We start from the raw sequence: 55,371 nt of genomic DNA, 5'->3' as shown, positions 1-55,371 counted from the left end.
GCGCCCGCAGATCGGCCAGCGAGGACACGCCGCCCGACGCGATGACGGGGGTGGTCAGGTGGCTGGCCAGATCGGCGGTCGCCTCCACATTCACCCCACCCAGGGCGCCATCGCGGTCGATATCGGTATAGATGATGGCGGCAACCCCGCAATCCTCGAACTTCAGGGCCAGGTCCAGCGCCTTCAGACTGCTGGTCTCCGCCCAACCTTCGACGGCGACATAGCCGTCGCGGGCGTCGATGCCGACGGCGACATGGCCGGGGAAGGCCTTGCAGGCTTCCTTCACCAGGGTCGGGTTCTTGACGGCGACCGTGCCCAGAATGACGCGGGTCAGCCCGCGTTCCAGCCAGAAACCGATCGTGTCCAGATCGCGGATACCGCCACCCAACTGGGTCGGCAGCTTCACGCGCTTGAGGATAGACTCAACCGCCGCCCCATTGACGGGCGATCCCGCGAAGGCGCCGTTCAGGTCCACCAGATGCAGCCATTCGAAGCCCTGGGCCTGAAACGTCTCCGCCTGGGCAGCGGGATCGGTGTTGAAGATGGTCGCCTGATCCATCTCGCCGCGCAGCAGGCGGACGGCATTGCCATCCTTCAGGTCGATAGCGGGGTAGAGGATCATGCTTGCGGCTCCGTCTCGTCTTCCGGCCGTTCCAGGACCTTGTAATAGAAATGGCCGGCGATGGTCCGGCCCTTGGCGCGGGCATAATGCGGATGCGTGCCCCAGCGCGTGAAACCCATATGGTCGTAAAGCGTGATGGCAGCCCGCTGCGTCTCCCGCACATCCAGGTTCAGGATGCCGAAGCCGAGATTGGTGGCCTCGTCGATGATGGCCTGGGTCAGCTTGCGCGCCATGCCATGACCGCGCGCCCAGGGGGCGACAAAGCTGGTGGTCAGGTTGCAGGCAAAGGCCTGCGCCTCATTATTGCGGGTCGGGCGCACCAACTGCGCCGAACCGGCGATAACCCCATCCAGACGCCCCACGACCAGGGTGCGTTCAGGAACGGCCATCACGCCCTTCCAGTAGCGCTCCATCACCTCGCGGTCGGGCGGGGTGACCCAACCGAAACCGCCGCCATCAATGATGGCCGCCTCTGCCGCGTCGCACAGGTCGTACAGGTCGGAACGCTTCAGCTCCGTCACCTTTTCCACGGTCACGATGCTGTCGGACCCGGCCAGCGGGTTCTGATGCTGCGTGCTCATGGCCGCCACCGCAGGAAATTGCCGATGATGGACAGGCCGGCGGCCTGGCTTTTCTCGGGGTGGAACTGCATGCCAACCAGATTGTCGCGCCCGACAATGGCCGGGAACTCGCCCGCATAATCGCAGGCGGCCAGGACCAGGGCCGGATCGGCGACCTTCATGGCATAGGAATGGACGTAGTAGGTGTGGGTGCCGGGTGTGATGCCGGCCAGAACCGGGTGCGCCGGTGCCTTCACGATCAACTCGTTCCAGCCCATATGCGGGATTTTCAGGGCGGGATCGGCGGGCGTCAGCGCCTCCACCGTCGCATCCAGCCAGCCCAGGCCCGGATGCACGCCATGCTCCACCCCGGCCTTGGCCATCAGCTGCATGCCGACACAGATGCCCAGGAAGGGGGCGCCCTGGCGGATCACGCGTTCGGTCAGGGCATCGACCATGCCGGGCACGGCGTCCAGCCCCGCCTTGCAATCGGCAAACGCGCCGACGCCGGGCAGGACGACGCGGGCAGCACCGCGCACCACATCCGGGTCATTGGTGACGATGATGCGGGCATCCAGCCCGCCATCGGCCACGGCACGTTCCAGGGCCTTGGCGGCGGAACGCAGATTGCCGGAGCCGTAATCGATCAGGGCGACGCTATCGGTCATGGTGCCTTGCCCATGCGACGGGAAGGGAAGGGAAAAGGGGAGGGCGCTTACAGCGACCCGCCCAGCACACCCTTGGTGGAGGGCACGGCATCAGCCTTGCGCGGGTCGATCTCAACCGCAGCGCGGAAGGCGCGGGCCAGTGCCTTGTAGCTGCTCTCCACGATATGGTGGTTATTCTCACCATACAGGTTCTCGACATGCAGCGTCGCGCCCGCGGCCTGCGCAAAGGCCTGGAACCATTCCTTGAACAGCTCGGTGTCCATGTCACCCAGCTTGTCGCGGGTGAAATTGACCTTCCAGATCAGGTAGGGGCGATTCGACAGGTCGATGGCGACGCGGGTCAGCGTCTCATCCATGGGGATCAGGGCGTCGCCATAGCGCTGGATACCCTTGCGGTCGCCCAGCGCCTTGGCCACGGCCTCGCCGATGGCGATGCCCGTATCCTCGGTCGTATGGTGGAAGTCGATATGCAGATCGCCCACCGCCTCAACCTCCAGGTCGATCAGCGAATGGCGCGACAGCTGTTCCAGCATATGGTCCAGGAACCCGATGCCGGTGGACACCTTGTAGACCCCGGTGCCGTCCAGGTCGACGGCGACACGGATGCGGGTCTCCTTCGTCGTGCGTTCGACAACGGCACGGCGCGGAGAACGGGCGGAGGGGGCGGCTGCGTTCGACATGGGAATGTCCTATCAACCGGGGCCGTCCCTGTCATCCGGCCCTTTTGCAAGGCAGCGTCCGTTCCCTTGCGCGGGCCTGGACGCAGGGCGGATTATAATTGTAATTTTATGGAGGCTTGATCATTTCAGATTGTGTCGCATGCGCCATTCCGCTGGTTCGTTCCTTGCCCTCTGTCTGATCCTGCTGCTGACGGCCTGTGCGGAGGCACCGCCGCCGCCGGGGCCACGGGTGCCGGTGGCGTTGAGCCTGGGGCGGATACAGGTCGATCTTCCCGTGGGGCACAAGGCCGGCGCCTATGGCTGGCGCTGGGACTGGAGCTGCGTGGCGCCCTTCAACGAGGTGGCCTGGATCACGGAGGGGCGGACGCCCGGACTGCTGACCCAGGCGGCGCGCGATGGGGTCGGCCTGGGCGGTTTGGGCCTGACGGCGGGGGCGGCACGTGTGCTGACGGGGCGGCTGGTCGATTTGGAACTGTCGCTGTGCCGGCAGCGCGATGCCCTGTCGCAGAAGCCGATCGGCATCACGGGACAAGGCAATGTCCGCATCGACTGGGAACTGACCGACCCGCCGGGACCCGTCCGCCGTTTCACCACGGTGGGTGAGGGGGAGACCGATATCCCGTCCCTGAATGGTCAGTACGATATCATCCTGCGTAATGCCGCCGCCGATGCCGCCCGTCGTCTGGCCGCAATGCCGGAATTCCGCCAGCTGGTGATGTCGCCGATGGGGGGTGAGGGGCCTGCCGCCGCCGGGCCGGTCCCGGCCTTGCCGGTATCATCGCCTGGTCAGCCTGCCGCGTTCGTTGAAACTGTGGAAGCAGATGAAACGCCGGAACCGGAGCCGGCGATGCAGGCCGCAACGCCCGTGGCACCGGGGGCGGCGCGGGTGCAGATGGGGGCGAATGCCGGGGTGATCGTCGATCCGCGTGGATGGGTGCTGCTGCCCGATACCAGTGCCGATCTGGCCGATCCATTGCCGCTGCTGCTGGCGGATGGGCAGGTGGTGACGGGGCAGTTGGCGGCGCGTGCCTTCGGTTTCCTGCTGGTCCGCCTGCCGGAAGGGAACTGGCCCGCCCTTGCCATCCGTCGTCAGCGCCCAGCGGTCAGCCAGTGGCTGCACCGCCTGGATGGGGAGGGCAGGGGGCCGGTCGCCATGGTGGCGGCCCATACCGGACCCGTCCGCGCGCAGGCGACGGAGATACCGTCCCTGCTTCTGGACCTGGACGAGGAGTTATGGCGCAACCCGCCCTGGATACTGCTGGATGAAGAGGGGCGGTTGGCGGCCCTGCGGGGCGCAAAGGCACTGCCCGGCGATCCCGCCCCCTACTACGCGCCATCTCCCGTGATGGCCCATTTCAGGACCATCACGGGGGATATGGGGAATTAACCCTGTGAATAGGCCGTCACGATGGGCACGCGGGCGGCGCGCAGGGCCGGGAAGAAGCCGCCAATCAAACCGACCAGCAGGGCCAGGATAATACCCTGCTTCACCAGGGCGGGCGTCAGGCTGACCGAGAAGACGATCTGCGTGAAGCCTTGACCCAGGGTCGAGGTGCTGAACCCGTCAAAGAACAGGAAAATGCCCATCGACCCGATCACGCCGCCGATGCCGGCCAGCACCAGACTTTCCAGCAAGGTGGCGACAAAGCTGGGGAAGCCGCCGAAACCCAGGCAGCGCAGGGTCGCGATCTCCCGCGCGCGGGATGCGACAGAGCTGTACATGGTGTTCAGTGCCCCGGCGAGCGCACCCAACGCCATGGCGATGGCCAGCGGCCAGCCGGCATTCTGGATCAGCTTGACGGTGTTGGACGACTGGCCCGCGAAATAGCCCTTCTCCGAAAATACTTCCAGCTTCAGGCGCGGTTCGCCCGCCACATAGTCACGCAACTGGTCGATGGCTTCCGGGCTTTCCAGGCGGACGCGCACCGTCTGGAACGAGGAGCCACGGCGGAACAGGCTCTGCACCACCGCCGCGTCACCCCACAGCTCGCTTTCGAAAACCGACCCCTTCATGGAGAAGACGCCCACCACCTTCCAGGTGCCGGTGCCCAGACGGACCTCGCTGCCCAGGTCGAAGCCTGCAAATTCCCGCACCAGGCCTTCGCCCACCACGATCTCGTTGCTGCCCGGTTCGAACATGCGGCCCTGGGTGATGGTCAGGTCGTCGCGAAGGACCGCACCATCCTTGCCGATCCCGCGCAGGGGCAGGTTGGCCTTCAACCCGGTTGAGCGCTTCACACCATCGACGATGACGTAAAGCTCACCCGATATCAGCGGGTTGCCGTCCGGCTTACGGACGATGCCCGGCGCCTCGCCGATCAGGCGGATCTGATCCAGCATGACGACAGAGTTCACCTCCTGCTGCGAGCCGTCGCGCAGCAGGATGGCGATAGTATCGGAGCCGGTGCCGTCCAGCGTGCGTTTGAACCCGGCGGCCAGCGCCAGGAAGCCCAGTAGCACGGTCACCACCATGGCCACCGCGACCACGGTGGAAAAGGACAGCCAGAAACGCTGCGGCAGGCTTTTCAGATTGATGGAACAGACGGCGATGATCTGATTGAGGATACGCATCCTTGCCCCCTGTCCTTACTGCCGACCGAGCGCGGTCACGATATTCAGCCGCAGCGCGTTCCAGGCCGGAATGATCCCGGTCAGAAGGCCCAGGGCCAGCATGATGGCGATGCCCAGCGCCACGAAGTCCGACGACAGGGCCAGGCCCGGAAAACCCACCGCCTTGCGCATCAGATGCAGCAGCAGGGCGGCCACGCCCAGGGCCGGAAGACCGCCCAGCAGCGACAGCATCAGCGATTCGCCCAGCACCATCTTGAAGATGCGGCCCGACGGGAAGCCCAGCGTCTTCATGACGCCGATCTCCTTGGTCCGTTCGCGTACCGCCATGACCATGGTGTTGCCCACGATCATCAGGATGGTGATGAAGGCCGCCCCCACCACCAGCGTCACGATCAGCGTGATATTGCCCAGCTGACCCACGAAGGCCTGATTGAAGGCCTTCTCCGTGTCGGTCGCCGTTTCGGCGGGGGAGTTGGCGAACATCTCGTCAATCGCCTTCGATACGGCGGTATTCTGGGCCTTGTCAGCCGTCTCGATGACGATCCAGCCCACCGTATCCTGGCCAAAGGTCACCGATTCGTTGAAATAGGCGTGGTGGAAGAAGGTGACATTGGTGCCCGCATCCTCCCGCGCCGGTTCCAGGATGCCGACAATGGTGAAATCCCAGGTCTGCTTGCCGGTATTCTTGTTGGTGTAGATGTTGGAAGAGAGCGGGATGCGGTCACCCAGCTTCCAGCCCTGCTGATCCGCCGTCTTGCGCCCGACCAGCAGGCCCGTACGGTCGGTCATGAAGGCCGCGCGTTCTTCCGGCGTCAGGGTGAATTCGCTGGCAAAGACATCCAGATAGAATTCCGGGTCGATGGCGAAGGTCACGACTTGGTTCTTGCCATCCTGGTAATAGCCGCCGAACCAGTTGGCATAGGTGGCGCGGGCCACCCCGTTCACCGCGCGGATACGCTCCACATAGGCGACGGGCAGGGGCTGGGTGAAGTTGATCTTGTTGATGGTGACCAGCCGGTTCTCACCAGCCCCGCCACCGATGCTGTTGAAGCCGTTCTGCACACCGGCCAGCACGCCGAAGATCAGGAAGGCGAAGAAGATCGCCACCAGCATCAGGATCGCGCGCAGTTTCCGGCTGAACAGATTGGCCAGGATCAGGGAGAAATCCGTCATGCCGCCACCTGCTCGACGAAGCGGCCCTTGTCCAGATGCAGGACGCGGTTGGCATAGCGCGCGGCCTCCGGGTCATGGGTGACCATGATGATGGTCTTGCCCATTTCCTTGTTCAGAAGCTGGAGCATGGACAGGATCTCGTCCGCCGTCTTGCGGTCCAGATCGCCCGTCGGCTCGTCGCAGAGCAGCATCTTGGGGTCGGCCACGATGGCACGCGCGATGGCAACGCGCTGCTGCTGACCGCCCGACATTTCGCGGGGGAAATGCTTGGCCCGTTCGGCCAGGCCGACGATCTGCAGTGCGGTTTCCACCCGGCGCTTGCGTTCATCGCCCCCCAGGCTGGTCAGCAGCAGGGGCAGTTCGACATTGCGGGCGGCGTTCAGAGCCGGCATCAGATTGTAGAACTGGAAGATGAAGCCGACATTGGCGGCCCGCCAGCCCGACAACTGCCCCTCACTCATCTGGTCCAGGCGCTGCCCGGCGAAGGTGATGCTGCCGGCGGTGGCGCGGTCAATGCCGCCCAGCAGGTTCAGCAGCGTGGTCTTTCCCGAGCCGGAGGGCCCCATGATAGCGATGAAGTCGCCTGCCTCGATGGTCATGTCCAGATGGTCGAAGATGGTGATGGTCTCACGCCCCTTCACGAAGCGCTTGGCCCCACCCTGGATGCTGATCAGTGCTGTCATGGTATTCCCCCAGTTGCCGGCCATTCCCGAAGCCGGTTGAATATCGATGAAACAGGTTCAGTTGCCCGCCGGACGCGCGTCCAGGAAAGTGACCTTGGCCCCCATGTCGGGCAGCACGCGGCCATCACGCTGTTCCAGCTTGATACGGACCTTGATGGTCGCCTTGTCGCGGTTGGCACGCGGAACCACGGCGATGACGCTGGCCGGGATTTTCCAGTCGGGATAGGCGTCCAGCACCGCCTCCACCTTCTGGCCGCTGCGGACGCGGCCGATATTGGCCTCGTTCACGTCCACCTCCACCTCCAGGCTGTCCATATCGACCAGGGTACAGACACCAGTACGGGTAAAGCCGCCCGACGACATGGGGGAGATGATTTCCCCCGGCTGCGCATTCTTGTCGATGACAACGCCGTTGAAGGGCGCGCGCACGATATGGCGATCGACCGTTTCCGTCTGCCGGGCCACGGAAATGCGCGCAATTTCCAGATCGGCCCTGGCTCCCTTCAACTGGGCACGCAGGGTTTCGGCGCGGGCCTGGGCGCGGGTCAGTTCGGCTTCCGACGCGTTGGACGCCCTGGATAGCGACGCGGTGCGGGTTAGGATTCGTTCGGCATCGCGCAGATCGGCGGAGAAACCTTCGATCTGCGCCTGGGCCGCAGTTACGCGCGCCTTGGAAAGCTCCAGGTCGATGCCGGCCAGCGTGGCGTCCAGCCGGGCTAACTCCTGGCCCTTGGTCACCACCATGCCTTCATCGACCAGCACATCCTGTACCCGTCCCGTGATCTCTGCTGAAACCGTGGCCGTGCGCCGCGCCACGATATAGCCCGACGCCACCAGCGTGTTGGTGGGACGTGGTGTGGCCGCGGGTGCCGCGGCAGATGCACCGCCGCTTGCAGGTGCTGTGGCCTGCGCACCCGATGCCGCCACCTTGGCCGGGGCAGCGGCTTCCTTGCCCCCCAGCAGGGCCGGGCCATAGACGCCACCTGCAACACCCAGGGCTAGCAAGGCCACCACACCCACCCCCTTGGCCCAGCCCGGCAGACCGGATCGGGGCGGGGCCATCCCCGCCGCCGGCATATCCGCCGGGCGGTCGATGGTCAGGGAGCGCAGCAGGTCACGTTTATCGGTCATCGTTGTTTTCCGTCCAGCATCCAGACATTCCCCGCCGGCATGCGGCGTGGCGATAAGGGTGGGGCGGCTTGGATATCGGTAAAGGGGGCGGTCTTTTCACGGTCGATTACGCGAAACGGGTTCGCGGTTTCGTGAAACGGACCGGCCCGCCGGACAGGGCTCCCCCGACCCTTCCGGCGGGCAGCAGCCTAACATGGTTACCGCGCGAACCAAAGGGGAACGACAGCGCTGTCGAAAATCATCGGCACTGATGGAAGGGATGCGGTCAGGGCTTCATCTTGACCGTGTACTGCACCATCTGGTCGGGACCGCCAGCGACGCTGTCATAAAGGGCGCGGGCCGGCTCATTGCCCCTGCCCGTGGTCCAATAGACGCGGGCCCACTGGTTCTCCTCCGCCATGGCAATGATACGCTTCAGCATGGCGCGCCCCACACCGCGCCGGCGGTGGCTGGCGGCCACGAACATGTCGGCCAGATTGCAGAAGGGGTGCAGGGTCCAGGCATTGTCATGCAGGACCAGATGGCAGAAACCGATGCCGTTGCCCTGTTCGTCACGGGCGATCAGCCCCCGCATGGAGGATGCGGGGTCCAGCAGCCGGGCCCAGATGACATCCGTGGTCAGTGGCTGAACAATGACATCATACCGTGTCTGATAGGCGGCCCAGTTACGGCGCCAGCCTTCTTCGTCCTGCGAAGCGGGTGGAACGATGGTGAAATCCGTCACGGCCACGGACTCCCGTTAACTATATCTATGGTGGTAAACTACGCTTTCGGCGTGTTCAGGTTCAAGTTTTATGCACGCCCATGGCGTGGTCCGCCATCTGATTGCGCTGTCGGGCAATCATCCGCACATGCATGTATGCAGGCCTTTGACGGCCCTGCCCGGCCCGCCGCTGTCGGTGACCGGCGGCGGGCTGGGGGTACGGGCGAATCGGCTGCTTATTTCTGATCGGGCAGCAGCGTATCCATCCAGGGGCCGTTGGGCAGGCGGTTGGCCAGATCGGTGATGTGCTTGTTCCACCAATGGCGCTGTTCGACCAGATGATCATAGTCGAACTGATCCTCCCGCCATTTGCGGTCGGACGGGTGGTAGGTCAGCACATCAATAGGATAGCCGACATCGGCGGAGGAATAGCGCGTGCTGTCGAAGGACAGATAGGCCAGTTTCAGCGCCATCGTCATGGTCGTGTCATGCTTCAACGCGCGGTCCAGGATCGGCTTGCCATAGGTGGTGGCGCCGATGGACAGATAGGGCGTGCGCTCATCCACCTCGATCCAATTGCCCTCTGGATAGATCAGGAACATGGTCGGTTCCTCATCCTTGGACAGTTGGCCGCCGATGATGGCATGCAGGTTGAACTTCAGGTTCGACGCCTCCAGCGCCTCCTTGTCCTCCTTGGCGACCGTGCGCAGGCAGCGGGCAAAGGCGTTGGCCGCGTCCAGCATGGTGGGAAACGGCTTGGCTTTCTTGTCCGCCATTTCCCGGCGCAGATAGGCCAACGTCTTGTCGCGGACGGAGCGCAGGCCCGAGGTCATGACGAAGAACTGCTCCTTGCCGTTCTTCATCAAGGTGACCTTGCGCGCCGCCGTCACCTGGGTGCCGGCGGTGATGCGGCCATCGGCCAGGGCGATCAGCCCATCCTTGATCTTGATGCCGAGACAATAGGTCATGGGCCAGCGGCTCCGGGTGCGATGCGGAAGGGCCGGCATCCTGTCATGCCCACCCCCACCCGCGAAACCAAAAAGCGAACATCCCCGCCGCGACGGCACGGCATGTGCGGGCGGGCCACGGACCCTATCCGAATGGACGGGCGTCATTTTTGTTGCACTGCACAAAAGCGCCTTGACTCATCTCCATCGCGCCGATATATCTATCCACATGCTGCATTGCAGCACGTCCAGGTCCAGGCCGACAGGCCCGCGACGGGACAATGAGGCGGCGACCGGTGCCGGGGCTGCACCAGCGGACCGGCAACGACAGAGCGCGAAGGAGATAGCATATGGCAACCCGCACGCCGAAGGGGCCCGTGGCTGGCACGACGCCCAAGAAAGTCGTTGCGAAGCCTACGGTGGTTCCGCCGGCTGAAAAGATTACAGAAGCTCCTGTGGCCCCCGCGCCCGTGGCGGTCGAAACGCTGACCCCGGTTGTCGCGCATGCGGTGGAGGAGGTGAAGACCGCCCCCGCTGAAGCAGCGCCGACGCCTGTGGCCGCAGAGACCCCGGTGGCCGTGGCCCCCGAGGTGCCGAAGGCAGCTGCGCCCAAGGCGGCAGTGAAGCCGGCGGCGCCCAAAGAAGCGAAATCGGCGGCCCCCAAGGCCGCCCCTGCCTCCGCCCCGACCCCGGAAGCGGTGGCCGCCCCGGCCGTTCCAGCGGCCATTGAACCCGCCGCTCCTGCGGCAAAAGACGTTGTCCAGGCTGTCGCCTATACCAAGGAAAAGGTGGAAAAGATGAGCAAGCAGGTTTTCGCCACGTTCGAAGATGTCGTCGGCTTCCAGAAGGAGAATGTGGAGGCTTTCGTGGCTTCTTCCACGATCCTGTCCAAGGGCTTTGAAGCCCTGTCGAAGGAAATCGCCGCCTTCACCCAGGCCCAGTATGAGCAGTCGGTCGCGACCACCAAGGCCCTGTTCGCCGTGAAGTCGGTGAAGGAACTGGTCGACCTGCAGACCGAATTCGCCAAGTCCTCCTTCGACGCCATCGTCGCCGAGGCCACCAAGGTCTCCGAAGCCGGCATCAAGGTCGCCAACGAGGCCGCCGAGCCGATCACCGCCCGCGTCAACGCGACGGTCGAAAAGCTGTCGAAGCTGAAGGCCGCCTGATACGGCGCCTCACAGGCCTTTTGAATTCGCGGACGGGGCGCTGGCAACAGCGCCCCGTTTTGCGTTCGGGGACATCAATGAATACCGTGTGCGTCCAGCCATTCCAGGGTGGCGGGAAGGGGCTTTTTGGTGGCGGCCTTGCGCAGCGCGCTCGCGGTACCGTCGCGTCCGCGCGGGTCTATGCCGGCCTCCAGCAGGGTCAGGATGGTGGCGTCATGGCCGATATCGAGATTGTGATAGCCATTGTCGTCGGGCGGCAGGCGCGGCTGCGGTCCGTTTGACAGCAGGTATCGCGCTACTTTCAGGCTGGACAGGGCAGCATGGTCCACATAGCGATAGCCGTCCATTTCCGGTCGGTCCAGCTTGACGCCACGCCGCAGCAGTTCCTGTGTGCATTCCAGGAGTTGCGTTTCCTCCGCCCCGCTGACCTGGCTTGCGCTTGGCCAGGACATGATCGAGCATTTTTCAGGAGAGGAAACCACCTGCTCCGGCGGCCAGTAGGGCTGCTCGATCCCAGCGGCGTCAAGAGCGCGGATAATATCGGGATTGGTCAGCCTGAACCGTTGGAGAAAGGGGGGAGGGGTCCGTTTCACCCATCCTTTCGCCTGCATCCTGCTGAACAGGTCGGGCAGGTTATCCCGCAACGACATCATCAGCAGGGCCTGACCCAGCGGCAGATTTCCTATAGGGCTGTCTGACCAGAAATTCAGTCCGTTTGCGTCCACGACCTGATCCAGTGGCAGGTCCTGATCGACCAAGCCAATCAGGACCTGCGCGTTACCCGTGCGGATCATTTCCTGCGCCAGCGCCAAGACCGTCGGCGAGGCTAAGTCAGTTCCGGATGTCACCAGGAAAGGAACCGTCCCGGGGTCACCTTTCACCCAACGCACCGTGCCGGTGGTATCATCAATCGCGTTCGCCAGATCATTGAATATGGCAGGGCGGCCCAGTTCCTCGCTGTAGGTGCTGCTGTACACAGTTTTTTCCAGCTTGCCGATCCTGAGCCAAAGGGTCGTGTAGCCCTGATGGGGAAAGCGCATATCGTATCGATCACGCATGGCCAAAAACCGGGCCTGCCGAAAACGCTCCACCAGTTCCTGGACCTTGGAAGGCGGGATGCTGGTCTTGAACTTGCCTGACAATGCCGTGGAATGACCGCTGAAAACCACCGTGCCGGCTCCCGTGATCCAAACATCGTAAATGGAGCAGCCCAGACAACGGGCACGGCGCATGCCGATTTCTACATCGTCCCACTGTTTGATGCCCGGGAAGGCCGGTGGGTTCGGCAGCCAATCCTCTACCCGGACCATGGAACGGGGAAAACACAACCTGCCGGCGGCCATGACGGGGGCGCCCTGCCAGGTGACGGGCCGGAAGCGCAGGCCTTTTGCCAGTTCCAGCATCCTGTCCCTGTCCTTGCGCCAGATGTCCTGGGTTGTTGGCTCGGGTGGCGGCGGCGGCCTGTCCCCCGCCCATCGTGACGAGAGTTGGGTGCCCGGCAGGACCCGGCCTTCCCGGTCGATGTCCACCTTGACGCAGAATGAATAATGCGCCTGTTCGATTGGCCAGCCATTTTCCAGATGGCCGAGCATGATCTCTTCGCTGACACCCAACCGTTGCGGCACCCAGGCCTGTGCGGGGTGTGCGTTTGCCAAGCAGATGGCCACAAGTAACCCCGCCAGAACCCGCATGCGGCTTCTCCACCATTCCCGACCAGAGCCAGGATGCCATGCGGGGTCGTCTATGCAAGCGGTTGTGTGGCGGTAACCCTATTCCCGCCAGAACCGCCAGACGCTGGCCGGCGGGATATTGGCGATGGTGAAGCCAACGCGGCGGCCCTTTAGGCTCAGCGCCCGGCGCTTCACTGGGGAACGGGCGGAATAGGTGTAGGAATAGAAGGCGCGGCCCGGCGGCATAATGTCGAAGATGGCGTCGACGATGCGGCCCTGATCCTCTGCCGGGATCAAGATCATCGGCAGGCAGACCAGGACCGTGCCCACCTTGCCCTTCACATCATCGGGCAGCATGGTGCGGATATCGGCCACGTCGCCTTCCAGCACATGGATGCCGGGATAATGCCGGCGCAGATAATCCGCCAGCTCGGGGTCGCGCTCGACGGTGTAGAGCTTGTCGGCGGGCACACCCGCTTCCAGGATGGCGCGGGTCACCGATCCGGTGCCGCCACCAAACTCCACCACCACCTCGTCCGGTCCGCGTGTGATCTGTTCGGCCATCAGGCGCGACAGGGACGGGGCGGATGGGGTGATGGACGCCATGCTCAGCGGATTGGCCAGCCAGCGCTTGAAGAACAGCCAGGCGGCGCTGGCGTCTTGATGCGTGCGGACCGTGGCGTGGCGATGGATCATTCTGTCAACCTGACGGTGATACCAGCATCAGACATGGCATGCCCAATGCCGCAATGCAACGACAGCCCCGTGACAAGCCTGGGATGTCTCGCCGCATCTGCTTGCAGGCTGGCGACTGCCAGCCCGGCGCTCATGCGCCGAAAGCCAAGCCCGCGGATGCGGGCGCCCGGCGATTGAGGGAACACGACATCTCCCTGGGTCGGGCACGATCAAGGGAGATTGGGCCTATACCCCGCCCGCCGCCAGCGCCGTTTCCATCTGTTCGGACAGGTCCAGCCATTCCATTTCCACGCCCTCCAGGTCGTTGGCGACGGAACCCAGCTCAATCTGCAACTTCGACACCTTGTCCGACGGCCCTTCATAAAGCTTGGGATCGGCCAGTTTGGCCTCCAGCTCCGTCTTGCGCTTGGTCAGGGTGGCCATTTTCTTCTCAAGCGCCTCGATCTGCCGGCGCAGCGGGGCCAGTTGCTGACGCAACTCTGCCGCTGCCCGGCGTTCGTCCTTGCGCGCATCGCGCCCGCCGGACTTGTCGGCGGCAGTACCCCCGCCGACGCCAGCGGCAGCCGCGCGCTCTGCCCGGCTTTTCTCCAGCAGCAGGCGCTTGTAATCGTCCAGGTCGCCCTCGAACGGCTTGCAGGTGCCGTCATTTACCAGCCACAGGCGGTCGGCGGTCAGCTCCACCAGATAAGGGTCGTGGCTGATGACGATCACCGCGCCTTCATACTCGTTCAGCGCCTCGACCAGCGCCTCGCGGCTGTCGATATCCAGATGGTTGGTCGGTTCGTCCAGCATCAGGATATGCGGCGCGTCGCGGGTCATCATGGCCAGCAGCAGCTTGGCCTTCTCCCCGCCCGACAGGCTGCTGATCTTGGTATCGGCCTTGGGCTGGGTAAAGCCGAAGCGGCCCAGATGCGACCGCGCCTGCCCCTCCAGTGTACCCGCCGGCATCACCGACTGCATCTGTTGCAGGGCCGTCCAACCCAGGTTCAGCTCATCTGACTGATGCTGTGCAAAATAGCCGACACGCAGCTTGCTTGAGCGGAACATCTCCCCGCCCATGGTGCCCAGGCGACCGGCCAGCAGCTTGACCAGCGTCGACTTGCCATTGCCGTTGGCGCCCAAGAGCGCGATGCGGTCATCGGCATCGATGCGCAGGCCCAGCTTTCGCAACACCACCCGGTCGCCATAACCGACGGAAACATCGTCCAGCCGGATCAGCGGCGGGGCCAGTTCGTCGGGCGAGGGGAAGTTGAAATTGACGGGCGTGTCGTCAATGACCTGGATGCGCGGGCCCAGCCGTTCAATCGCTTTCAGTTTCGATTGCGCCTGGGTGGCCTTGCTGGCCTTGGCGCGGAACCGGTCCACGAAGGCCTGCAGGTGCGCGCGCTGGGCGTCCTGCTTGGCGGCCTGGGCCTTGGCATGCTCCATCCGCATGGTGCGGACCTGCACGAACTGATCGTAATTGCCGCCATAGGCGGTCAGCTTCAACTGATCCAGATGCACGATGCTGGTCGGTACGCGGTTCAGCAGGCCGCGATCATGGCTCACGATCAGCATCGTGTGCGGGTAGTTGCGGAGGTACTCCTCCAGCCAGAGGGTCGCTTCCAGATCCAGATGGTTGGTCGGCTCGTCCAGCAGCAGCAGGTCGGGTTCGGCAAACAGCACGCCGGCCAGCGCCACACGCATGCGCCAACCGCCGGAGAAATCCGAACAGGGCCGCCGCTGTGCGTCGGCATCAAAACCCAGGCCCGACAGAATGCGCGCGGCGCGCGCCTCTGCCGAATGGGCCTGGATATCGGACAGGCGGTGATGGATTTCCGCGATGCGCAACGGATCGGTCGCTGTCTCCGCCTCGGCCAGCAACGCGGTGCGTTCAGTATCGGCGGCCAGCACGGCATCGATCAGCGACATCTCGCTGCCCGGCGCTTCCTGTTTCACCCAACCCATCTTCAGGCCGGTGGGCAGGGTGATGGACCCGGCATCGCCCTGCACCTCGCCGGCAATCAGGCGCAGCAGGGTGGATTTGCCCGTGCCGTTCCTGCCCACCAGCGCCACACGGTGGCCGGCGGGGATGGTGACAGAGGCCTGATCCAGCAACAGGCGGCCGGCGATGCGATAGGTGAGGTCGGTGATCTGCAGCATGATGCCCGCCCCATAGCATAAAGCGGACAGGTGCAGAAGCGGGACGCATACATGGCCCGCCGGATTCGGCGTTGCGGCGCGGAAAGTCCCCCTGTATAAGCCGCCGCAGTTTCAAGCCTTATGTCTTATGGAGATACCCATGGCTGTCGAACGGACGCTGTCGATCGTCAAGCCCGACGCGACCCGCCGCAACCTGACCGGCAAGATCAACGCCCGCTTCGAAGAAGCCGGCCTGCGCATCGTTGCCCAGAAGCGCGTCTGGCTGTCCAAGCAGCAGGCCGAGCAGTTCTACGACGTTCACCGCGAGCGTCCGTTCTTCGGCGAGCTGGTGTCCTTCATGATCTCCGGCCCGGTGGTCGTGCAGGTTCTGGAAGGTGAGAACGCTGTGGCTCGCAACCGCGAGATCATGGGCGCCACCAACCCGGCCAACGCCGCCGCCGGCACGATCCGCAAGGACTTCGCCGAGAGCATCGAGGCGAACTCCGTCCATGGCTCCGACAGCCTGGACAACGCCAAGATCGAGATCGCCTACTTCTTCGCAGGTACCGAGATCGTCGGCTGATTCAGCCACGGTTGACGGTTCCGACAGGAACGCGCATCTGAAGAAAACCGCCGGGGGAAACCTCGGCGGTTTTTCTTTTTGGCGGTAAAGCGTAGGTCAGGTCGCGGCAGAAGCCGCGCCCTGACAGGTATATGGATCGAAGGCCTACTCTGTCAGGGCTCGCCTTTGGCTCGACCTGACCTACGCTGGATCACCGTTACGGGAGATCGACGATCTTCACTTTCTTGCCCGCGATGGCAAGCGCCAGCTTTCCCTGTTTCAACCGCAGGGCGGCGTCGCCGAACAGGTCGCGGCGCCAGCCTTTCAGGGCCTGGACATCGGCCTTGTCGTCGCCGGCGATGGCTTCCAGGTCAGCGGCGTTGGCGACAAGGCGGCTGGCCACGTCATTGTCGTCACAGACCATTTTCAGCAGCACGCGCAACAGCTCGACGATGGGGGCGATGCCAGGCGCGGGTTCCACGCGCGGCTCCCCCCGGGGCAGGGCGCTGTCGGGGATGGCCTGGGCCGTCTTGATGGCGGCCAGGATTTCCGTACCGTAACGGCCCTGCGCCATGCCGGCACCCAGCCCGCGCGTGCGGCCCAGATCATCGACATTGCTGGGCGCATGAGCGGCGATTTCCATCAGCGCCTCATCCCGCAGCACGCGGTTGCGCGGCAGGTTCTTGCGCTGCGCCTCCCGTTCGCGCCAGGCGGCGACCTCTTTCAGGATGGCCAGGAAGCGCGGCTTCTCGGTGCGGACCTTGAGGCGCTTCCAGGCATCTTCCGGTTCGGTGCGGTATGTGGCCGGATCGGTCAGGATGGCCATTTCATCGGCCAGCCAACCTTCGCGCCCCGTGCGGGTCAGCTTGGCGCGGATCTTCTCATAGGCCGGGCGCAGATGCGTGACGTCGGACAGTGCGTAATGCAGCTGCCGGTCGGTCAGGGGGCGATGCGACCAGTCGGTGAAGCGGCTGGATTTGTCGATGCGGGCCGGCGTCAGCTTGGTGATCAGCGTCTCATACCCGACCGAATCGCCAAAGCCGCAGACCATGGCCGCGACCTGCGTGTCGAACAGCGGGGCCGGCACCTGACCCGTCAGGTTGACGAAGATTTCCAGGTCCTGGCGGGCCGCATGGAAAACCTTCAGCACCTTTGGGTCGGCCAGCAATTCATACAGCGGCGACAGGTCGATACCGGGGGCCAGTGGGTCGATGGCGGCGGCCTCATCCGGGCCAGCCACCTGAACCAGGCACAGTTCGGGCCAGTAGGTTTTTTCCCGCATGAATTCCGTATCGACGGTGACGTACTCGGCGTCACGGATACGTTCTATGAAGGCGGACAGGGCGTCGGTGGTGGTGATCAAGCTCATGGCCGGATGTGATACAACACGCCATCGCCGCTGTCGAATGCGGATATCCGGCAATCCGGCATGCAGATTGATAACCGGCCCCCGCCGGGACGGTATATAATGCCGCGCAGGACGACGTTGAAAGGACGTTGACCGTGAACAGGCGGGGATCAGGCGATGCAGTGGCCGCCCCCATGCCGGTCTCTGGCCGGCGTGATGTTCTGGTCTGTGCCGTCGGTCTGCTTATCGCCGGCACCGCCCATGCCGCCGAGCCGCCCTGGCTGGTCTATTGCAGCAACGATTTCCCACCCTATTGCTGGGCCGACCCCGTGAAGGGAGCGGTGGGCATGGATGTGGAGATCGTCCGCGCCCTGCTGCAACGCGCCCGCGCGCCCTACATCATTGAACAGATGGCCTGGTCACGGGCGATTGTGGGGCTGGAGCAGGCGCGGTGCGATCTGCTGTTCGGTATGGTGGCAACGCCGGAGCGGCGGCGGGATTACCACCTTGTCGGGTCGTTCCGGGATGGGGAGATCGCCTTTGCCGTGCGCGCCGACAGCGTCCTGACCTTCAACACGCTGGATGATCTGCAGGGCCTGACCATCGGCACGGCCCTTCGCAATTCCTATGGCTCCGATTTCGACCGCGCCACCCATTTCAGCCGCGATCCGGCCCGCAACGATGAACTGTCCCTGCTGAAACTGGCGGCCGGCCGGGTCGACATGGTGGTGGGGGATCGTTTCGCCCTGGAATGGAAGGCGCGGCACCTCGGCGTGGCCGATCAGGTGCGGTTGTTGCCCAAGCCGTTGGTCGTGTCGCCGCATTATATTGGCCTTCCTTTCAACCGGTCGGACAAGGCGGCCCGGCTGGAGGCGGCGCTGATGGCGTTGCGGGTTGAAGGGGCCATCGATGCGATTGTTCAGCGCTGGCGGGAAACCGGGTAGCAGCACATCGCTTGCCGGCCTTGACAAGCAAGGCCCGTCCGGTGTGGTGTGCGCGACAAGTGCCGGAGGCTTTGCCGCCGGTGTCCCCTTTCTGTTGCCTGTTCGCATCTGGGATCGATCCGCCATGCACGCCTATCGCTCGCATAATTGTGGCCAACTCCGCCTGGACCATGCCGGTCAGACCGTCCGCCTGTCCGGCTGGATCAACCGCAAGCGCGACCATGGGCAGTTGCTGTTCGTCGATCTGCGCGACCATTTCGGCATCACGCAGCTGGTCGTCGACACATCCTCCCCGCATTTCAAGGTGCTTGAAGGTCTGCGCCTGGAATCGGTGGTGACCATCACCGGTGAAGTGGTGGCCCGCACGGGCGAGACGGTGAACGAGAATCTGCCCACCGGCCATATCGAGGTGGTGGTGCGCGACGTGTCGGTGCAGTCTGCCGCCGACCCGCTGCCCTTGCAGGTCAATAGCGAGCAGGATGCCGGCGAGGAACTGCGCCTGCGCTACCGCTTCCTGGACCTACGCCGCGAGAAGATGCAGAAGAACATCCTTCTGCGCTCCAACGTCATCGCGTCGGCCCGCCGCCGCATGATCGAGCAGGGGTTTGTCGAGTTCCAGACCCCGATCCTGACGGCCAGCAGCCCGGAGGGTGCGCGCGACTTCCTGGTGCCGAGCCGCAACCATCCCGGCAAGTTCTACGCCCTGCCGCAGGCGCCGCAGCAGTTCAAGCAGCTGCTGATGGTGTCGGGCTTCGACCGGTATTTCCAAATCGCCCCCTGCTTCCGTGACGAAGACAGCCGCGCCGACCGTTCGCCGGGTGAGTTCTACCAGCTCGATTTCGAGATGAGCTTCGTCACCCAGGAAGACGTGTTCGCCGCCATTGAGCCGGTGATCCACGGCATTTTTGAGGAATTCAGCAGCTTCACGGGCACCAAGCGGGCCGTGTCCCCGTACCCGTTCGTGCGCATTCCGTACGCTGAATCCATGCTGAAATACGGCAATGACAAGCCTGACCTGCGCAACCCGCTGCTGATCACCGACGTGACGGAAGTGTTCAAGCGCGACGATGTGGAGTTCAAGGCCTTCAAGGGCGTGATCGAGAAGGGCGGCGTCGTCCGCGCCATCCGCGCGCCCTCGGTCAGCGACCGTCCGCGCAGCTTCTTTGACAAGCTGAACGACTGGGCCCGTGGCCTGGGTGCGCCCGGCTTGGGCTATATCCTGTTCGAAGCGGCCGGCGGCAAGGGCCCCATCGCCAAGTTCGTGCCGGAAGCAGCCCAGGCGGCCTTGCGTGAGTTGGTGGGTCTGAAGGATGGCGATGCCGTTTTCTTCGTCTGCGATCAGGTCGGCCCCGCCGCCAAGCTGGCCGGTCTGGCCCGCACCAAGATTGCTGAGGAATTGGACCTGATCGAGAAGGACACCTACAAGTTCTGCTGGATCGTCGATTTCCCGATGTTCGAATATGACGAAGAGCGTAAGAAGATCGATTTCAGCCACAACCCGTTCTCCATGCCGCAGGGCGGGCTGGACGCGCTGCTGAACCAGGACCCGCTGACCATCAACGCCTATCAGTACGACATCGTCTGTAACGGGGTTGAGCTGTCGTCCGGCGCCATCCGTAACCACAAACCGGAGATTATGTACAAGGCGTTCGAGATCGCCGGATATCCGCCGGAGGTTCTGGAAGCCAAGTTCGGCGGCATGCTGTCGGCCTTCAAGCTGGGCGCCCCGCCGCACGGCGGTTCGGCCCCCGGTATCGACCGCATGGTCATGCTGCTGGCCGACGAGCCGAACATCCGCGAGGTCATCGTCTTCCCGCTGAACCAGCGCGCCGAAGATCTGCTGATGCAGGCCCCCAACGCCACCACGCCGGATCGGCTGAAGGAACTGCACATCAAGCTGGACCTTCCCAAGCCGAAGATCACGACGGCGGACCCCGCCTGAGAATGAAAAAGCCCGCCTCCAACGAGGCGGGCTTTTTTGTTGGGCGGGGCACTGCCGCAATCGTCTCCCCGGCCTGCGCGCCTTATTCGGCCAGAGGGCAGTTGCTCTCCACCCCATACCGCTCAATCCGCAGCGTCTTCTCCGCCACGTCCCAGCGGTACAACCGACCAAAGGCGCATTCCGGCAGGTCGGGGACGGCTGGGCCGCCCAGAGCCTTGATGATGGCGGGCACAGTGTTGGAATGGCCAACCACCAGCGCCACCTGACCCGGTTTCAGGGCTGCCAGCTTCTCCGCCGTCATGCGGATATGGGCCGGCATATCGCCGGGCGGGATGGGCACCACTTCCGGCGTCACGCCCAGGGCTGCCGCTGTGGGTGCGGCGGTGTCGCGGGTGCGGCGTGCGTGGCTGGTCAGGATCATCGCGGGCGGGGTGGCGCGCAGCAGGCTGGCCAGGGCCTGGGCGCGGGCCTGGCCGTCCGGGGTCAGGCCGGGATCGGTTTCCGTCGCCTTCTCCGCGTGGCGGACCAGCACCACCTCCTGCGCCAAGGATGGCAGGGACAGGGCGACGGTCAGGGCCAGGGCGGCGAAGAGACGGATCATGCCTTTGCCTTTCGTTTGGCCGACAGGGGGTGATGCTGTTCCACCGCCTGTTTCAGGCGCTCGCCCACGACATGGGTGTAAATCTGCGTCGTGCCGATATCGGCATGGCCCAGCATCTTCTGCACTGAGCGCAGGTCGGCGCCATGATCCAGAAGGTGGGTGGCGAAGCAATGGCGCAGGACATGGGGGCTGACCTTGGCGGGGTCCAGCCCGGCGCGGATGGCCAGTTCCTTCAGCAATTGCCCGAACCGCTGCCGGGTCAGGATTCCGGCGGTGGCGCGCGAGGGGAAAAGATAGGCCTGCTGCTTGCCTTCCCGTCCCTTGGTCATGAAATAGGGCCGGTCGGGCAGATATGCTGCGATGGCGTCGCGGGCCGGGGCCGACAAGGGCACCAGCCGTTCCTTGCCGCCCTTGCCGCGCACGATCAGGGCGCGGGCGTCACGGGTGAGCGCGTTCATGGGCAGGCCCACCAGTTCCGACACGCGCAGGCCCGTGGCGTACAGCACCTCCAGCAGGGCATTCAGCCGCCGCCCCTCCGGCGCACCCAGCGCTGCCGCCGCCGTCAGCATGGCGGCGACGTCGCCTTCCGACAGGATCTTGGGCAGGGACCGGCCCTGTTTGGGCGTATCCAGCACGCTGGCCGGGTCCTCCGCCCGGTGCCCTTCCGACACCAGGAATTTGTAATACTGGCGCAGGGCCGACAGGCGGCGCGCTACGGTCTTTGCTGCTGATGCATCCTTGATGCGGGTGGCGGCCAGATGTTCCAGATATGCCCGCAGATCATCGCTGCTGGCCTGATCCAAGCCGGGCCGCTTGGCCTGTGTCAGGAACGACGCCACATCCGTCAGGTCGCGGCGATAGGCATCGCGCGTGTTGGGGCTGGCGGCGCGTTCGGCCACCATCATGTCCAGAAAGGCATCGACCCAGGGCGGCGGCGGGGCAGGGGCCTTGCGGGGCCGGCCCGGCCGTGCCTTTGCCGCCCCTGCTGTGGCCGCTGCCCCCGCCATCCTGGTCACGCCCCCGGCCGCAGCAGGCCGGCAATCGCCTCCGCCCCGATCTGGCGGGCCTGATCGGACAGGCCGGCGCGGGTCAGATCGGTCAGGATGGCAGCAAGATCGAAGGCCGGCGTGCCCACGGCCCCGTCACTGCCCAGTGCCGTAACGGCGTCCAGCAGAACCGCCCCCTTCACCTGACCCGGCGGGGCGCCGCCATCGGCCAGCGGCGGCAGGGGCGCATCCTTGCCGCCATGCAAGGCGGTCAGCAGGATCAGCACCTCTTCCGCCTTGTCGCGGGCGGTATCGCCACCCAGGTCGCGGACCCAGCGGGCGCGGTCAAAGTCCGTCTCCCGCAGCAATCCATGGGCGGCGGCCAGCGGCCAGAGCCGGGCAAAGGCCCCTTCATCTTTCGACGCGTTGAAATCATCGCGCGCCAGATTGATCCAGGGGCCGGCGGCGGTGGCCTCCCCCTGCAACAGATGCAGGCGGGCAACCAGTGGTGCGATGGAGGCGAAACCGACCGTCAGGCGGAATTGCCGCGCCTCTTCCAGCAGCAAAGCGCCGTAAGCGCCCGCCTGCTGTTCGGTGGAACTGGCCAGCATCGCCACCTTGAACAGCCCGGCCTTGGCGGCGGGCGTCGGTTCGGCGCGCAGGGCCTTCAGCAACTGCGCCCGCAGCAGCGGCGTCGGCTTCTTGGCGGCGGCCACGGTCAGGGCCTTTGGATCGGCATCGGCCACCGCCTCATAGACCGACAGCAGGCCGGGACCGTCCAGCCCGCCCAGCGCCACAGCGCGTTCGGCGGCGGCCAGACGCTGTGGCACCGGCAGGGTACCAAGCCGCGCCAAGGCGGCCAGCGGGCCGGGGCCGGCGATTTTGGTTTCCGGCGGGAATGGCCGGCCCGACACCAGGATCAAGGCCAGTTGCGTGGGCGTGGGTTCCAGAACGCCCTTCACGGGCGTCTTCACCGCGTTGGCGGCCCCTTCGGCCAGCCGGGCGAACAGGTCGTCCTTGTCGCCCTGTTCGCGCATCAGGTCCAGGCCCAGAAAAACGCCGTCCATCTGTCCATTGGCGATCTGGCAGACGATCTGCCATTTCTGCCAGACGGGATGCTGGAACCGCGACAGCAGGCCCGGCACCTGATCACAGGCCGATTGCCGGTCACCCGTGAAGAAGCGCATCTCCAGCCAGGCCAGCGCCGCCCCTTCATCCTCCAGAACGGCGGGGGCGACATTGCGCAGGGCATCGGCCCCGTCGGCATCGCCGATGCGCAACAGGGCCTCGGTCCGTAGGGCCGCGAAATTCCGGGTCTTTTCCCCGCCACCCAAGCCATCGGCGCTGGTCAGAAGCAAGCCACGGGTCATGTCCCGCAGGGCCGGGCTGGTCAGGCCGGCAGGAATGCCGGCCACCAGCGCCTCCACATCGGCGCGCGGCAGCCCCTGCCACAGATCGGGCGTCAGGCCACCATTGTCGGGGCCCAGCGTACCAGCCAGTTCCGGGTCCTGCGCCTTCAACTCCTCCACCATCACGCCCTTGGGCGAGCGGGCGTCGGGGGTGGGGGCTGCCGCTGCATCCGGGCTGGCGACGGCATCGGGGCCGGCGGCATCGGGTGCGGGGGCCGGATCCGTGGCGGGCGGTGGCGGGAACAGGGAGACAGGGGCGCCTGTGGGGATGGAGGGCACAGGCTCCGCTTGCTGTGCCTGCGCGGTGCCGGCCAGCAGCGTCAGGCCCAGGGCCGCAATTCCACCCAGGGGGCCACCCAGCCGGTGGCGCCGGTTACTTGAAACGGTCATTCGGGATCACCCGTTCCACCGGCTGCGAGGGGGCGGGCAGATCGACGCTGGCCAGCACGGCGAAACCGCCGACACCGACAAGCACAACGACCAGCAGCAGAATCTTCACCAGCATGCTCATGGAAAACAGGTCCCGAACCAGATTGACAGACAGTCGCATGGATAGATGGTCCAGCCATGCGTCGGCGACCAGTGCCGGCTCCGCTTTTCCCTTGGCTCCCAGGGTTGGGTGACCCCACCCCCTCGTGCTATGGAAACGTCCGTTCCGGTGGCCTTGACCCGCACCATAGCGCCCGCGCCATGGGCTGGCAATCACGCCACCATCCGCCATCCCGGTTGTCCCCCGTCTGGGTCTGCCGGCAAGCTGGACCTTGGAGCCCATGTCCGTGACGGTGCTGCCCATCCCCAAGACACTGGTGCTGATCGGCCTGATGGGGGCCGGCAAGACCAGCATCGGCAAGCGCCTGGCCGCCAAGCTGGGCCTGCCCTTCGTCGATGCCGATCACGAGATCGAGCGGGCCGCCGGCTGCACCATCCAGGAAATCTTTGACCGTTTCGGGGAAGCGGGCTTTCGCGACGGCGAACGCCGCGTCATCGCCCGCCTGCTGGACCAGCCGGTGCAGGTCCTGTCCACGGGCGGCGGCGCCTTCATGGATGAGGCGACGCGCCAGACCATCCGCGACCATGGCATCTCCATCTGGCTGCGCGCCGATCTGGATCTGCTGGTCCACCGTACCGCCCGACGCGATCACCGGCCGCTACTGCGCCAGGGCGACCCGCGCGCGGTTCTGGGCCGGCTGATGGATGTCCGTTATCCCGTCTATGCCCAGGCCGACCTGACCGTGGACAGCGACGACAGCCCACCCGACGTCACCACCGACCGCGTCATCGCCGCCCTTCGCCATTGGCTGGGCGATGCCGACAGCACCGCCGCCTGACCGATCCGACAGCATCCGGAACCGACCATGACCCGCCCGAGCACCATCGTCCCCGTCGCCCTGGGCGACCGTTCCTATGACATCCATATCGGGCCGGGCCTGATCCGCAATGCCGGCACCTTGATCCGCGACGCGGTGGGCAACCGCCCGCTGGTGGTGCTGACCGACAGTGCCGTGGCCGAATTGCACCTGTCGCCGCTGCTGGACAGTTTGCGCGCCGCGGGGGCGCGGGTCCTGGACCCGATCGTGGTGCCGTCGGGCGAGGCCAGCAAGGATATGGAAAAGCTGGGCGAGGTGATGGACGCCTTGCTGTCGCGCGGGATTGAGCGCAAGACGGTGCTGGTGGCGCTGGGCGGCGGGGTCGTAGGCGACCTGGGCGGCTTCGCGGCGGCCATTGCCCTGCGCGGCATCGACTTCGTCCAGGTGCCGACCACGCTGCTGTCCCAGGTGGACAGTTCGGTCGGCGGCAAGACCGGCATCAACAGCCGCCATGGCAAGAACCTGATCGGCGCCTTCCACCAGCCGCGTCTGGTGCTGGCCGATACTGACAGCCTGAAGACGCTACCGAAGCGCGAGGTTCTGGCCGGGTACGCGGAGGTGGTGAAATACGGGCTGATCGACCGGCCGGATTTCTTCACCTGGCTGGAGGCCAACGGGAAGGCGCTGGTCGATGGCGACGACGCCCTTCTGACCGAGGCGATCCGGGTTTCGTGCGATGCCAAGGCCGACATCGTGGCCAAGGATGAACGCGAAGGCGGCCTGCGCGAACTGCTGAACCTGGGCCACACGTTCGGCCATGCGCTGGAGGCGGAGGCCGGGTATGGCACGGCCTTGCTGCATGGCGAGTCGGTGGCCATCGGCATGGTCATGGCCTTTGACCTGTCGGTCCGCATGGGCCTGTGCCCCGCCGAGGATCTGGCGCGGGTGAAGGCGCATCTGTCGTCGGTGGGCCTGCCCGTGTCGGCGGCCCATCTGGGCGGTGGTGCCTGGACGGCGGAAAAGCTGGTGGCCCACATGGCCAAGGACAAGAAGGTCAAGGATGGCCGCGTCACCTTTATCCTGGCGCGCGGCATCGGCAAGGCCTTCCGCTGTGCCGATGTGGCGTTGGAGGATGTGAAGGCGGTGCTGGCGGCTTCGCTGGTGGGGTGAGGGCAACACCCACCCCCCAAACCTTCTACAAACCCCATCCCTATGCCGGGTTGGTTTTGCCAAGCCGTTGGTTTACCTTCACCCATCGGTCCAGGGCGGGACCCACCATTCCGGGGTAGCGCATGTTCGCCATCATCGGCCTTGTCGGCGTGTTTTTCTGTGTGTTCGGCGGTTACGTCATCTTCGGCGGCAAGATGGGCATCATCGTTGAGGCCCTGCCGAAGGAGATCATGATCATCGGCGGGTCCGGCCTGTCTTCCTTCCTGATCACCAATTCCACGCACACGGTCAAGGCGTCGGGCAAGGACATCAAGAAGATCTTCGCGGGCTCTCCCTTCCACAAGAAGGAATATATTGAGCTTCTGTCCCTGCTCTATCAGATCCTGAAGACCATGAAGAGCAAGGGTGTGCTGGCCATCGAGCAGCACATCGAAAAGCCGTTGGAAAGCAACATCTTCAACGCTTATCCCGCCGTGATGAAAAGCAACACGACGGTGAAGTTCATCGCCGACTATCTGCGCATGTATTCCATCGGCGTCGATAACCCGATGGAAATGGAAAGCCTGATGGAGGCCGAGATCGACAAGATGAAGCATGAGGACCAGCATTCGTCCCATGCCATCCAGGGTCTGGCCGACGCATTGCCCGCCCTTGGCATCGTGGCTGCCGTGCTGGGCGTGATCAAGACCATGGCCTCGATCTCCGAACCGCCGGAAGTGCTGGGCAAGCTGATCGGCGGCGCGCTGGTCGGCACCTTCATGGGCATCTTCCTGGCCTATTGCCTGGCCGCTCCCATTGCCGGGCGGCTGAAGGGCATCGCGGAAGAGGACAGTCTGTTCTATGGCGTGATCAAGACGGCGGTGGTGGCCCATCTGGGCGGATACGCCCCACAGGTCTCCATCGAAGCAGCCCGAAAAAAGGTGCCCTCGGAATATATGCCTGACTTCAACGAGCTGGAAGAACTCCTCTCCCAGATCAGTTGATAGTGCTCATGCCCCTCAATCGCCGGGCGGGCGCATCCGCGCCCTTGGCTTACGGCGCACGAGCGCCGGGCCGCCAGTCGGCGGCCTCCAAACTGACAAAGTTCAAACCTTTGTCAGTTTGGTGTCAGATCAAAAAACCCGGCCCCGGCAAAGGCGGCCGGGTTTTTTGTTGCTGTGCGGCATGTCTCCGCCATCGGAAAAATTTGGAACAAGCGTTTAAATCCCTCTGGAAACCGGCGTCGGAAAGCCCCAAGCTATCGTCAACAAGACTGTGGAAAACACAGGTGACGGATACGCTTGGGAGGAAGATCCGAATGCTCGCTGGTTTGATGATGGACCGTCCGCTGATGATCATCGGTCTGCTGCGCCATGCCGCGCAGAATTATGCCGATCAGGTGATCACGTCGCGTTTCGCGGGCGAGGCGGCGCACCGCTATACCTGGAAGGATGCCTGGCACCGCACCGCGCGGCTGGCCCATGCGCTGGATACGCTGGGCGTGAAGCCGGGGGACCGGGTGGGCACCCTGGCCTGGAACGATCATCGGCATCTGGAGCTTTATTATGCCCTGCCGGGCATCGGCGCCGTCTGCCACACGGTCAACCCGCGCCTGTTCCCGGACCAGATCACCTATATCGTGAACCATGCCGAGGATCGGTTCCTGTTCGTCGATCCCATGTTCCTGCCGCTGGTCGAAAAGCTGTGGCCTTTCTTCAAGGGGGTCGAAGGCGTGGTGGTGATGACGCGGGCCGAGCTGATGCCGGTCAGCAGCGTGATCCCCAATCTCCATTGCTATGAGACCCTGCTGTCCACACAGCCCGATACCTATGACTGGCCGGAGTTTGACGAGAACACGGCCTGCGGCCTTTGCTATACCTCGGGCACCACGGGCAATCCCAAGGGCGTGCTCTATTCGCACCGTTCCTCAGTCCTGCATGCCTATGGCGTGCTGACGGCGCCGGGGCTGGATGTGCGGGCGGCGTCCAGCATTCTGGTTGTCGTGCCCCTGTTCCATGCCAATGCCTGGGGCTACCCCTATTCCGCCGCCATCGTGGGGGCCAAGATGGTGCTGCCCGGTCCCAAGCTGGACGGCAAAAGCGTCTATGAGCTGATGGAACAGGAACTGGTCACCATCTCCTCTGGCGTGCCCACGGTCTGGCTGGGTCTGCTGGCGCATATGCGCGTCACGGGGGCGAAGTTCAGCAGCCTGAAGAATGTGACGGTCGGCGGTTCCGCCCTGCCGCGCGCCATGCTGGAGGAATTTGAGCTGACCCATGGCGTGGCCTGTGTCCAGGGCTGGGGCATGACGGAACTGTCGCCCGTCGGGTCCGTCGGCGCCCTGTCGCAGGCCGAAGCGGCCCTGCCCGTGGAACAGCAGCATGACGCTAAGCTGCGGGCCGGACGCCCGCTCTATGGTGTGGAAATGCGGGTTATCGGCCCCGATGGCCAGGACCAGCCGCGCGACGGCCATTCCTATGGCGAACTGGTGGTACGCGGGCCGTGGATCACGCGCGGCTATTACAAGGATGACAAGGCCAACGAGAACGCCTTCACGCCCGATGGCTGGTTCAAGACCGGCGACGTGGCGGTGATCAGCGATGACGGCGCCATGAGCATCGTGGACCGCGCCAAGGATGTGATCAAATCGGGCGGCGAATGGATCAGTTCCATCGATCTGGAAAACGCCGCCATGGGCCACCCCTCTGTGCAGGAGGCGGCGGTGGTGGGTGTGCCGCATCCGCGCTGGGTCGAGCGGCCCCTGCTGATCATCGTGCCGCGCGCCGGGCACGAACCGGACAAGGCGGCCTTGATGCGCCATCTGGAAGGCGAGGTGGCGAAATGGTGGTTGCCCGACGACATCGTCTTCGTGCCCGAACTTCCGCATTCGGCCACGGGCAAGCTGCTGAAGACGGAACTGCGCAAGCGGTTCCTGAACCATCCGCTGCCATCCACGGGGGCGGCGGCGGAGTGATACCAACGGTAAAATCCTTTGAACGTTGGTACGGCGGCGGATGCCGCCCCCGGCGATTGAGGGGACATGAAATCATGATGCGTTAGGCGGGAAAAGTGGCATTTCACATCGCGTGACGTGAAGTAGTTCACAGGGGCATCCTGTCATTTAGCGGCTATCGTATCGGGTGTGCGCAACCCAAAATGGCCGCTTCATGAAACCGGACCCTATTGCCGCCCTTATCGGCGCTGTTGACGGCATGCAGACGCGGCTCGCCCAGGCGGGTGACCGCGCCCTGCTGCGTCAGATTGTTGAGGCGGATGCGGCACAGATGCTGGCCGATGTGCCGGCGTCTGCCCGTGGCGTTCTCGTCTCCGCACAGGTGGAGGGCCGGTTGAACGCGGTCCGGCGGTCCCATCCCGATGCCGTCACCCTGCTGATGGGGGAGGATATGCGCACCACGGGTCTGCTGGTCCTGGACTGGCCGGTTCAGGGGCCGGTGACGCTGCTGGAATTCCTGTTCCTGCCGCATCTGCGCGGGCAGGGGCGGGGTGCACGGGTACTGTCGGGTCTGACCACCGTCGCTGACGCACGCAGACAGGTTATCCGCGCTACCCTGTTCTATGACAGCCCGGCCCGCCACCTGCTGTCGCGGGCGGGCTTTACCAAGGTCCGCGACGACGGCATGGAGATCCTGATGGAACGCCGGGTTTAGCCTATCCCTGCCGCAGGCGGCGCAGCAGGGTCTGGCTGGCCTTGCCATCCACGGGCAGGCCCACGGATTTCTGATAGGCGCGGATGGCCGCGACCGTCCGTTTGCCCAGGAACCCGTCGGCCTTGCCCTTCTGCAAGCCCAGCTTGATCAGACGGGTCTGGATTTCGCGCACGCCGGCCTGATCGACGGGGATAGCGCGGGCACCGGTGCCGGCGGCAGCGCCGCTGATCATCGCCGTGACGGGGCTGGCGGCGGCGGTCGGGGCGGCCCCATCCTCATCATCGTCCCCATCCTGGTCACTGCGGGGCAGGACGCCGGACACGGTGGACCGGCGGATAGTGGCGCTGCCCGGTGGGCCGCCCAGCATGCCGGCAGGCGGACCTTCCGCCACTTCCACATTGCGGCCCCCGGCATCCAGGCGGCGCAGGGCCTGACGGGCGCCGGGGTCGCCGGTCTCCGCCGCCTGTCCATACCAGGCCCGCGCGGCATCCAGGTCGGGGGCGCCGTCCACGCCCTGTTCATAGAGCGTGCCCAGCATATAGAGCGCGCGGGCCACCCCGGCATCGGCGGCCTGCTGGAACCAGCGTGCGGCTTCGCCCGTATCCCGCTCCACACCATAGCCTTCGGTGTAGAGCAGGCCCAGATCGAACGCGGCCTCGGCATGGCCCATTTCGGCGGCCTTGCGATACCAGTTGGCGGCCTGCTCCATATCGTCGGGAATGCCAATATCGCCCCGGAACAGCTCTGCCAGGGTCCAGGCGGCATCGGCGTCGCCCTTGGTCGCCGCCTGCCCGTACCAGTAGATGGCGCGGCGCAGATCCTGCGCGCTGGTCGGCGTCTGTGAGGTCAGGGCATCAGCCAGGGCCATCTGCGAATCGGCGTCGCCTTCCCGGGCCTTCCCTTCCAGCGCCTTCAATTCCGGGTCGGTCCCGGCGGGTAGCAGGGCCGGAACCTGCGTGCCGGCAGCCAGGGCGGCCGCCCCCCCGGCAGCGGCTGCCGCCCCGGCGGCGGCGGCACCGGCCTTGCGGCGCGGCTTGCTGGGCGCCGCCGCCGACTTCTTGGGCGCAGTGGTGGCCGGCTTCTTCACGGTGGGTTTCACGGGCTTCTGCACCGTCGGCTTCTTCACCTCCTGCGCCGCAGCGGGGGCCGCGGCGGGCGCCAGTGTCAGGCCCGACAGCAGCAGGGGGGCCAGAAGGGCGGGAACGAATCGGCGCAAGGTGCGAGCGGCGTATTTGGGCATTCTTCGCGTATCCGGGCGGAGCCGGTCTTTCAGCCACAAGAGGTGGTAGGATGAACGCGACACTAACACGATTACCAGCGCCCGCCAGTGCTTACGCAGCAATGGGCGCAGCCTTTCGCGAAGCTATTGCACAGCGATGGCAAACTGACTATGGTGCGCGCCGCCCGTCAGACGGGACAATGTTGGGGCGTCGCCAAGCGGTAAGGCAGCGGTTTTTGGTACCGCCATTCCCAGGTTCGAATCCTGGCGCCCCAGCCACCCCTCTTCCTCCCTATCGCCTGTTATCAAGGTTGGTACGCCGTGGCGTTCCATCTTCCGCATATATGCGACCGGTCATCTTGCGGTTCGGGTCGTTCGGGGGGAAAATCACGGTAGGAGGAATAGATAAAATTTTGTATACTTGTCCGATGGTGGATAGTGAAATCTATGCCTTTGGGGTATAAGCCCCTTTAATGGCTGATTAACCACCATCGCAGGCAAAGGCCGGTACTGGCACATTCCAAGCGGAAGGGCGCAAGGGCAACTTCATGAATCGCCAACCGAATGCACCGAAACGCGACTGGGTCCGGGTAAAGCCGGGCGAGCGTTCGTCTGCCACTGCGATGAATGAAAAGCCCGAATATGACGATCAGAAGCTGCTGACGCTGCTCCAAAGCGCCAAGCGCGAGGTGCAGGGGCTGCGCCTGATCCATTTGCATATGTCTCTTCTGAAGGATAAGAGCCAGCTTGACCTGATCTCCATCAAGCGGGCCATGCAGGAAACCGCTGATCAGTCCGCCTATCTCCAGCTTTTCTCTCTGTCCAACGACGACGTCATCGTCCTGTACAAGGGCATCAAATTTTCCCTGATCTCCGACGTTTGTTCCAAGATCGAAAAGCTGATGCTGTCGCGCACCTCCATGGTGAAGCGCAATCCCTATGGGGAAGACAGCCTCTATTCCATCATGGAACTGTCGCTGAACTTCGTGAACGTGATCCGGTTCATCGAAGGTCTGGCGCGGGAGAGCAATGCCGACGCGGCCAAGGCGGAGACGAAGCCGCCCATCACGCTGGAGGAACTGGGCAAGATCGAACGCGCCGTGCAGATGTTCGACCTGTCGCCCTTCATGCTGAACCAGCCGGTGGTCGATATCACCAATGGTGAACAGAACCAGTTCGAATATTTCGAGCTGTATATCGCCATCAAGGCGCTGGAAGAACGGCTGTCGCCCAATTACGACATCACCGCCAACAAGTGGCTGTTCAGCTACTTCACGGCCAATCTCGATAATTCGGTGCTGAAGGCGCTGAATTACGGTGTGGATTTCCTGCGCGGTCGGCGCATCGGGTTGAACCTGAACCTGTCCACCATCATGTCCGCCTCGTTCGTGAAGTTTGACGAACGTCTGACGGCGGACCTGCGCGGCAATGTGATCCTGGAGATCAACAAGGCCGATCTGGTGGAGAATATCGACACCTACAAGGAAGTGGTCGATTTCGCCTCTTCCAAGGGCTACCAGATCTGTATCGATGGGCTGAACGACTTCTGGGTCACGCATATGGACCTGGAATATATGGCCTGCGACTATGCCAAGATCTTCTGGAACGACGAAATGGACATGATGTCGGACCATGAGTTCGAGGTGTTTTCCGAGAAGATCAAGGCACAGAGCAATTGCCGGTTCATCCTGGCCCGCTGCGGGTCGGTATCGGGCCTGATGTTCGCGGAAAAAGCGGGCATCCAGATGGTCCAGGGCCGTATCGTTGACAATATCCTGCGCAAGGGCGTGCTGCTGCGCGACGCCATCAAGAGCGCCAAGATGATGAATGATTGATGGCAGTTGCCGGTCGTCTGTAACGCGGGCCGGCAAGGTTACAAGGGTCTGTCCATTTCCAATACGATACATCCCGGAAATCCAGATAAGGGTTCGTCAACCCACCCTTTGGGTGATATGGTTCGTGTCGTAAAAGGGGACGGGCAGGCTATACTGGCCGTTGCAATGATCGCGGAAGATGGGGACCGGGTCAGCCCGGATGGTTTCAGTGTCTGAAAGAAACGCGACAGAAGGCCAGGGCAAGGACCAGGGTGACCAGAAGGGCGACACCAGCACCCATTTCCTGTTCACCTCCAAGGTCTTTCAGCTTCCGGGCGGCTATTTTGCCTTGTCCAAGGATAATAACGATCCCGTCTTCAATGTTCATCTGGGCGATGTCTGGGGGAAGATCCCTTTCCGCACCCTTCGCGAGAGTTTTCAGATCGAAGACAAGAGTGACGATGCACGTCTGCTGACCATCGTCGAAAAGGGGCTGAAATTCGTCAAGGAGATCCGTCCGGGCGACAGCATCCCGCGCGAGTTGCTGGATGGTTCGGCGTCGTGGCGGGTGGATGAACGTCACCTGACCATCGCCCGTGGCCGCCTGACGCTGCAGCTCGTGTCCTGGATCACGGGACGCGAATCCATGATCACTGACCGGTTCCAACTGGAACAGATCGTGGAAGACCCGCAGACCAAGCAGAAGGCCCAGGAAGCCTTTTCCAAGCTGGCCAAGCAGTTCGGCCTGCCCGAAGACCGCAAGCAGGAGATGGTCGACAAGGTCGATTATCTGGCCCGCGAACTCTCCTATATCGAGGCGCTGCGCGACCGTTACAGCCATGTTCAGAAGATCATGTCGAAGCTCGGTCAGGCCAAGCGTACCTTCAAGGGTGAGGGGCAGGTAGTGGCCGATGTGGGGCGCATGCAGGCTCTGGCCAAGACACCCGTCGCCAATTTCGACGATATCTTCGATCAGGTGGACGGGCAGACGGCCGAGGTGATGGCCATGCTGCGCACCTTCGACGCCCAGGTCGCCTTCATCCGGCGCATGCGCGACGAACTGCACACCATGCTGATGGTGTGGGATGAAATGATCGATATGTGGGATGGCAACGATATCGATAAGGAACCTGAAACCGAAAACCGGTTGAAGCGTACCTATCAGTTCCTGGCCAAGAACTTCCTGATCAGCAAGGTCTGGCAGCGCGGCGGCTGAGAGCCTACGGCCCGACCCGACCCCTGATATCTCCGCAGACAAGGGCGCCACCGGCGCCCTTTTTATTTACCTGAATTTAGTGGAGAATAGGCAGCGCCCAGGCCGATGGATACGGGATATCCCCGAACAGGTCCGGGCATTTTTGCGCGATCGCGCCTGCCATCTCTGACGCCATACCAACCAGATACAGGGTGACATTGTAACTAAGTATCTGATATTAAATAGTTAACCAATATTTCACATATTTCAACAGTGAAAAGTCGCTGTTGTTTCGCAATCAACATTTGGTATCCGTTAAAAATCCGTATTGACAGCACATCAAGGTGGGTACAAAGTCCATTTCACCGATAGGGATTAACCCGACGGTCGCGGCAATTTGATCGCGCAGCTTGCGCCGCGTCACCAAACGCTAAAGCGCCACGAACCATGCTTCGTGGCAGCCGCCTGATGGATGAAGGAGTTTCCACGATGAAATGGTTCAAGCGTGTCGCCATCACCACCGCCGCCCTGGTTGGCCTTGCCGTGTCGCCCGTGTGGGGCAGCGGGCAGATCCTGAACGTCTCCTACGACCCGACCCGCGAACTCTATAAGGAGTTCAACGCGGCCTTCGCCAAGCATTGGAAGGCGACCACGGGCGAGGATATCGAGATCAAGGCCTCGCATGGCGGTTCGGGCAAGCAGGCGCGCTCCGTCATTGACGGGCTGGACGCCGATGTCGTGACCCTGGCGCTGGCGTCTGACATTGATGCGATCGCCGAGAATACGGACCTGCTGTCCAAGCAGTGGCAGGCCAAGCTGCCCTATAATTCCACGCCCTATACCAGCACCATCGTCTTCCTGGTCCGCAAGGGTAATCCCAAGGCCATCAAGGACTGGGATGATCTGATCAAGCCGGGCATCCAGGTGATCACGCCCAACCCCAAGACCTCTGGCGGGGCGCGCTGGAACTATCTGGCGGCCTGGGGCTATGCGGCGGACAAGGCCGGCGGCAGCGATGCGGCCGGCAAGGATTTCGTCGCCAAGCTGTTCCGGAATGTGCCGGTTCTGGATACCGGTGCCCGTGGCTCCACCACCACCTTCGTGCAGCGTGGCATCGGTGACGTGCTGCTGGCCTGGGAGAATGAAGCGTTCCTGGCCATCAACGAACTGGGCGCCGACAAGCTGGAGATCGTGGTTCCCTCCGTCTCCATTCTGGCCGAACCGCCGGTCGCCGTGCTGGACAAGAATGTTGACCGCAAGGGCACCCGCAAGGTGGCCGAGGCCTACCTGACCTATCTCTACACCCCCGAAGGGCAGGAGATTGCGGCCAAGAACTATTACCGTCCGCGTCTGCCGGCCCTGGCGCAGAAATACGCGACCCAGTTCCCCAACATCAAACTGTTCGACATCACCAAGTTCGGCGGCTGGGCCACGGCCCAGAAGACCCACTTCGCCGATGGCGGTGTGTTTGACGAGATTTACAAGCCCGGTCAGTAATAAGGCCGTTAACCACTGCACCCTTTGTGGTGGTGGCAAACCAGACTAGTCTGACCCCCAGCCATCCCCGCCGGCCCCGACAGGACCGGCGGGGCATGCGCGTCAAAACAGGGGGGTGGTCATGGACAGGAATTTCGCCTTGCCTTCATTGCCTTCCCTTCGCCGTTCGGCGGGTGCCACCAAAGGGGGCGCAGCATGAGCGGTGCTTCCGGCTTCTCGCTGTTCAAACGGCGCAACCGCTCCATCATTCCGGGCTTTGGCCTGACGCTGGGCATTACGCTCACCCATCTGACCCTGATCGTGCTGATCCCGCTGGCGGCCCTGATGATCCGCCCGTGGGATATTGGCCTGTCCGGCTTCTGGCATCAGGTGACGGAAACGCGCGTGCTGGCGGCATTGCGCCTGTCCTTTGGCGCGGCGTTCGTGGCGGCGGCGATCAATGCCGTTTTCGGGCTGGCCGTGGCCTGGATGCTGGTGCGCTATGATTTCTGGGGCAAGCGGGTGGTGGATGCCATTGTCGATCTGCCCTTCGCCCTGCCCACGGCGGTGGCCGGCATCGCGCTGACCTCGCTCTATGCGCCCAATGGCTGGGTGGGGCAGTATCTGGACCCGCTGGGCATCAAGGTCGCCTATACGCCGCTGGGCGTGGTGGTGGCGCTGACCTTTATCGGCCTGCCCTTTGTGGTGCGGACCGTGCAGCCCGTGCTGGAGGAACTGGATACGGAGCTGGAGGAGGCGGCGGCATGCCTGGGCGCCACGCGGTTTGAAACCTTCATCCGCGTCATTTTCCCCGTGATCTTCCCGGCCCTGCTGACCGGTTTCGCGCTGGCCCTGGCGCGGGCGGTGGGGGAATACGGATCGGTGATCTTCATCGCCGGCAACATGCCCATGGTGTCGGAAATCGCGCCGCTGCTGATCGTGATCAAGCTGGAACAGTTCAATTATGCCGGTGCCGCCTCGGTCGGTATCGCCATGCTGATCCTGTCCTTCATCATGCTGCTGGTGATCAATCTGTTGCAGCGCTGGTCGCGCCGCTGGGCGGGGGTGTGAGATGAGTGGACATGCCCCCAAATCCCGCGTGACGGTGGCCGAACCCGGCTGGGTCAAGGCGCTGATCATGCTGGCCGGCCTGGGCTTCCTGGGCTTTTTCATCCTGCTGCCGCTGGCGGCTGTGTTTACCGAGGCGTTGCGCCGTGGCCTGGGCGCCTATTTTGAGGCGCTGGTGGAACCGGACGCGCTGGCGGCTATCAAGCTGACCCTGCTGGTCGCGGTCATCGCCGTGCCCGTGAATGTGGTGTTCGGTGTCGCCGCCGCCTGGGCCATCGCCAAGCACAAGTTTCCGGGTAAATCCCTGCTGCTGACCCTGATCGACCTGCCCTTCTCGGTCAGTCCCGTCATTTCCGGTCTGGTCTATGTGCTGCTGTTCGGCGCGCATGGCCTGATGGGGCCGTTCTTGCGTGAACATGGGGTGCAGATCGTCTTTGCCGTGCCGGGCCTGGTGCTGGCCACCATGTTCATCACCTTCCCCTTTGTGGCCCGCGAACTGATCCCGCTGATGCAGGCGCAGGGCGTGGATGAGGAAGAGGCGGCGATCACGCTGGGCGCCAGCGGCTGGCAGACCTTTCGCCGCGTGACCCTGCCCAATATCCGCTGGGGTCTGCTCTATGGCGTGCTGCTGTGTAATGCCCGCGCCATGGGGGAATTCGGGGCCGTGTCAGTTGTGTCAGGCCATATTCGGGGGGAGACCAACACCATGCCCCTGCATGTGGAGATCCTCTACAACGAGTATAATTTCGTGGCCGCCTTTGCGGTCGCCTCGCTGCTGGCCATCCTGGCCCTGGTGACGCTGGTCGCCAAATCGCTGCTGGAATGGCGCCACGGCGCCGAACTGGCCGCTACCGCCCGCCGCCATTGATGGGAACGGACCCATGAGCATCAATATCAAGAACCTGACCAAGCGTTTCGGCGGCTTTGCGGCTGTGGACGGGATTGACCTGGACATCCAGTCCGGTGAACTGATGGCCCTGCTGGGCCCTTCGGGATCGGGCAAGACCACCTTGCTGCGCATGATCGGCGGGCTGGATTTTGCCGATGAAGGCACCCTGCTGATCGAGGGGGAGGATGCGACGGTGTCGGAGCCGCACGCGCGGCGCGTCGGCTTCGTGTTCCAGCATTACGCCCTGTTCCGGCATATGAGCGTGTTTGAGAATGTGGCCTTCGGTCTGCGCGTCTCCCGCCGCAAGCCCAAGATTTCCGACGCCGACATCCGCACGCGCGTCATGAACCTTCTGGAACTGGTACAGTTGGCGCCCTTGTCGGGCCGCTATCCCAACCAGCTTTCAGGCGGGCAGCGGCAGCGTGTGGCGCTGGCCCGCGCGCTGGCCACCGAACCGCGCGTCCTGCTGCTGGATGAACCGTTCGGGGCGCTGGACGCCAAGGTGCGCAAGGAATTGCGCCGCTGGCTGCGCGATATCCATAAGGGCATGGGCGTGACGACGGTATTCGTGACCCATGACCAGGAAGAAGCACTGGAACTGGCCGACCGCGTCGCCATCCTGAACAAGGGGCGCATCGAACAGGTGGGCACCCCGGCAGAGGTCTATGACAACCCGGCCTCGGCCTTTGTCTGCGACTTCCTGGGCGGTGGCACGCGGCTGGACTGCGTGGTGGCCGACGGTGCGGCGGTCATCGCCGGTGCGCGTGTACCGGTGGTCAACGCCTTGCCGCCGGCGGGTCCGGCCACGGCCTATATCCGCGCCCATGATATCGATCTGGCGGAACCGGGAGAGGCGGGGACCCTGTCCGCCACCATCCGCCTGATCCAGCCCGTGGGGCCGCAGCTGCGCCTGGACCTCAACCTGGATGGTAAGGTGGTGGAAGCGGTCCTGGACCGCCACGCCACCACCACACCGCTGACGCCGGGACAGACCGTCTCGTTGCGCCTGCGCCGGGCCAATGTCTATGCGGGGTAGGGGAGCCTATACTAGAGCTGTTTTCGGTAGACCGGAAACAGCTCCGGCGGCGACCGCCGCCGCGCCGCACATGCGGCGTAAGCCAAGCGGCGGATGCCGCGCCGGCGCCTGAGGAAAACGAAGGTCTAGAGCGTATTTCCGGTTAACGGAAATACGCTCTAACAGCACGAAAGCCTGACCGTGGGTTATGATTTCGTGCCGCTGGTATCAGTCGAACCGCAGGCGGACCTGACCGGGGTCCAGGGCCACGATAAGGGCGGGGCGATCCTCCACCCAGCCGCGCACCGAAAATACGCCCTGCATGCCGATCTCCAGCCCGTCCGGGCCGGTGCAGGCAAAACAGGCGCCCGTGCGCGACAGGTTGACGGTTTCACCCCGGATGACACGACCATCCAGGGTCAGCAGCGCCGTGCTGCGTACGGGCACGCGGGGGAAACGGCGGCGGTCGCCTGCGGGGCGCTTGGCGCGCGTGGTGGGGGCGGGTTCATCGTCGCGATGGGCCAGCCATTCGGCCATATCCACCCAGCGCTGGCTTTCATCAGGGTCATCGGTATTCAACGCCGCCTGCCAGCAGGCGATCAGCTTGGCGTTCAACACCTCATCCGGGATCGGGCCGGTGCTATCGACCGTCGTCGCCGGTTCCATCGTTGCCACCTGCATCGCTGTCCCATCCGGTGCCAAGCGGCTTCCCACGCGTGATAGGCGTGGGAAGCCTTTCCTTATATATCTACAACAGACAAGCGCAGTTGTCGTCAATCAATCCTAAGGACAGGTGCGGCGGGCTGGCCCAAAGCGCGCCAAGTGCCAATGAAGCCCAAGGTCAGCGTGATGGCCGTACAAATCAAGGCGGTGCTGATTACCGCCCAGGGCATGAAGATGAAGGGGAAGTCCATCACCTCGCTGACCACGATCCAGGCGACGATGGTGCCCAGAATGCCGGCAATACCCGCCGTGATCAGGCCCAGCAGACCGTATTCCAGCAGGAAGGCGCGCAGCACGGTCGCCCGTGTCGCCCCCAGCACCTTCAGCACAACCGCATCATAGACACGGCGGCGGTGCCCGGCGGCAACCGCACCGGCCAGGACCAGGGTGCCGGCCAGCAGGGTGACCGCCGCTGTCAGGCGCACGGCCAAGCCGACATTGACCAGGATCTCCGACACCGTCTCCAGCGCGTCCTTCACGCGCACTGCGCTGATATTGCTGAACTTCACGGCGACATTACGTTGCACCGCCGGTTCCGCCTCCACCGGCGCACGCACCGTCGCCAGATAGGTCTGGGGCGCGGATTCCAGTACACCGGGGGAGAAGACCAGGGTGAAGTTGATGGTGATCGTGTCCCAGTCCAGTTCACGCACCACCGCCACCTCGCCCTCAATATCGCGGCCCAGGACATTGATGGTCATGGTGGCACCGGGGCCGATGCCGAAGCTTTCGGCAATCTCCTTGGACACGGCCAGCTTGGGCGGACCCTGGTAATCGGCGGGCCACCATTCGCCGGCCAGTACCTTATCGTTGGCGGGCGCCTTTGCCTGCCAGGTGATGCCGCGGTCGCCGTTCAGGACCCAGGAATATTCCTTGGTCTTCAGGGCCTTTTCCGCCTCCACCCCATCGATGGCCACGATGCGGGCGCGCAGGTTGGGGGTGAGCGCCAGATCCTCGGTCCCCGGCACGGCCAGCACGGTCTGACGGAATTCCTCAACCTGATCAGGTTGGATATCGACGAAGAAGAAGGCCGGCGCGTTGGTGGGCAGGCGGTCGGAAACCTCCTTCTGGAAATTCGCCTCAATCAGAGCGATGGCAACCAGCACCGTCAGGCCAAGACCTAGTGACAACACTACCGCGCTGGTCGGGCTACCGGGCCGGTGGATATTGGCGAAGGCCAGACGCAGGACGGGCAGGCGGGGCCGGCCCACGGCCTTTGCCGCCTTGGTCACGCCGATCCCGGCCAGCCAGAACAGGCCCAGCACGACCACGGCCCCGATGACGAAGGAAATGGCAAAGCCCTTTTCCTGCGCCGTCGCCACCGCCAGGGCACCCAGGCCCAGGCCCGATGCGGCAATGCCCAGCAGGTACGAGGCGCGGGGACGGCCCTTGGCCTTCTGCACCAGTTCGCGGAACAGGGCGATGGCCGGCACCTCCCGCGCATGGCCCAGCGGCCACAGCGAGAAGGCCAACGCGGTCAGGAAGCCGAAGCCGGCGGCCACGGCCAGCGCCTCGGGATAGACACCGATACGGGCCGTGATGGGCAGCACCTCCGCCAGCGCTTGCCCTGCGGCCAGGGGGCCGGCGGTGCCGACCGCCAGACCGATGGCGATGCCGACCGATGCCAGGGCCAGGATCTGGATCAGATAGGTCTTGAAGATCAGCGAACCCGACGCGCCCACGCATTTCAACATGGCGATGGTGTTCGACTTGGCATCCATATAGGCGCGCACGGCATTGCCCACGCCCACTCCGCCGACCAACAGGGCCGTCAGGCCAACGAGGGTCAGGAACAGGGTCATGCGGTCGATGAACCGCGATAGCTGCGGTGCCGCATTCAGGTAGTCACGCAGGCGCCAGGGGGCACCTTCCATCTCCGTCTTGGCCTGTTCGCGGAATTCCTTGGGCGTGATCCCGTCCCGCAGCTTCACCTGATAGGACCAGGTGATCAGGCTGCCCGGCTGGATCAGTTCGGTTTTGGCCAAGGCTGCTTCCGACAGCATCAGGCGGGGGCCAAGGGAGAAGCTGCCTGACCCGGCCTTGTCCGGCTCACGCGCGATCAGGCCCCGCACCTCTACCACCTGCCCGCCGATGCTGACCGGCGATCCGACTTTCAGGTTCAAGCGGGTGGCCAGCGTATCCTCAACGACCGCACCGTAACGCCCGCCGCGTTCGGCCAGCAGGGATTGGATATCGACCGTCTGTGGCAGCCCGTCCGGCCCCTGGATGTCGAAACTGCCATAGAGCGGGTAATTGGCACTGACCGATTTCAGCTCCACCAGGGCGGTGTTGCCGCCATCATTGGGGTCGCGGGCCATGGCGCGCATTTCGGCGGCGGTCATCACCTCGCCTCGTGCCGCCAAGAACGCCATCTGTTCGGGCGTGGCCTGCTGATAGAGGATGCGGGCGGAAACATCGCCGCCCAGGATGGCGCGGCCATCGCTGCGCATCGCATCCTCGATGCCGCTGGAGATCGATTGCACCGTCGCGATGGCGCCGACGCCGATGGCCAGACAGGCGATGAAGATGCGGAAGCCTGACAGACCGCCACGCAGTTCCCGCCGCGCGATGGTGAAGGCCAGCTTCCATTCCGACAGGAAGCCGCCCGCTTGTGGTGCGGCCTGGGTGCTGTTGGTGGACAGGGTGGTGGCCGTCATCTCAACGCCCCGCCGCCGCCAGGGGCCGGGCATCGCCGGCGCTGTCATCGACGATCAGACCATCGACCAGCCGGATCACGCGATCGCATTCCCGCGCCAGACCCGGATCATGGGTGATCATCACGATGGTGGTGCCCACCCGGTCGGCCATGGTGAACATCAGTTCGATGATGCGCTTGCCGGTATCGCCATCCAGATTGCCTGTCGGCTCATCGGCCAGCAGCAGCGAGGGTTCGGGCGCGAAGGCACGGGCCAGCGCCACGCGCTGCTGTTCACCGCCCGACAACTGTCCGGGATAATGGGTCAGGCGGTGACCCAGGCCGACCGCTTCCAACCCCTTGCGGGCGCGGTCAAAGGCGTCGGGGGCACCGGCAAATTCCAGCGGGATGGCGACATTTTCCAGCGCCGTCATGGTGGGGATCAGGTGGAAGGACTGGAACACGATCCCCACCTCATCCCGGCGGAACCGCGCCAGTTCATCCTCGTTCATGCGGGTCAGTTCATGGCCCTTCACCTTGACCGAGCCTGAGGTGGGTGGCTGCAAACCACCCAGGATCATCATCATAGAGGACTTGCCGGACCCGCTGGGCCCGACCACGCCGACCTTTTCTCCGCGGCCGACATGCAGATTGATGCCTTTCAGGATGTTGACGCTGCCCGCCTCACTCTCCAGCTTAAGGTGGATATCGCGCAACAGGACGACGGGGTCGGCCGGAACTATGGGCATCGCCATGACAAACCTTCGCAGCAAGGGTGAACCGAACCGATATGGCCCCGTGGGGGCCGCTTTCAACCGACTCGGGCTACTGATCCTGCTGCTTTCATGCCTATTGGCACCGTCGGGCGCGATGGCGCAGGTCACACCGGCGCCATTAAAGATCATCGTCCTGGGGGACAGCCTGTCCGCCGGCTATAAATTGCCGCGTGAGGCGGCGTTCACCAGCCAGTTGGAAACGGCGCTGAAGGCCAAGGGCTATGCCGTTTCCGTCCCCAATACCGGTGTGTCGGGGGAGACGACATCGGGTGGCCTGTCGCGGCTGGACTGGATTCTGGCTGACAAGCCGGGCCTGATGATCGTGGAACTGGGGGCCAATGACGGGTTGCGCGGCATCGACCCGGCCCGTACCCGCGAGAACCTGGACAAGATCCTAACCAAGCTGGCGGAAAAGAACGTGCCCGTCATCCTGGCCGGCATGATGGCGCCCCGCAACCTGGGCAGTGAATATGGCAAGGTGTTCGACGCCATCTATCCTGACCTTGCCAAGAAGCATGGTGTGACGCTGTACCCGTTCTTCCTGGAAGGGGTGGCGATGGACCCGAAGCTGAACCAGGAAGACGGGATGCACCCGACCACGGAAGGGGTGGCCGTCATCGTCAAGAATATCCTGCCCACCGTTACCGCCACGCTGGACAAGATCAAGGCCGGGGCGAAGTGATGGAGGAGATGCCCGACGACGCGCCCCTGTTCGCCAGCGCGGCCGGCACCGGGGCCGACTGGTCCAGTGCCGCCAAGGACTGTTTGGATCACCTGACCCTGGTGCCCGGTGCCAATTTCGGCGTGCTCTATGTCACCGATCATCTGGCCGACCAGATCGGCAGCATCGCCACCCTGCTGCGTGGGGTGACGGGCGTGCGCGACTGGGTCGGCACGGTGGGCATCGGCGTGCTGGGCCAGGGGGGCGAATATTATGACCGCCCGGCCCTGTCCGTCCTGATCGGGCGGCTGCCCGACGGGGCAGTGCAACTGCTGGGGCCGATGACGGATGGCGCGGGGGCCGTGGATGCGGTCCAGCCCTGGCTGCGTGATCACGCGCCGCTGCTGCTGCTGATGCATGGCGATCCGCGCCATGCGCGGCTGCCGTCGCTGCTGCTGGATGTGGCGGGGCGGACGGGTGGGTTCATTGTGGGCGGCCTCACGGCTTCGCGCGGGGAACAGGCGGTGCTGTGCGGGCATGAAACGGGGCCGGGCCTGGCGGGCGTGATGTTCGATGCCGATATCGCCGTCGCCACCGGCCTGACCCAGGGCTGCACCCCCATCGGTCCGGTGCGCACCATCACCAGGGCGGATGCGCATGTGGTGATGGAGATTGACGGTGCCCCGGCGCTTTCTGCGCTGAAGGCCGATATCGGGCCGGAACTGTCGGCTGATCTGCGCCGGATTTCGGGGCTGATCATGGCGGGCCTGCCCATTCCCGGCGATGACCGCGGCGACCGGCTGGTCCGTGATCTGACAGCCATCGACCTGGAACGCGGCTGGATCGCCATCGGGGAGAATGTGACGGATGGGCAGCCGATCCAGTTCTGCCGCCGCGACGCGGCCGCCGCCGAGGCGGACACGGTCCGCATGCTGGAAGGGCTGAAGCGACGGCTGCCGGTAGGGCAGGTGCCGCGCGCCGGCATCTACATCACCTGTGTGGCGCGCGGGGGCCGGCTGTTCGGGCGGGAAGGAGTTGAGCGGGAATTGATCCACCGCCATCTGGGCGACTTTCCGCTGACCGGCTTTTTCGCGGGCGGTGAAATCTCCAACGCGCAGCTTTATGGCTATACGGGTGTGCTGGTGCTGTTTGTGTGAAGCCTTACGCTCACAGCTTGATCATATAACGCACATAGCCATCGGCCCCGCCCGTCACCTTGTCATACAGGTGGCGGGCGCGGGCATTGTCTTCCTCGGTATTCCAATAGACGCGGCCCCAGCCGGCCTCACGCCCCATCGCCGTCAACCGGGTAATCAGGGCGCGGCCTACACCCTTGCCGCGCGCGGCCTCTGCCGTGAACAGGTCCTCCAGGTAACAGACCAGCTTGGCCGACCATGTATGCGGGTGCAGGACGTAATGGCACAGGCCCAGCAACTGTCCGCTCGCATCATCCACGGCCACCAGACCGTTCACGGTGCTGGACGGGTCCAGGATGCGGGCCCACAAGGCATTGGTGACATCGGCTGGCACATCGGCACGGTAGAAGGTGCAGTAGGCATCCCACAGGCCCCGCCATTGCACCCGGTCATCTGCCTGGATCGCCCGCACCGTCACGCCACCGTCCATGTTCCATCCCCCCGCTCTGAACCGGCACCGGATATCGCATCGGGCAGGGGGGCCTGTCCACCCCACCCCGATACGGGGGGCCAATTTGGGGGCAGAACCGGGGTTCAGCCGCAATTTTCCCCGTGATCACAAGACCCTGGCCATAAGGTTACGGTGCCCAACCCTTGTCAGACAGGTATTCTCTGTGGCACAGCTTGAACTCAGCCGGTGATCGGACGGCGGATCGGGATCAATATGCGGACGCTTTTTCACCATCCCCTCTCCCCCTTTTCACGCAAGGTGCGGGTGGCGCTGGCCGAAAAACGCCTGGATTTCGCGCTGGAGCTGGAAAAGCCCTGGGAGCGGCGTGAGGAATTCATGCTGTTGAACCCCGCCGGCGAAGTGCCGGTTCTGGTGGAGGAAGATGGCAGCGTCATCGCCGACCAGACCGCCATCTGCGAATATCTGGAAGATGCCTATCCCGAGAGCAGCCTGCTGGGCCGCGAGGTGGCGCTGCGGGCAGAGGTGCGGCGGCTGGTCGGCTGGTTCGATGTGAAATTCCGGGCCGAGGTGACGGACCTGCTGGTGGGCGAGAAGCTGTTCAAGCGTTTTTCCGGCCAGGGTACGCCGCACACACAGTCGATCCGCGCCGGCCTCGCCAATATCCATTACCATCTCGACTATATCGGCTGGCTGTGCGAGCGGCGCACCTGGCTGGCCGGCGACCAGTTCAGCTGGGCCGATATCGCGGCGGCGGCACAGCTTTCCTCCATCGATTATCTGGGCGATGTACCCTGGGATGATCATCCCGAGGCGCGGAATTTCTATGCCCGCGTGAAAAGCCGGCCCAGCTTCCGCCCGCTGCTGACCGACCATCAGCCGGGCCTGCCGCCACCCAAACATTACGCCGATCTGGATTTCTGATCCTTTCCGCAATCCCGACGCAATTTGGCCGCAACCCATGGGCTAGGATGCGGGCTGGGCGATGTCGTCCCTGGATAGCCGTGTTGTGGAGAAATGAAATGCGCCGGTCGCTGGTCCCCCTTGCCCTTGCCAGCCTGCTGTTCACCGCCGTTCCGGTTGTGTCGGCCCAGACCCTGCCCGTGCAGCCCGTGATCGATACCGTTTCCTTCAACGTCTCGGTGGAAGATTGGGTGAAGACGGAAACGGCCCTGGTCACCCTGGTCGTCGATATCGCGGGCAACGGCAATGGCGGCACTGTCCGGTCGGATGTGCTGAAGGCGGTGGCCGGTATCGCGGACAAGGCCGAATGGCGCATCGTCGCCATGAACCCGCAGAGCGACAGCGCCGGTCTGGAACGCTGGCAGGCGCAGTTGCGGGCCCGTCTGCCGGAAGGCCAGCTGTCGGCGCTGGGCGACCGGGCCAAGAAGGCCAGCAAGCCCGGCCTGCAGGTGCGGGTGGGTGGCGTCGCCTTCGACCCGACCCTGGCGGAGACGGAGGAAACCCGGTCGACCCTGCGTGACAAGATCTACGCCAAGGTCAATGCCGAGCTGAAGCGCCTGAACGCCGCCTTCCCAGGCCGCAATTACCGGGCCGGCGATATCAGTTTCACTGAACAGCGTATGGCCATGCCGGCCAGTGCCTATCGGGAGAAGATGGTGATGGCGGCCGCACCCCAGATGGCCGACGCCCTGCCCGGCGTGCAGGATCAGATGGTGCTTGAGGCGCGGGTGACCCTGTCGGCGTTTGCGACGCCCTGAGAATTGCATATGCTTGCCAGTCTTTCCCGTAATCACGTAGTTTGAGGATATCCGCGCGCTGGGTCGGCATCCGGTGCGCGGATTCTCATTTGTGATGATATGGAGATTGCAGGTGTCGGAAAGCGAGTTCGCCATTGTCATCGCCTGCGACGACAATTTTTTCTTCCATTGCCGCAATCTCCTGGCCTCCATCGCCAAGAGTGCGCCCACCATGGCGGCACAAGATCGGTTCTGTGTGTCCCCCGGCCTGTCCCCTGAACACCAGGACGAACTGGCCCGGTACGGTGTGCGCTATGTCCCGCTGGGTTTGGACGTGTTTCCTACGGTGCTCGCCGATATTGTCAGCCGCCATGCCTATACATTCGGACAGTTCATCCGGCCGCTGTTTCCTAAAATCATCCCTGGCTATGCCAATTATATCTACATGGATTGTGACACCTGGGTTCAGAACGATACTCTGGTTGCGGCGGTCAAACAGGCACAGATGTTTGGACCGGACATGGCTGTCGCCTCTCCGATGGTCTCTCATTACTATCCAAGTGTGCTGCACGATATGACGATCACAAGGAATGTTCAGGAAAACTGGCTCTATGGCACCTATGAGGTGCGGTTTGCACGGGCAATGGCGGGGCGGTCCTTCTTCAGTTCCGGTGTCTTTGCTCTTTCAGGTGCTTCCCCATTCTGGGAAAACTGGTTCCAGGACATCCTGGAAATTGCACCAAGGGTGGATATCTGCAATCCCGGATTTATGCATTTTACCGAGCAGACGGCGTTCAACGGTGTGATTTGCCGTACCGGGATGGTCACGGTACTGGACCCGCTGTATAATTATCACTGCAATATGGGGGGCATTGTCCGGGACTTTACGACGGGAGTGGTTCTGTCAGTATCGGCCAAGCCGGTGCGTGAGGTTTGTGTCATCCATCTGGCGGCGTGGGGGTCCATGAAGGAAGAATATATCGCCGGCCGGCTGCTGTTCGAACCGTAACCGCCGCCGTTACCCGCCTAGCCATTGGTTCAAGGCATATAGCAGCCCGCCGATCGCGGCACCCAGCAGGGTGCCGTTGATGCGGATATATTGCAGGTCGCGGCCGACCCGCAGTTCCAGGCGCTGCGTGAACTCCTTCACATCCTGCGCCTTCAGGGTCCGGGCCACGAAATCGCGAATCGCCTCGCGCCAGCGGGGCAGGGCGGACGTGAAGGCCTGCTCCACCGCCTGGTTCAGGCGGTCGCGCACCGGCGCCTCCCGCATGGCATCGGCCAACGACGCCGCCACACCATGCAGGGCCGAACGGATATGGCCATCGGGCCGGTCAAGATCGGCAAGCGCCGCGTCGCGCAGACCCGACAACAGGTCATGCAGCAAGGGGCCCGCCACCTCCGGACCTGTGAACTGACGCAGCGCCTCCAGCAGACGCTGGGCCAGCTCGCTGCCGGCCTCCACCTCATCCGGCAGGGATTTCAGCCAGTCGCGCAATTCCTGCCCCGCCGGGGCGTGGGGGGAACGCAGATCCCAGAGATGGCCCAGGATCGCCTCATTGATCGTGTCGGCCAGGGATTTGTCGACCGAAGACGGCATCCACCAGCGGGACTTGCCGGCCACCGCCGACTCCACCCAGCCACGCTGCCCATGCATCAGATGGATCAGCCGGTCCGCGATCTCCCGCAGCAGCGGTTCCAGTGACGGGCTGTTCACGAAATGGCGCAGGGCGCCGGCCAGGGCCGGGCGCAGGTCGGCCTGTGACAGGCCGGCGGCCAGCGCGTGGCCCAGGGCATTGGCCAACGGGGCATCGCCCTGCCGCGACAGAAGCCCCGGGAGCATGCCGGCCACCAGATCGACCAGCCGCCCCCGATCCTCTTCATCCGCCAGCAGATTGGCCAGCTTGGCCGCCGGGTCCATGCGCCGCACCTGTTCCACCAGCATGGCGGGTTCCAGGAATTCCCGGTCGATATAGGCGGCGATGCCATCGGCGATGCGGTCGCGGTTGCGCGGCACCAGGGCCGTATGCGGGATGGGCAGACCCAGCGGATGGCGGAACAGGGCCGTCACCGCGAACCAGTCGGCCAACCCGCCAATCATCCCCGCCTCGGCTACGGCCCGCAGGGCAGGCGCGATGCCGGGCGGCATGAAAGGGGCATGGCTGACGGCCCAGCCACCGGCGGCCAGGGCCAGACAGGACCCCGCCATCCAGCGGTGGCGCGACAGATCGCGGCGCAGGGCCGCATCATCGCTTTCGGCGGCAACGGGGGCGGTGATGTCGTTCAGGGGGGCGGGGTCGTGCATTCCTTGATCCTAACCGGGACGGCAACGGTCCGCCTGCGGATTTACCCAGCCGTTACAGGCCTGACACTATTTGTCTCTGCGGCCAACTGCGCCGCCAGTCCTTCCCGATAGGTGGGGTGGATCAGCCGATATTGAAGACAGGATTTAAGCCGGTCGTTCCGGACCCGGCGATTATCAGCATAAAAGCTGGCGGCCATGGCCGACATTGTTGCGGGATCGAAAGGTTCCAGTGGGGGAGGCTCGACCCCCAGCAGGGCTGCGGCATATTCCACCACCTGGGCGGCCGGTGCGGGCTCATCATCGACGATATTATAGGCTGTGGCGGGCTGGGGCGCGGCCATGGAGGCGATAATGGCGCCGGCAATATCATCGACATGGATGCGGCAGAACACCTGATCCGGCTTGTCGATGCGCCGGGCCGTGCCCGCCCGCACCGTATCAATGGCGCTGCGCCCCGGACCATAGATGCCGGGCAGGCGGAACAGATGCACCGGTAGGCCGGCCTGCCGGTGCAGGGCCAGCCAGCCTGCCTCCGCCGCTACCCGCCGCTGGCCGCGCGGGCCGGTGGCGTTCAAGGCGCTGTCCTCATCCACCCAGCCGCCGCCGGTATCGCCATAGACCCCGGTGGTCGACAGATATCCGACCCAGCGCAGGCCAGATGCCCGCGCCGCGATATCGGCCCCGTGATGGTGCAGCACGGCGTCGCCATCGGCATCGGGCGGCACTGATGACAGGATATGGGTGACCCCATCCAGCGCGGATACGACATCCGCTAGGGGCCTGCCCCGGTCAAAGGTGAAGGCGTCAATGCCCTGCGCGCGCAAGGCATCGGCCTTGTCCTCTCCCCGCACCGTGCCGGCCAGCGACCAGCCCATATGGCGCAGACGGTCGGCCAGATGCAGGGCCGTGTAACCCAGACCGAAGATGAACAGCCGGCCGACCGGCATGGTGGGTGTTGTGATCATGAACGTTTTGACACTTGCCAGCAGGGGACGGATCAGGATTTGTAGCGTGTCATGAACCGAATGCTCAATGCCGGGGCGTTGATCGCCCTGTCCACCCTGTGCCTGCCGCTGTCCGTTATGGCGCAGGAAGGGGCGATTTTCGCCAACCGCACCGCCTGCCTTGACCGGGCCGAGGCCTTGCCTGACTTCGCCTATGAAGAGGCAAAGCTCTGGGAACGCCAGGGGGCGGGTGTGGATGCCCGTCTTTGCCAGGCCCTGGCCCTGATGCTGCGCGGGGATTGGGAACAGGCCGCACCGGCGCTGGAGACGGTGGCGGCGGAGATGGTGCGTGAACGCCCCGCCATGCGCGCCAATCTGCTGAGCCGGGCGGGCACGGCCTGGTCCAATGCCCATAAGCTGCCGCAGGCGGAGGCGGCGTTCGGCAAGGCCCTGGAGCTGACGCCGCGCGACCCGCAGATCCTGATGGACCGTGCCATCGCGCGCGCGGGCATGGAACGCTATTGGGAGGTTATCGCCGATCTGGACAAGGTCCTCGAACTGGCGCCAAAGATGGCGGAGGCCTGGCTGCTGCGGGCCCAGGCGCACCATCTGCTGGCGCTGGATGGCAAGTCGATGAACGATGTGGAAGAGGCGCTGCGCCTGTCGCCGCAAAGCGGGGAGGCGCTGCTGCTGCGCGGCAATCTGCGCGCCGCCAAAAGCGATATGGTACGGGCCAAGCAGGATTGGGAATCGGTACGCCGTGTGGCCGCCGGTACGTCCGCCGCCAATATCGCCCTGCAGAACCTGAACGCACTTGACCGCGCCCAGACCGACCAGAAGCGGGAATTGAAGAAAAAGAAAGAACAGTGACCCCCTTGATCGTAACCGATCAAGGGAGATTTCACGTTCGCTTTAGCGCCGGGCGGCGGCATCCGCCGCCTTTTGCCAGCTTGCCTGATACGGGGTTCACCCGGCCCAAAAAACAAAAGGCGCGGTACCCGTGGGCACCGCGCCTTTTTTTGAACCTATCACCGAATCAGGCGGTGATATTCACGAAGCTGCCACGGGTACGACCAGAGGCAACCGCTTCCTGACGTTCATTGTCGGTCGGATTGGTGTTGGTCTGCTGATTATCCTGCTGGGTGGACGCGGTCTGCTGCGCCTGCTGATCAGACGGGGGCACCGGCTGAACGCGCGTATTGCTCTCCGCCGGGCGAACGCCGGGGGTCTGGAAGACAGAAGAGCTATAAGAGGAAACGCCGCTGATCGCCATCACACACCTCAGTTGTTGGGCATAAAGTATGCTCTGTGACAAAGCCCGTCAATCCGCCATCAACGCAGGACCGGGCCGGCATCCATGCGCGTGTTAGGATTTCCGTAATGGAATCGTCCTGGAATCGCCGCCGCCCGATTGGTGGGGGGCTTGCCCCTGGCTGGGGGCCAGGGTTATTGCTTGAAATATCGGACAAAACCCGGTCAGCCCCGTCACGCGGGGGATAATGGCCGGATCGGAACAGGGGTAGGCCTCTTGCAATCCAATGACAATGCCGGCGCTGCCGCCGGCCAGTGGTCGTCACGTTTCGCCTTTCTGATGGCCGCTATCGGCTCCTCGGTCGGGTTGGGCAATATCTGGAAATTCCCCTATATGATCGGCACGGGCGGCGGGTCTGCCTTCATGCTGGTCTATCTGATCTGTGTGCTGGCTGTGGGCCTGCCCATCCTGATCGCCGAACTGACCCTGGGCCGCATGGGCCGGCAGGGTCCCATCGAAACGTTGGTCGAACTGGGCCACCGCTATTCTGGGCGGGCAACCTGGGGATTGGTCGGCTGCGTCGGGGTGCTGGCGGCGGTGCTTATCCTGTCCTTCTACTCCGTCGTGGCGGGATGGTCGCTGGCCTATATCCCCAAGCTGCTGATGGGCGGCATGACCGGCCTGTCGGGGGCGGAGACGGGTAAGGCCTTCGATGATTTCCTGGCCGATCCTCTGGCCCTGACCTTCTGGCATGCCCTGTTCATGCTGCTGACCATCATCCCGGTGGCGCGCGGCATCCAGTCTGGCATTGAAAAGGCCGTGGTCTGGATGATGCCGCTCCTGTTCGCGCTGCTGGTGGTGCTGTGCATCTATGCCGGTATTGAGGGCGATTTCACCGCTGGCATGGTTTACCTGTTCAAGCCGGATTTCGGGGCCGTGACCTGGGATGTGGTGCTGGCCGCCACCGGTCAGGCCTTCTTTTCGCTCTCCATCGGGCTTGGCACCATGCTGGCCTATGGCGCCTATCTGCCGGGCGGCGTGTCGATCCCCCGCACCTCGGTGGTCATTGTCTTTGCCGCCATTCTGACGGCGGTGCTGGCGGGTGCCGCCATCTTCCCCATCGTCTTTGCCAATGGCCTGAACCCCTCGGAAGGGCCGGGTCTGGTGTTCGTCACCCTGACCGTGGCCTTCGGTGCCATGCCGGGCGGGGCGATCTTCGGGGCGGTGTTTTTCGTGCTGCTGGCCATCGCGGCTCTGACGTCCTCGGTCTCGCTGCTGGAACCGATCGTGGCGGCGTTTGCGGGCCGTGTGCGCCTGTCGCGCTCGGCGCTGGCCTGGATCGGCGGCATCGTCGCCTGGGTGCTGGGCTTCCTGACCCTGTTCTCCTTCAACATCTGGTCGGATGTGCATCCGTTCGGCGGCACCCGCACCTGGTTCGACTGGATCGACTTCCTCACCTCCAACATCCTGCTGCCGCTGGGCGGCGTGATGCTGGCCTTGTTCGCGGGCTGGGTGGTGACGCGCCAGGACAGTGTGGCGGCGGTCGGGTTTGAAAGCCCGTTCTTCTATTCTCTCTGGCGCCTGCTGGTGCGCGTAGTGGCACCAATCGGAGTCGTCGCAGCGGTCGTTACAAATTTCTTCTGACCGCCCACATTAAAAGGGACGTCCTGAAAGGAGGGACCGCGCGATGATCAATCTGCTGATGAATATCCTGTGGCTGCTGCTGTTCGGCTGGAATGCCGGGCTGGCCTGGCTGACGGCGACGCTGGTGATGGTTATTTCCATTGTCGGCATTCCCTGGGCACGGGCCGCGCTGAACATCGCCATCTTCATGTTCTGGCCCTTTGGCCGGGTGGCCGTGCCGCGTGATGATTTGACGGGGCGCGAAGATATCGGCACCGGCCCGCTGGGCTTCATCGGCAATGTGATCTGGTTCCTGTTCGGTGGCATCTGGCTGGGCCTGGGCCACCTGATCATCGGGCTGGCCTGCTGCATCACGGTCATCGGCATCCCGTTCGGCCTGCAGCATTTTAAATTCGCGGGCCTGGCCTTCGCCCCCATCGGCAAGACCATTGTCGACCGCGAGATCGCGGACGCGATGCGCTATCGGTAATGACAGGACGATGGGGCGGCGTGGTCGCCGCCCCATCGTCTTTCAGATACGCTGTGACAGCCAGATGGCGGTGCGCGACCCCGCCTTGATCAGGGCGGACAGGACCGGATACCCGGTGGCCAGTTCCGCCTCATGCGCCAGACCGATATCCCGGTGCTCCAGCTCTTCGGCTCGGAACTGCTCGATGGTGGCCTTCAAGGGCGCTTCGTCTGGCCCCAGTTGTTCGGCCTGTTCGGCATAATGCTGGTCGATCACCTCTTCCACCGCCACCGTACAGGCCATGGCGGCCCGGCTGCCCAGGGCGGCGGTGCCGGCACCCAGCGCCCAGCCGGCCAGATGCCAGACGGGCTGCAACATCGTGGGGCGTATGCCACGTTCCCGCGCCAGTTTGTTGAACGTCTCCAGATGGACCTGCTCCTGCTCCGTCATATGGCGCAGCATAGGGCCCTTATCCCCCTTGCCCAGAACGGCCATCTGCCCCGTATAGATGCGGACGGCGCCATATTCACCGGCCTGATCGACGCGGATCATCCGTTCCAGGCTGGGCACGGGATCACCGGGCAGCCGGCGCGGACGGGCCGAGGCCGGCACCTCGCCTGCATCGGCGGCGGGACCGTCGGCCAGGGGGCGGGGGGCCAGAAGGTGGGCGGGCAGGGTCGGATTGGGATGGCTCATCGTGCCGTCTCCGTGGAAAAGGCCGCCTTCACGGCGAACAGGGCCAGCACCAGGCTGGCAATGGCGCTGAACCCGGCAATGGATATGCCGAACAGCGACCAGGGGATCTCGTCACAGCGTACAACGGGGGCGGCCAGGATCGCGGCGCGCAGATCATCCAGGCCGCCGGCGCTGATCGGGGCGGTGCAGGCCGTGAAGCCTTCCCACCATTTCTGCTCGACGCCGGCATGGAACAGCGAAATACCGGCCCCCACCAGAAAGACCAGCCCGGCCAGCAGCAGCGACACCCGCCGCTGCGCCGCCGTCAGCCGCAAAAAGGCCGAGGGCAGCAGCGGCACGACGGAAGTCATATAGGCGTAGCGCTGCCACCAGCACATCTCGCAAGGGTTCAACCCGCCCCAATATTGCGAGGCGAACGCCGTCCCCAGCGCCGTAAGCGCCGCCAGTATCAGCAGCAAGGGGGGGAGGCGGGGCGCGCCGGTAAGGCGGGCGAGCGGGGAGGGGGGGGGCCTATTCATCATGGCCGACACTATAATGACGATACCCGCCTCCGCAAAGGGCCACCCCGATGGGACCGATGGCCGCAAGCGGCACTCCCACAGGATTTCATTGACCGCCCGTCTTTCATCATTATAGTGCCGCCTCGCGTTGAAGCGCTCGGTGCCTCCGTGGCGAAATGGTAGACGCGGCAGACTCAAAATCTGTTGCCCGCAAGGGCGTGTTGGTTCGAGTCCGACCGGGGGCACCAATTTCCTTCCCTGACATCTCTATGTGACCGCCATTGGTGGGGCCAATCCGGCGCCCGACCCATGGTCCTGTCATGGATAGGCCGAACGGCCTCTTGGCCTCAGGCCTCATCATGGTTAGCGTGTCGCCACCCGGATGCCGGGTCGGCATCCGTACTTCTGTCGCGGAAGGAACGCCCATGATCTCCAAGAAGACGGTGCCGCTGCTGCTGGCCGCCGCCCTTTCCCTGCCTCCGTTGCCGGCCCAGGCCGCCGACACCCCCGCTGCGCAGCTGGCTGCTGCCCCCGTGCGGGACCTGCTGGCCCCGATTCTGGCCGGTGATCACCGCTCCGATACCAATAAGGCGCGCGACCAGTGGCGCCATCCGGTGGAGACGCTGGAATTCTTCGGGGTCGAACCGGGGATGAGTGTCGTGGAGATCTGGCCTGGCGGCGGCTGGTACACGGAGGTGCTGGGGCCGCTCCTCAACGCCAATGGCCGCTATATCGCGGCTGCCGCTGATCCCAACGGGGCGTCGGCCAACACCCTGGCCGCCATTCAGCGCTTCAAGGATAAGCTGGCAGCCCGTCCCGACCTCTACGCCAATACCCAGGTGACGGGTTTCGGGCCTAAGGCGCTGGATTTCGTGCCCGCCGGTTCCGTTGACCGTGTCCTGACCTTCCGCAATGTGCATAACTGGATGGGGGCCGGCTGGGCCGAGGATGCGTTCAAGGCCATGTTCAAGGCGCTGAAGCCCGGCGGCGTGCTGGGTGTCGTCGAACACCGCGCCAATAAGGATCAGCCGCAGGACCCGAAGGCCCCGACCGGTTATGTGCGTGAGGATTATGTGATCAAGCTGGCCACCGATGCCGGCTTCAAGCTGGTGGCGACGTCGGAGATCAACTCCAACCCGCGCGACACCAAGGATCACCCCAAGGGTGTGTGGACGCTGCCGCCGACCCTGACCATGAAGGACCAGGATCGCGACAAATATCTGGCCATCGGTGAAAGCGACCGCATGACCCTGCGCTTCGTGAAACCGGCCAACTGAGGCCCCTTTTCAAAAGCCCCCGGCCATCGCGGTCCGGGGGCTTTGTTTTGAACGCTATATATAGGGTCAATGGACCCAGGGTTTGTGGTGTTACGGTGTCGTTTCAGAAAAGTGACTTATGTCTGCAGAATGTTGTTGCGTTGGGGTGTTTGGGTGTCCTATACCCCGGCTCCCGCAGCGAGGCGGCCCTGGTGGTTGTGGCGATGCGGACGGTTCTTGGTG

52 protein-coding genes, 2 tRNA genes and 1 pseudogene (1 of these 55 only partly in view) are annotated in these 55,371 nt (G+C 64.2%); 27 read left to right on the top strand and 28 right to left on the bottom strand.

The window, feature by feature from the left end; genetic code table 11:
• The 4 genes in view from hisA to hisB are tightly spaced (at most 47 nt apart) and all read right to left on the bottom strand, a layout consistent with a single transcriptional unit that may run on beyond the window.
• Positions 1–622, bottom strand: partial view of a 1-(5-phosphoribosyl)-5-[(5-phosphoribosylamino)methylideneamino]imidazole-4-carboxamide isomerase gene (gene hisA, locus ACT6Q8_RS23410; protein ID WP_054166657.1) — the 5' portion only. The gene continues 107 nt to the left of window position 1, outside the view; the window shows 622 of its 729 coding nt (coding positions 1–622); it begins with the start codon at positions 620–622; its stop codon lies beyond the left edge, outside the window.
• Positions 619–1,203: a GNAT family N-acetyltransferase gene (locus ACT6Q8_RS23405; protein ID WP_444734987.1), complete on the bottom strand. Its 585-nt coding sequence runs from the start codon at positions 1,201–1,203 to the stop codon at positions 619–621. The genes hisA and ACT6Q8_RS23405 overlap by 4 nt, the downstream gene beginning before the upstream one ends.
• Positions 1,200–1,850, bottom strand: coding sequence for an imidazole glycerol phosphate synthase subunit HisH (gene hisH / locus ACT6Q8_RS23400; RefSeq protein WP_054166655.1), 651 nt, complete (start codon positions 1,848–1,850; stop codon positions 1,200–1,202). Before hisH ends, ACT6Q8_RS23405 begins: the two co-directional genes overlap by 4 nt.
• 47 nt (positions 1,851–1,897) lie before the next feature.
• The gene (hisB, locus tag ACT6Q8_RS23395; RefSeq protein ID WP_054166654.1) at positions 1,898–2,530 is read right to left on the bottom strand and encodes an imidazoleglycerol-phosphate dehydratase HisB; all 633 of its coding nucleotides are present in this window, start codon (positions 2,528–2,530) and stop codon (positions 1,898–1,900) included.
• Positions 2,531–2,669: 139 nt separating this feature from the next.
• Between hisB and ACT6Q8_RS23390 the strand changes: the two genes are divergently transcribed.
• Positions 2,670–3,917, top strand: coding sequence for a hypothetical protein (locus tag ACT6Q8_RS23390; RefSeq protein ID WP_444734988.1), 1,248 nt, complete (start codon positions 2,670–2,672; stop codon positions 3,915–3,917).
• Here the strand turns inward: ACT6Q8_RS23390 and ACT6Q8_RS23385 are convergent.
• The 6 genes from ACT6Q8_RS23385 to ACT6Q8_RS23360 form a co-directional block, all read right to left on the bottom strand.
• Positions 3,914–5,101, bottom strand: a complete 1,188-nt coding sequence (locus tag ACT6Q8_RS23385; protein ID WP_444734989.1) for an ABC transporter permease — start codon at positions 5,099–5,101, stop codon at positions 3,914–3,916. The two genes, ACT6Q8_RS23390 and ACT6Q8_RS23385, sit on opposite strands and share 4 nt — an antisense overlap.
• A 15-nt stretch (positions 5,102–5,116) precedes the next feature.
• A complete protein-coding gene (locus ACT6Q8_RS23380) occupies positions 5,117–6,274 on the bottom strand; it encodes an ABC transporter permease (RefSeq protein WP_444734990.1) in 1,158 nt (385 codons plus the stop codon).
• Complete coding sequence (locus tag ACT6Q8_RS23375) at positions 6,271–6,957, bottom strand: ABC transporter ATP-binding protein (protein ID WP_444734991.1); 687 nt, start codon at positions 6,955–6,957, stop codon at positions 6,271–6,273. The genes ACT6Q8_RS23380 and ACT6Q8_RS23375 overlap by 4 nt, the downstream gene beginning before the upstream one ends.
• Before the next feature lie 57 nt (positions 6,958–7,014).
• Complete coding sequence (locus ACT6Q8_RS23370) at positions 7,015–8,088, bottom strand: efflux RND transporter periplasmic adaptor subunit (RefSeq protein WP_444734992.1); 1,074 nt, start codon at positions 8,086–8,088, stop codon at positions 7,015–7,017.
• Positions 8,089–8,353: 265 nt separating this feature from the next.
• The gene (locus ACT6Q8_RS23365; RefSeq protein WP_444734993.1) at positions 8,354–8,812 is read right to left on the bottom strand and encodes a GNAT family N-acetyltransferase; all 459 of its coding nucleotides are present in this window, start codon (positions 8,810–8,812) and stop codon (positions 8,354–8,356) included.
• 215 nt (positions 8,813–9,027) lie between these two features.
• Entirely contained in the window at positions 9,028–9,759 is a 732-nt protein-coding gene (locus ACT6Q8_RS23360) for a peptidase (protein ID WP_054166648.1), read from the bottom strand.
• A 329-nt stretch (positions 9,760–10,088) separates the two neighbouring features.
• On the opposite strand from ACT6Q8_RS23360, the gene ACT6Q8_RS23355 reads away from it, so the two are divergent.
• A complete protein-coding gene (locus tag ACT6Q8_RS23355; RefSeq protein ID WP_444734994.1) occupies positions 10,089–10,904 on the top strand; it encodes a phasin family protein in 816 nt (271 codons plus the stop codon).
• Positions 10,905–11,818: 914 nt separating this feature from the next.
• Here ACT6Q8_RS23355 and ACT6Q8_RS23350 read toward each other — a convergent pair.
• The 3 genes and pseudogenes from ACT6Q8_RS23350 to ACT6Q8_RS23340 form a co-directional block, all read right to left on the bottom strand.
• Positions 11,819–12,136 (bottom strand): annotated as a pseudogene (locus tag ACT6Q8_RS23350) (DUF6438 domain-containing protein); the annotation flags it as partial.
• 537 nt (positions 12,137–12,673) lie between these two features.
• On the bottom strand, positions 12,674–13,270 hold the full coding sequence (locus tag ACT6Q8_RS23345; protein ID WP_054166645.1) for a class I SAM-dependent methyltransferase: 597 nt from the start codon (positions 13,268–13,270) through the stop codon (positions 12,674–12,676).
• A gap of 225 nt (positions 13,271–13,495) precedes the next feature.
• Complete coding sequence (locus ACT6Q8_RS23340) at positions 13,496–15,412, bottom strand: ABC-F family ATP-binding cassette domain-containing protein (RefSeq protein WP_054166644.1); 1,917 nt, start codon at positions 15,410–15,412, stop codon at positions 13,496–13,498.
• A 139-nt stretch (positions 15,413–15,551) separates the two neighbouring features.
• Here ACT6Q8_RS23340 and ndk point away from each other — a divergent pair, with 139 nt between their 5' ends.
• Positions 15,552–15,974, top strand: coding sequence for a nucleoside-diphosphate kinase (gene ndk, locus ACT6Q8_RS23335; protein ID WP_054166643.1), 423 nt, complete (start codon positions 15,552–15,554; stop codon positions 15,972–15,974).
• 196 nt (positions 15,975–16,170) lie between these two features.
• On the opposite strand, the gene rnd is transcribed toward ndk, so the two are convergent.
• Entirely contained in the window at positions 16,171–17,322 is a 1,152-nt protein-coding gene (gene rnd, locus ACT6Q8_RS23330; protein ID WP_054166642.1) for a ribonuclease D, read from the bottom strand.
• Positions 17,323–17,456: 134 nt separating this feature from the next.
• Between rnd and ACT6Q8_RS23325 the strand changes: the two genes are divergently transcribed.
• Complete coding sequence (locus ACT6Q8_RS23325) at positions 17,457–18,245, top strand: substrate-binding periplasmic protein (protein ID WP_444734995.1); 789 nt, start codon at positions 17,457–17,459, stop codon at positions 18,243–18,245.
• A gap of 124 nt (positions 18,246–18,369) precedes the next feature.
• Positions 18,370–20,187: an aspartate--tRNA ligase gene (gene aspS / locus ACT6Q8_RS23320; RefSeq protein ID WP_444734996.1), complete on the top strand. Its 1,818-nt coding sequence runs from the start codon at positions 18,370–18,372 to the stop codon at positions 20,185–20,187.
• Positions 20,188–20,269: 82 nt separating this feature from the next.
• Here aspS and ACT6Q8_RS23315 read toward each other — a convergent pair whose 3' ends face one another.
• From ACT6Q8_RS23315 to ACT6Q8_RS23300, 4 genes are read right to left on the bottom strand one after another with little or no spacing between them, the layout of a single operon-like run.
• Positions 20,270–20,788 (bottom strand): SixA phosphatase family protein, encoded by a 519-nt coding sequence (locus ACT6Q8_RS23315; RefSeq protein WP_444734997.1) that lies wholly within the window; start codon positions 20,786–20,788, stop codon positions 20,270–20,272.
• Complete coding sequence (locus tag ACT6Q8_RS23310; protein WP_054166638.1) at positions 20,785–21,795, bottom strand: site-specific tyrosine recombinase XerD; 1,011 nt, start codon at positions 21,793–21,795, stop codon at positions 20,785–20,787. Before ACT6Q8_RS23310 ends, ACT6Q8_RS23315 begins: the two co-directional genes overlap by 4 nt.
• A 5-nt stretch (positions 21,796–21,800) precedes the next feature.
• Entirely contained in the window at positions 21,801–23,573 is a 1,773-nt protein-coding gene (locus ACT6Q8_RS23305; protein ID WP_444734998.1) for a hypothetical protein, read from the bottom strand.
• Positions 23,557–23,733 (bottom strand): hypothetical protein, encoded by a 177-nt coding sequence (locus ACT6Q8_RS23300; protein WP_156344455.1) that lies wholly within the window; start codon positions 23,731–23,733, stop codon positions 23,557–23,559. Before ACT6Q8_RS23300 ends, ACT6Q8_RS23305 begins: the two co-directional genes overlap by 17 nt.
• Positions 23,734–23,953: 220 nt before the next feature.
• On the opposite strand from ACT6Q8_RS23300, the gene ACT6Q8_RS23295 reads away from it, so the two are divergent.
• From ACT6Q8_RS23295 to ACT6Q8_RS23275, 5 genes are all read left to right on the top strand, one after another.
• A complete protein-coding gene (locus tag ACT6Q8_RS23295) occupies positions 23,954–24,511 on the top strand; it encodes a shikimate kinase (RefSeq protein WP_054166636.1) in 558 nt (185 codons plus the stop codon).
• Positions 24,512–24,538: 27 nt separating this feature from the next.
• Entirely contained in the window at positions 24,539–25,660 is a 1,122-nt protein-coding gene (aroB, locus tag ACT6Q8_RS23290; protein ID WP_444734999.1) for a 3-dehydroquinate synthase, read from the top strand.
• A gap of 122 nt (positions 25,661–25,782) precedes the next feature.
• Positions 25,783–26,643, top strand: a complete 861-nt coding sequence (gene motA / locus ACT6Q8_RS23285; protein WP_054166634.1) for a flagellar motor stator protein MotA — start codon at positions 25,783–25,785, stop codon at positions 26,641–26,643.
• A gap of 314 nt (positions 26,644–26,957) precedes the next feature.
• On the top strand, positions 26,958–28,613 hold the full coding sequence (locus tag ACT6Q8_RS23280; RefSeq protein ID WP_444735000.1) for a long-chain fatty acid--CoA ligase: 1,656 nt from the start codon (positions 26,958–26,960) through the stop codon (positions 28,611–28,613).
• Between the two features lie 193 nt (positions 28,614–28,806).
• Entirely contained in the window at positions 28,807–29,307 is a 501-nt protein-coding gene (locus tag ACT6Q8_RS23275) for a hypothetical protein (RefSeq protein WP_444735001.1), read from the top strand.
• Between the two features lies 1 nt (position 29,308).
• Here the strand turns inward: ACT6Q8_RS23275 and ACT6Q8_RS23270 are convergent, their stop codons facing one another.
• Positions 29,309–30,547 (bottom strand): peptidoglycan-binding protein, encoded by a 1,239-nt coding sequence (locus ACT6Q8_RS23270; RefSeq protein WP_444735002.1) that lies wholly within the window; start codon positions 30,545–30,547, stop codon positions 29,309–29,311.
• Between the two features lie 183 nt (positions 30,548–30,730).
• On the opposite strand from ACT6Q8_RS23270, the gene ACT6Q8_RS23265 reads away from it, so the two are divergent.
• From ACT6Q8_RS23265 to ACT6Q8_RS23235, 7 genes are all read left to right on the top strand, one after another.
• Positions 30,731–30,805: transfer RNA gene (locus ACT6Q8_RS23265), tRNA-Gln, on the top strand.
• Between the two features lie 269 nt (positions 30,806–31,074).
• Positions 31,075–32,361, top strand: a complete 1,287-nt coding sequence (locus tag ACT6Q8_RS23260) for a hypothetical protein (RefSeq protein ID WP_054166630.1) — start codon at positions 31,075–31,077, stop codon at positions 32,359–32,361.
• Between the two features lie 208 nt (positions 32,362–32,569).
• On the top strand, positions 32,570–33,556 hold the full coding sequence (locus ACT6Q8_RS23255) for a hypothetical protein (protein ID WP_156344452.1): 987 nt from the start codon (positions 32,570–32,572) through the stop codon (positions 33,554–33,556).
• Between the two features lie 468 nt (positions 33,557–34,024).
• A complete protein-coding gene (locus ACT6Q8_RS23250) occupies positions 34,025–35,032 on the top strand; it encodes a sulfate ABC transporter substrate-binding protein (protein ID WP_082372051.1) in 1,008 nt (335 codons plus the stop codon).
• A gap of 195 nt (positions 35,033–35,227) precedes the next feature.
• Complete coding sequence (cysT, locus tag ACT6Q8_RS23245) at positions 35,228–36,082, top strand: sulfate ABC transporter permease subunit CysT (protein ID WP_054166628.1); 855 nt, start codon at positions 35,228–35,230, stop codon at positions 36,080–36,082.
• 1 nt (position 36,083) lies between these two features.
• Entirely contained in the window at positions 36,084–36,947 is an 864-nt protein-coding gene (gene cysW / locus ACT6Q8_RS23240) for a sulfate ABC transporter permease subunit CysW (RefSeq protein WP_054166627.1), read from the top strand.
• 13 nt (positions 36,948–36,960) lie between these two features.
• The gene (locus ACT6Q8_RS23235) at positions 36,961–38,004 is read left to right on the top strand and encodes a sulfate/molybdate ABC transporter ATP-binding protein (RefSeq protein ID WP_054166626.1); all 1,044 of its coding nucleotides are present in this window, start codon (positions 36,961–36,963) and stop codon (positions 38,002–38,004) included.
• A 207-nt stretch (positions 38,005–38,211) separates the two neighbouring features.
• Here ACT6Q8_RS23235 and ACT6Q8_RS23230 read toward each other — a convergent pair whose 3' ends face one another.
• The 3 genes from ACT6Q8_RS23230 to ACT6Q8_RS23220 form a co-directional block, all read right to left on the bottom strand.
• Positions 38,212–38,664 carry a PilZ domain-containing protein gene (locus ACT6Q8_RS23230; protein ID WP_444735003.1) on the bottom strand — a complete coding sequence of 151 codons (453 nt, stop codon included), beginning with the start codon at positions 38,662–38,664 and terminating at the stop codon, positions 38,212–38,214.
• Positions 38,665–38,756: 92 nt separating this feature from the next.
• The gene (locus ACT6Q8_RS23225) at positions 38,757–41,363 is read right to left on the bottom strand and encodes an ABC transporter permease (RefSeq protein ID WP_444735004.1); all 2,607 of its coding nucleotides are present in this window, start codon (positions 41,361–41,363) and stop codon (positions 38,757–38,759) included.
• A 1-nt stretch (position 41,364) separates the two neighbouring features.
• Positions 41,365–42,096 (bottom strand): ABC transporter ATP-binding protein, encoded by a 732-nt coding sequence (locus tag ACT6Q8_RS23220; RefSeq protein ID WP_444735005.1) that lies wholly within the window; start codon positions 42,094–42,096, stop codon positions 41,365–41,367.
• Positions 42,097–42,211: 115 nt separating this feature from the next.
• Between ACT6Q8_RS23220 and ACT6Q8_RS23215 the strand changes: the two genes are divergently transcribed.
• Both ACT6Q8_RS23215 and ACT6Q8_RS23210 read left to right on the top strand, forming a co-directional pair.
• A complete protein-coding gene (locus ACT6Q8_RS23215) occupies positions 42,212–42,799 on the top strand; it encodes an arylesterase (RefSeq protein WP_444739434.1) in 588 nt (195 codons plus the stop codon).
• Positions 42,800–42,807: 8 nt separating this feature from the next.
• Entirely contained in the window at positions 42,808–43,935 is a 1,128-nt protein-coding gene (locus ACT6Q8_RS23210) for an FIST signal transduction protein (protein ID WP_444735006.1), read from the top strand.
• Between the two features lie 10 nt (positions 43,936–43,945).
• On the opposite strand, the gene ACT6Q8_RS23205 is transcribed toward ACT6Q8_RS23210, so the two are convergent.
• A complete protein-coding gene (locus tag ACT6Q8_RS23205) occupies positions 43,946–44,404 on the bottom strand; it encodes a GNAT family N-acetyltransferase (RefSeq protein WP_054166622.1) in 459 nt (152 codons plus the stop codon).
• A 234-nt stretch (positions 44,405–44,638) separates the two neighbouring features.
• On the opposite strand from ACT6Q8_RS23205, the gene ACT6Q8_RS23200 reads away from it, so the two are divergent.
• From ACT6Q8_RS23200 to ACT6Q8_RS23190, 3 genes are all read left to right on the top strand, one after another.
• Complete coding sequence (locus ACT6Q8_RS23200; RefSeq protein ID WP_054166706.1) at positions 44,639–45,307, top strand: glutathione S-transferase family protein; 669 nt, start codon at positions 44,639–44,641, stop codon at positions 45,305–45,307.
• 98 nt (positions 45,308–45,405) lie between these two features.
• On the top strand, positions 45,406–46,104 hold the full coding sequence (locus ACT6Q8_RS23195; protein ID WP_444735007.1) for a hypothetical protein: 699 nt from the start codon (positions 45,406–45,408) through the stop codon (positions 46,102–46,104).
• 112 nt (positions 46,105–46,216) lie between these two features.
• On the top strand, positions 46,217–47,092 hold the full coding sequence (locus ACT6Q8_RS23190; protein WP_444735008.1) for a glycosyltransferase family 8 protein: 876 nt from the start codon (positions 46,217–46,219) through the stop codon (positions 47,090–47,092).
• A gap of 9 nt (positions 47,093–47,101) precedes the next feature.
• Here the strand turns inward: ACT6Q8_RS23190 and ACT6Q8_RS23185 are convergent, their stop codons facing one another.
• Positions 47,102–48,388 (bottom strand): DUF445 domain-containing protein, encoded by a 1,287-nt coding sequence (locus ACT6Q8_RS23185; protein ID WP_054166619.1) that lies wholly within the window; start codon positions 48,386–48,388, stop codon positions 47,102–47,104.
• 41 nt (positions 48,389–48,429) lie between these two features.
• Positions 48,430–49,353, bottom strand: coding sequence for an SDR family oxidoreductase (locus ACT6Q8_RS23180; protein WP_444735009.1), 924 nt, complete (start codon positions 49,351–49,353; stop codon positions 48,430–48,432).
• Between the two features lie 51 nt (positions 49,354–49,404).
• On the opposite strand from ACT6Q8_RS23180, the gene ACT6Q8_RS23175 reads away from it, so the two are divergent.
• On the top strand, positions 49,405–50,202 hold the full coding sequence (locus ACT6Q8_RS23175; RefSeq protein ID WP_156344450.1) for a hypothetical protein: 798 nt from the start codon (positions 49,405–49,407) through the stop codon (positions 50,200–50,202).
• Positions 50,203–50,368: 166 nt separating this feature from the next.
• Here the strand turns inward: ACT6Q8_RS23175 and ACT6Q8_RS23170 are convergent, their stop codons facing one another.
• Positions 50,369–50,605 (bottom strand): hypothetical protein, encoded by a 237-nt coding sequence (locus ACT6Q8_RS23170; protein WP_444735010.1) that lies wholly within the window; start codon positions 50,603–50,605, stop codon positions 50,369–50,371.
• Positions 50,606–50,860: 255 nt separating this feature from the next.
• Between ACT6Q8_RS23170 and ACT6Q8_RS23165 the strand changes: the two genes are divergently transcribed.
• On the top strand, positions 50,861–52,228 hold the full coding sequence (locus tag ACT6Q8_RS23165; protein ID WP_444735011.1) for a sodium-dependent transporter: 1,368 nt from the start codon (positions 50,861–50,863) through the stop codon (positions 52,226–52,228).
• A 43-nt stretch (positions 52,229–52,271) separates the two neighbouring features.
• Positions 52,272–52,697: a YccF domain-containing protein gene (locus tag ACT6Q8_RS23160; protein ID WP_054166616.1), complete on the top strand. Its 426-nt coding sequence runs from the start codon at positions 52,272–52,274 to the stop codon at positions 52,695–52,697.
• 42 nt (positions 52,698–52,739) lie between these two features.
• Here the strand turns inward: ACT6Q8_RS23160 and ACT6Q8_RS23155 are convergent, their stop codons facing one another.
• The gene (locus tag ACT6Q8_RS23155) at positions 52,740–53,372 is read right to left on the bottom strand and encodes a demethoxyubiquinone hydroxylase family protein (protein ID WP_444735012.1); all 633 of its coding nucleotides are present in this window, start codon (positions 53,370–53,372) and stop codon (positions 52,740–52,742) included.
• Positions 53,369–53,830, bottom strand: a complete 462-nt coding sequence (locus ACT6Q8_RS23150) for a disulfide bond formation protein B (protein WP_444739433.1) — start codon at positions 53,828–53,830, stop codon at positions 53,369–53,371. Before ACT6Q8_RS23150 ends, ACT6Q8_RS23155 begins: the two co-directional genes overlap by 4 nt.
• A 204-nt stretch (positions 53,831–54,034) precedes the next feature.
• Between ACT6Q8_RS23150 and ACT6Q8_RS23145 the strand changes: the two genes are divergently transcribed.
• Together ACT6Q8_RS23145 and ACT6Q8_RS23140 are read left to right on the top strand one after the other, a co-directional pair.
• Positions 54,035–54,120, top strand: a tRNA-Leu gene (locus tag ACT6Q8_RS23145).
• 177 nt (positions 54,121–54,297) lie between these two features.
• The gene (locus tag ACT6Q8_RS23140) at positions 54,298–55,149 is read left to right on the top strand and encodes a class I SAM-dependent methyltransferase (protein ID WP_444735014.1); all 852 of its coding nucleotides are present in this window, start codon (positions 54,298–54,300) and stop codon (positions 55,147–55,149) included.
• Positions 55,150–55,371 lie beyond the last annotated feature (222 nt).

The organism is Niveispirillum sp. (assembly GCF_052437035.1).
GTDB lineage: Bacteria > Pseudomonadota > Alphaproteobacteria > Azospirillales > Azospirillaceae > Niveispirillum.
Note: the sequence above shows the minus strand (reverse complement) of the source record. Positions and strands in the feature narration are given on the sequence as shown.

Excerpts from the sequence above, each read along its gene's own strand:
- ACT6Q8_RS23405 (WP_444734987.1), bottom strand. The coding sequence starts at position 1,203 with ATGAGCACGCAGCATCAGAACCCGCTGGCCGGGTCCGACAGCATCGTG.
- hisH (WP_054166655.1), bottom strand. The coding sequence starts at position 1,850 with ATGACCGATAGCGTCGCCCTGATCGATTACGGCTCCGGCAATCTGCGT.
- hisB (WP_054166654.1), bottom strand. The coding sequence starts at position 2,530 with ATGTCGAACGCAGCCGCCCCCTCCGCCCGTTCTCCGCGCCGTGCCGTT.
- ACT6Q8_RS23390 (WP_444734988.1), top strand. The coding sequence starts at position 2,670 with ATGCGCCATTCCGCTGGTTCGTTCCTTGCCCTCTGTCTGATCCTGCTG.
- ACT6Q8_RS23385 (WP_444734989.1), bottom strand. The coding sequence starts at position 5,101 with ATGCGTATCCTCAATCAGATCATCGCCGTCTGTTCCATCAATCTGAAA.
- ACT6Q8_RS23380 (WP_444734990.1), bottom strand. The coding sequence starts at position 6,274 with ATGACGGATTTCTCCCTGATCCTGGCCAATCTGTTCAGCCGGAAACTG.
- ACT6Q8_RS23375 (WP_444734991.1), bottom strand. The coding sequence starts at position 6,957 with ATGACAGCACTGATCAGCATCCAGGGTGGGGCCAAGCGCTTCGTGAAG.
- ACT6Q8_RS23370 (WP_444734992.1), bottom strand. The coding sequence starts at position 8,088 with ATGACCGATAAACGTGACCTGCTGCGCTCCCTGACCATCGACCGCCCG.
- ACT6Q8_RS23360 (WP_054166648.1), bottom strand. The coding sequence starts at position 9,759 with ATGACCTATTGTCTCGGCATCAAGATCAAGGATGGGCTGATCGCCCTG.
- ACT6Q8_RS23355 (WP_444734994.1), top strand. The coding sequence starts at position 10,089 with ATGGCAACCCGCACGCCGAAGGGGCCCGTGGCTGGCACGACGCCCAAG.
- ACT6Q8_RS23345 (WP_054166645.1), bottom strand. The coding sequence starts at position 13,270 with ATGATCCATCGCCACGCCACGGTCCGCACGCATCAAGACGCCAGCGCC.
- ACT6Q8_RS23340 (WP_054166644.1), bottom strand. The coding sequence starts at position 15,412 with ATGCTGCAGATCACCGACCTCACCTATCGCATCGCCGGCCGCCTGTTG.
- ndk (WP_054166643.1), top strand. The coding sequence starts at position 15,552 with ATGGCTGTCGAACGGACGCTGTCGATCGTCAAGCCCGACGCGACCCGC.
- rnd (WP_054166642.1), bottom strand. The coding sequence starts at position 17,322 with ATGAGCTTGATCACCACCACCGACGCCCTGTCCGCCTTCATAGAACGT.
- aspS (WP_444734996.1), top strand. The coding sequence starts at position 18,370 with ATGCACGCCTATCGCTCGCATAATTGTGGCCAACTCCGCCTGGACCAT.
- ACT6Q8_RS23315 (WP_444734997.1), bottom strand. The coding sequence starts at position 20,788 with ATGATCCGTCTCTTCGCCGCCCTGGCCCTGACCGTCGCCCTGTCCCTG.
- ACT6Q8_RS23310 (WP_054166638.1), bottom strand. The coding sequence starts at position 21,795 with ATGGCGGGGGCAGCGGCCACAGCAGGGGCGGCAAAGGCACGGCCGGGC.
- ACT6Q8_RS23305 (WP_444734998.1), bottom strand. The coding sequence starts at position 23,573 with ATGACCGTTTCAAGTAACCGGCGCCACCGGCTGGGTGGCCCCCTGGGT.
- ACT6Q8_RS23300 (WP_156344455.1), bottom strand. The coding sequence starts at position 23,733 with ATGCGACTGTCTGTCAATCTGGTTCGGGACCTGTTTTCCATGAGCATG.
- ACT6Q8_RS23295 (WP_054166636.1), top strand. The coding sequence starts at position 23,954 with ATGTCCGTGACGGTGCTGCCCATCCCCAAGACACTGGTGCTGATCGGC.
- aroB (WP_444734999.1), top strand. The coding sequence starts at position 24,539 with ATGACCCGCCCGAGCACCATCGTCCCCGTCGCCCTGGGCGACCGTTCC.
- motA (WP_054166634.1), top strand. The coding sequence starts at position 25,783 with ATGTTCGCCATCATCGGCCTTGTCGGCGTGTTTTTCTGTGTGTTCGGC.
- ACT6Q8_RS23280 (WP_444735000.1), top strand. The coding sequence starts at position 26,958 with ATGCTCGCTGGTTTGATGATGGACCGTCCGCTGATGATCATCGGTCTG.
- ACT6Q8_RS23275 (WP_444735001.1), top strand. The coding sequence starts at position 28,807 with ATGAAACCGGACCCTATTGCCGCCCTTATCGGCGCTGTTGACGGCATG.
- ACT6Q8_RS23270 (WP_444735002.1), bottom strand. The coding sequence starts at position 30,547 with ATGCCCAAATACGCCGCTCGCACCTTGCGCCGATTCGTTCCCGCCCTT.
- ACT6Q8_RS23260 (WP_054166630.1), top strand. The coding sequence starts at position 31,075 with ATGAATCGCCAACCGAATGCACCGAAACGCGACTGGGTCCGGGTAAAG.
- ACT6Q8_RS23250 (WP_082372051.1), top strand. The coding sequence starts at position 34,025 with ATGAAATGGTTCAAGCGTGTCGCCATCACCACCGCCGCCCTGGTTGGC.
- cysT (WP_054166628.1), top strand. The coding sequence starts at position 35,228 with ATGAGCGGTGCTTCCGGCTTCTCGCTGTTCAAACGGCGCAACCGCTCC.
- cysW (WP_054166627.1), top strand. The coding sequence starts at position 36,084 with ATGAGTGGACATGCCCCCAAATCCCGCGTGACGGTGGCCGAACCCGGC.
- ACT6Q8_RS23235 (WP_054166626.1), top strand. The coding sequence starts at position 36,961 with ATGAGCATCAATATCAAGAACCTGACCAAGCGTTTCGGCGGCTTTGCG.
- ACT6Q8_RS23230 (WP_444735003.1), bottom strand. The coding sequence starts at position 38,664 with ATGCAGGTGGCAACGATGGAACCGGCGACGACGGTCGATAGCACCGGC.
- ACT6Q8_RS23225 (WP_444735004.1), bottom strand. The coding sequence starts at position 41,363 with ATGACGGCCACCACCCTGTCCACCAACAGCACCCAGGCCGCACCACAA.
- ACT6Q8_RS23220 (WP_444735005.1), bottom strand. The coding sequence starts at position 42,096 with ATGGCGATGCCCATAGTTCCGGCCGACCCCGTCGTCCTGTTGCGCGAT.
- ACT6Q8_RS23215 (WP_444739434.1), top strand. The coding sequence starts at position 42,212 with ATGGCGCAGGTCACACCGGCGCCATTAAAGATCATCGTCCTGGGGGAC.
- ACT6Q8_RS23210 (WP_444735006.1), top strand. The coding sequence starts at position 42,808 with ATGCCCGACGACGCGCCCCTGTTCGCCAGCGCGGCCGGCACCGGGGCC.
- ACT6Q8_RS23205 (WP_054166622.1), bottom strand. The coding sequence starts at position 44,404 with ATGGACGGTGGCGTGACGGTGCGGGCGATCCAGGCAGATGACCGGGTG.
- ACT6Q8_RS23200 (WP_054166706.1), top strand. The coding sequence starts at position 44,639 with ATGCGGACGCTTTTTCACCATCCCCTCTCCCCCTTTTCACGCAAGGTG.
- ACT6Q8_RS23195 (WP_444735007.1), top strand. The coding sequence starts at position 45,406 with ATGCGCCGGTCGCTGGTCCCCCTTGCCCTTGCCAGCCTGCTGTTCACC.
- ACT6Q8_RS23185 (WP_054166619.1), bottom strand. The coding sequence starts at position 48,388 with ATGCACGACCCCGCCCCCCTGAACGACATCACCGCCCCCGTTGCCGCC.
- ACT6Q8_RS23180 (WP_444735009.1), bottom strand. The coding sequence starts at position 49,353 with ATGATCACAACACCCACCATGCCGGTCGGCCGGCTGTTCATCTTCGGT.
- ACT6Q8_RS23175 (WP_156344450.1), top strand. The coding sequence starts at position 49,405 with ATGAACCGAATGCTCAATGCCGGGGCGTTGATCGCCCTGTCCACCCTG.
- ACT6Q8_RS23170 (WP_444735010.1), bottom strand. The coding sequence starts at position 50,605 with ATGGCGATCAGCGGCGTTTCCTCTTATAGCTCTTCTGTCTTCCAGACC.
- ACT6Q8_RS23160 (WP_054166616.1), top strand. The coding sequence starts at position 52,272 with ATGATCAATCTGCTGATGAATATCCTGTGGCTGCTGCTGTTCGGCTGG.
- ACT6Q8_RS23155 (WP_444735012.1), bottom strand. The coding sequence starts at position 53,372 with ATGAGCCATCCCAATCCGACCCTGCCCGCCCACCTTCTGGCCCCCCGC.
- ACT6Q8_RS23140 (WP_444735014.1), top strand. The coding sequence starts at position 54,298 with ATGATCTCCAAGAAGACGGTGCCGCTGCTGCTGGCCGCCGCCCTTTCC.